38 protein-coding genes, 1 tRNA gene and 3 pseudogenes (1 of these 42 cut by a window edge) are annotated in these 45318 nt (G+C 38.1%); 22 read left to right on the top strand and 20 right to left on the bottom strand.

Going from position 1 to position 45318, the window contains the following annotated elements:
* Nucleotides 1–54: 54 nt before the first annotated feature.
* The 7 genes and pseudogenes from ACT4_RS16635 (at nt 55) to ACT4_RS16605 (ending at nt 9781) form a co-directional block, all read left to right on the top strand.
* Nucleotides 55–282 (top strand): AlpA family transcriptional regulator, encoded by a 228-nt coding sequence (locus ACT4_RS16635; protein ID WP_004963746.1) that lies wholly within the window; start codon nt 55–57, stop codon nt 280–282.
* A 293-nt stretch (nt 283–575) separates the two neighbouring features.
* Nucleotides 576–752: a hypothetical protein gene (locus ACT4_RS17615; protein ID WP_007484247.1), complete on the top strand. Its 177-nt coding sequence runs from the start codon at nt 576–578 to the stop codon at nt 750–752.
* 384 nt (nt 753–1136) lie between these two features.
* Complete coding sequence (locus ACT4_RS16625) at nt 1137–7112, top strand: calcium-binding protein (RefSeq protein ID WP_007484245.1); 5976 nt, start codon at nt 1137–1139, stop codon at nt 7110–7112.
* Nucleotides 7113–7276: 164 nt separating this feature from the next.
* Nucleotides 7277–7591: pseudogene (locus ACT4_RS17045) on the top strand (hypothetical protein); the annotation flags it as partial.
* 88 nt (nt 7592–7679) lie between these two features.
* Nucleotides 7680–7910, top strand: coding sequence for an AlpA family transcriptional regulator (locus ACT4_RS16615; RefSeq protein ID WP_004963736.1), 231 nt, complete (start codon nt 7680–7682; stop codon nt 7908–7910).
* A gap of 150 nt (nt 7911–8060) precedes the next feature.
* Nucleotides 8061–9266 (top strand): ATP/GTP-binding protein, encoded by a 1206-nt coding sequence (locus tag ACT4_RS16610; RefSeq protein WP_004963733.1) that lies wholly within the window; start codon nt 8061–8063, stop codon nt 9264–9266.
* Between the two features lie 11 nt (nt 9267–9277).
* Nucleotides 9278–9781 carry a hypothetical protein gene (locus tag ACT4_RS16605; RefSeq protein WP_007484243.1) on the top strand — a complete coding sequence of 168 codons (504 nt, stop codon included), beginning with the start codon at nt 9278–9280 and terminating at the stop codon, nt 9779–9781.
* A 178-nt stretch (nt 9782–9959) separates the two neighbouring features.
* Here the strand turns inward: ACT4_RS16605 and ACT4_RS16600 are convergent, their stop codons facing one another.
* The 5 genes and pseudogenes from ACT4_RS16600 to ACT4_RS16580 form a co-directional block, all read right to left on the bottom strand.
* Nucleotides 9960–10691: a hypothetical protein gene (locus tag ACT4_RS16600; protein WP_004963727.1), complete on the bottom strand. Its 732-nt coding sequence runs from the start codon at nt 10689–10691 to the stop codon at nt 9960–9962.
* A 3-nt stretch (nt 10692–10694) separates the two neighbouring features.
* Entirely contained in the window at nt 10695–11867 is a 1173-nt protein-coding gene (locus ACT4_RS16595; protein ID WP_004963725.1) for an AAA family ATPase, read from the bottom strand.
* 246 nt (nt 11868–12113) lie between these two features.
* A pseudogene (locus ACT4_RS16590) lies at nt 12114–13336 on the bottom strand (tyrosine-type recombinase/integrase).
* Nucleotides 13337–13511: 175 nt separating this feature from the next.
* Nucleotides 13512–13587: transfer RNA gene (locus ACT4_RS16585), tRNA-Arg, on the bottom strand.
* A gap of 69 nt (nt 13588–13656) precedes the next feature.
* Nucleotides 13657–15015 (bottom strand): amino acid permease, encoded by a 1359-nt coding sequence (locus ACT4_RS16580; protein ID WP_026094034.1) that lies wholly within the window; start codon nt 15013–15015, stop codon nt 13657–13659.
* 370 nt (nt 15016–15385) lie between these two features.
* Here ACT4_RS16580 and prpF point away from each other — a divergent pair, with 370 nt between their 5' ends.
* From prpF to ACT4_RS16565, 3 genes are all read left to right on the top strand, one after another.
* The gene (gene prpF, locus ACT4_RS16575; RefSeq protein WP_007484233.1) at nt 15386–16573 is read left to right on the top strand and encodes a 2-methylaconitate cis-trans isomerase PrpF; all 1188 of its coding nucleotides are present in this window, start codon (nt 15386–15388) and stop codon (nt 16571–16573) included.
* A gap of 158 nt (nt 16574–16731) precedes the next feature.
* Nucleotides 16732–17643 carry a polyprenyl synthetase family protein gene (locus ACT4_RS16570; protein ID WP_004877054.1) on the top strand — a complete coding sequence of 304 codons (912 nt, stop codon included), beginning with the start codon at nt 16732–16734 and terminating at the stop codon, nt 17641–17643.
* Between the two features lie 13 nt (nt 17644–17656).
* Entirely contained in the window at nt 17657–17947 is a 291-nt protein-coding gene (locus ACT4_RS16565) for a DUF3817 domain-containing protein (RefSeq protein ID WP_004877052.1), read from the top strand.
* An 83-nt stretch (nt 17948–18030) separates the two neighbouring features.
* Here ACT4_RS16565 and ACT4_RS16560 read toward each other — a convergent pair whose 3' ends face one another.
* The 4 genes and pseudogenes from ACT4_RS16560 to ACT4_RS16545 form a co-directional block, all read right to left on the bottom strand.
* Nucleotides 18031–18879, bottom strand: a complete 849-nt coding sequence (locus ACT4_RS16560; protein ID WP_004877049.1) for an SPFH domain-containing protein — start codon at nt 18877–18879, stop codon at nt 18031–18033.
* A gap of 18 nt (nt 18880–18897) precedes the next feature.
* A complete protein-coding gene (locus tag ACT4_RS16555; RefSeq protein WP_004877046.1) occupies nt 18898–19359 on the bottom strand; it encodes an NfeD family protein in 462 nt (153 codons plus the stop codon).
* Nucleotides 19360–19458: 99 nt separating this feature from the next.
* Nucleotides 19459–20375 (bottom strand): annotated as a pseudogene (locus ACT4_RS16550) (patatin-like phospholipase family protein).
* Nucleotides 20376–20413: 38 nt separating this feature from the next.
* A complete protein-coding gene (locus tag ACT4_RS16545; protein WP_007484228.1) occupies nt 20414–21064 on the bottom strand; it encodes a lysophospholipid acyltransferase family protein in 651 nt (216 codons plus the stop codon).
* 145 nt (nt 21065–21209) lie between these two features.
* Here ACT4_RS16545 and ACT4_RS16540 point away from each other — a divergent pair, with 145 nt between their 5' ends.
* The 5 genes from ACT4_RS16540 to ACT4_RS16520 all read left to right on the top strand — a co-directional run bounded on the left by ACT4_RS16540 (nt 21210) and on the right by ACT4_RS16520 (nt 27920).
* Complete coding sequence (locus ACT4_RS16540; RefSeq protein WP_007484226.1) at nt 21210–22502, top strand: MFS transporter; 1293 nt, start codon at nt 21210–21212, stop codon at nt 22500–22502.
* A 330-nt stretch (nt 22503–22832) separates the two neighbouring features.
* On the top strand, nt 22833–23939 hold the full coding sequence (locus tag ACT4_RS16535) for a porin (RefSeq protein ID WP_007484225.1): 1107 nt from the start codon (nt 22833–22835) through the stop codon (nt 23937–23939).
* A gap of 306 nt (nt 23940–24245) precedes the next feature.
* Nucleotides 24246–25886 (top strand): phosphoethanolamine transferase, encoded by a 1641-nt coding sequence (locus tag ACT4_RS16530; protein ID WP_007484222.1) that lies wholly within the window; start codon nt 24246–24248, stop codon nt 25884–25886.
* Nucleotides 25887–25899: 13 nt separating this feature from the next.
* Nucleotides 25900–26577 (top strand): DNA-binding response regulator PmrA, encoded by a 678-nt coding sequence (locus ACT4_RS16525; RefSeq protein WP_004877031.1) that lies wholly within the window; start codon nt 25900–25902, stop codon nt 26575–26577.
* A 5-nt stretch (nt 26578–26582) separates the two neighbouring features.
* A complete protein-coding gene (locus ACT4_RS16520; protein ID WP_007484220.1) occupies nt 26583–27920 on the top strand; it encodes a HAMP domain-containing sensor histidine kinase in 1338 nt (445 codons plus the stop codon).
* Nucleotides 27921–27946: 26 nt separating this feature from the next.
* Here ACT4_RS16520 and ACT4_RS16515 read toward each other — a convergent pair whose 3' ends face one another.
* The 3 genes from ACT4_RS16515 to ACT4_RS16505 all read right to left on the bottom strand — a co-directional run bounded on the left by ACT4_RS16515 (nt 27947) and on the right by ACT4_RS16505 (nt 30817).
* Nucleotides 27947–28750 (bottom strand): hypothetical protein, encoded by an 804-nt coding sequence (locus ACT4_RS16515; RefSeq protein WP_007484218.1) that lies wholly within the window; start codon nt 28748–28750, stop codon nt 27947–27949.
* 46 nt (nt 28751–28796) lie between these two features.
* A complete protein-coding gene (locus ACT4_RS16510) occupies nt 28797–29513 on the bottom strand; it encodes a phosphatase PAP2 family protein (protein WP_034605463.1) in 717 nt (238 codons plus the stop codon).
* A 116-nt stretch (nt 29514–29629) separates the two neighbouring features.
* Nucleotides 29630–30817, bottom strand: coding sequence for an ammonium transporter (locus tag ACT4_RS16505; protein WP_004877022.1), 1188 nt, complete (start codon nt 30815–30817; stop codon nt 29630–29632).
* A gap of 433 nt (nt 30818–31250) precedes the next feature.
* On the opposite strand from ACT4_RS16505, the gene ACT4_RS16500 reads away from it, so the two are divergent.
* The 3 genes from ACT4_RS16500 to ACT4_RS16490 all read left to right on the top strand — a co-directional run bounded on the left by ACT4_RS16500 (nt 31251) and on the right by ACT4_RS16490 (nt 34579).
* Nucleotides 31251–32945: a sensor domain-containing diguanylate cyclase gene (locus ACT4_RS16500; protein WP_007484215.1), complete on the top strand. Its 1695-nt coding sequence runs from the start codon at nt 31251–31253 to the stop codon at nt 32943–32945.
* Between the two features lie 107 nt (nt 32946–33052).
* Nucleotides 33053–34069 carry a J domain-containing protein gene (locus ACT4_RS16495; protein WP_007484213.1) on the top strand — a complete coding sequence of 339 codons (1017 nt, stop codon included), beginning with the start codon at nt 33053–33055 and terminating at the stop codon, nt 34067–34069.
* 138 nt (nt 34070–34207) lie between these two features.
* Nucleotides 34208–34579 (top strand): endonuclease domain-containing protein, encoded by a 372-nt coding sequence (locus ACT4_RS16490; protein WP_007484211.1) that lies wholly within the window; start codon nt 34208–34210, stop codon nt 34577–34579.
* A 306-nt stretch (nt 34580–34885) separates the two neighbouring features.
* Here the strand turns inward: ACT4_RS16490 and ACT4_RS16485 are convergent, their stop codons facing one another.
* The 4 genes from ACT4_RS16485 to ACT4_RS16470 form a co-directional block, all read right to left on the bottom strand.
* Nucleotides 34886–35305 (bottom strand): HNH endonuclease, encoded by a 420-nt coding sequence (locus ACT4_RS16485; protein ID WP_007484207.1) that lies wholly within the window; start codon nt 35303–35305, stop codon nt 34886–34888.
* Complete coding sequence (locus ACT4_RS16480; protein ID WP_374750116.1) at nt 35298–36341, bottom strand: AAA family ATPase; 1044 nt, start codon at nt 36339–36341, stop codon at nt 35298–35300. Before ACT4_RS16480 ends, ACT4_RS16485 begins: the two co-directional genes overlap by 8 nt.
* An 85-nt stretch (nt 36342–36426) precedes the next feature.
* On the bottom strand, nt 36427–36708 hold the full coding sequence (locus ACT4_RS17610) for a hypothetical protein (protein WP_007484204.1): 282 nt from the start codon (nt 36706–36708) through the stop codon (nt 36427–36429).
* A 72-nt stretch (nt 36709–36780) separates the two neighbouring features.
* Complete coding sequence (locus ACT4_RS16470) at nt 36781–39681, bottom strand: valine--tRNA ligase (RefSeq protein ID WP_007484203.1); 2901 nt, start codon at nt 39679–39681, stop codon at nt 36781–36783.
* A gap of 205 nt (nt 39682–39886) precedes the next feature.
* Here ACT4_RS16470 and ACT4_RS16465 point away from each other — a divergent pair, with 205 nt between their 5' ends.
* The 4 genes from ACT4_RS16465 to ACT4_RS16450 all read left to right on the top strand — a co-directional run bounded on the left by ACT4_RS16465 (nt 39887) and on the right by ACT4_RS16450 (nt 42868).
* Nucleotides 39887–40567: a hypothetical protein gene (locus ACT4_RS16465; protein WP_007484201.1), complete on the top strand. Its 681-nt coding sequence runs from the start codon at nt 39887–39889 to the stop codon at nt 40565–40567.
* Nucleotides 40568–40682: 115 nt separating this feature from the next.
* Nucleotides 40683–41345 (top strand): hypothetical protein, encoded by a 663-nt coding sequence (locus ACT4_RS16460; protein WP_007484200.1) that lies wholly within the window; start codon nt 40683–40685, stop codon nt 41343–41345.
* 12 nt (nt 41346–41357) lie between these two features.
* Entirely contained in the window at nt 41358–42164 is an 807-nt protein-coding gene (locus tag ACT4_RS16455; protein ID WP_007484198.1) for an SDR family NAD(P)-dependent oxidoreductase, read from the top strand.
* The gene (locus ACT4_RS16450) at nt 42161–42868 is read left to right on the top strand and encodes a diphthine--ammonia ligase (RefSeq protein WP_007484196.1); all 708 of its coding nucleotides are present in this window, start codon (nt 42161–42163) and stop codon (nt 42866–42868) included. Before ACT4_RS16455 ends, ACT4_RS16450 begins: the two co-directional genes overlap by 4 nt.
* Nucleotides 42869–42907: 39 nt before the next feature.
* Here ACT4_RS16450 and ACT4_RS16445 read toward each other — a convergent pair whose 3' ends face one another.
* The 4 genes from ACT4_RS16445 to adeJ all read right to left on the bottom strand — a co-directional run.
* Nucleotides 42908–43348, bottom strand: coding sequence for a YbjQ family protein (locus ACT4_RS16445; protein ID WP_007484194.1), 441 nt, complete (start codon nt 43346–43348; stop codon nt 42908–42910).
* Between the two features lie 8 nt (nt 43349–43356).
* Nucleotides 43357–43707 (bottom strand): YbjQ family protein, encoded by a 351-nt coding sequence (locus ACT4_RS16440; RefSeq protein ID WP_004877005.1) that lies wholly within the window; start codon nt 43705–43707, stop codon nt 43357–43359.
* 107 nt (nt 43708–43814) lie between these two features.
* Entirely contained in the window at nt 43815–45275 is a 1461-nt protein-coding gene (gene adeK, locus ACT4_RS16435; RefSeq protein WP_004877003.1) for a multidrug efflux RND transporter AdeIJK outer membrane channel subunit AdeK, read from the bottom strand.
* Nucleotides 45276–45280: 5 nt separating this feature from the next.
* A protein-coding gene (gene adeJ / locus ACT4_RS16430; RefSeq protein ID WP_004877001.1) for a multidrug efflux RND transporter permease subunit AdeJ crosses the window boundary here: on the bottom strand, nt 45281–45318 show its end. It continues 3136 nt past the right edge of the window; the window shows 38 of its 3174 coding nt (coding positions 3137–3174); the start codon falls outside the window, past its right edge; its stop codon occupies nt 45281–45283.

The following is a 45318-nucleotide window of genomic DNA, read 5'->3' as shown; positions in this document are numbered from 1 at the left end:
TCTCTATTATTTGAGCGAAATTGCGCTCGCATCATTGATTGGGAGAAAAACATCATGAATGCGTTCACAGGTCAAACTTTTCAGATGCATAAACTTATTAGCATTAAACAAGTTGTAGAGTATACAGGTCTTAATCGTTCCACTGTTTATGAAATAATGAATGAAAAATCTCCATACTACGATCCTACTTTTCCAAAGAAAATTAAAATGACACAAAATCGCATTTGTTGGTCAGTGAGGGAAATAAATCAATGGATTGAATCTAAAATGGTACAAAGATAAAGAGAGTTTCGACTCTCTTTTTTTTGTAATTTTAAAGTGATGAGAATCACATTATATATTGAATTTGTTTAATTTGTCAAAATAAATATACTTGTCTGTATAGATTAATAAAAAAATAAAGTAATACTAAAAGATGAAAAACCTACATAAATTTTATATCTCAATTTTTGCTATTTTTTTAGACAGAGAATAAATAGGTAGCATTGTCGAAGATTGAACGAATTTAAAAGTAGAAAATTGAGTAACCTTTAAAAAAAGGGATTTTATTAGTACCTCGTGCCTAGGAGTTTTTAATGGGTAATGATAAGTATGCTTTAGATTTGCTAAAAGAGTTGTCTCCTTTTAAACAAAAATATTTTTTTCTGATATTTGTTCCTTTTATGATATCTATATCAGTCTTTATCCCATACGATGATTACTCTGGAATCAGTATAAAGTCTCAAACTTCATTTTTGGATGAAAAAAGCTAAAATTTTAACAGATACATTTTTATTTATGACAATTTTTATGAGTCTATATATTTTTATAAAGTATAGATTTATAGGGGTTTCTAGAGAGCTTCATAATCGGATGTTAAAAGCAATAAATTTTGTTAGTTTCAAGCAGAAAGAAAAAGAAACAGGAGTATATCTCAAAAATATGTCTTGGTTTCTTTGTTTTATATATTTTTTGCTATTTATAAAAATGTTTTTTACTTCAGCATCAGATTCACCAAAATATTACTGGATATATGGGTCTGGAACTTTTACTACGATTATATATTCGCTTTTTTTTTATGCTGTTTTTCTAAGTTTTACAATATTAATAGTTTGGGCATTTGAGATCAAACATTATCTACATAGGATTAAATAAAAATGACAGATCAGAACAATGATTTTCCAGATGCAGTAGGAAATATAGCTGATGGTTTTGATACAGCAAGGGATACGCTAAGGGCAGCTGTTGGTGCTGCTGAAGTACCAGCATATGCAAAGTTAGGGAATATGACCACAGCATTGCAAGCAGGAAAACATGCAATGGCAGGTGAATATGAAAATGTTGCTCAAGATATTGGTGTCGCTGCACTTCAAACTGCTATGGGTATAGCAGCTGGTGCTGTCGGCGCAACCGCTATTGCTGCTGGATCGCCTGTAATTCTTACTGGATTAGCTGTTGCTGGAGCTGTTTGGTATGCAGGGGAGGGTTGGAATGAAATAATTGATTTAATACAAGAGAATCCCCAATGGCTTGATCCTCTATTTCCTGATCCTAATTCATCAAATCCAAACAATGGAAATCCCCCATCTAGGGATTATCGTATTGAATACTATGATCCTTTAATCCTAGATTTGAATGGGGATGGCGAGATAGGAACAATTGCAGCAAATAAATTTCAAGGAGCTGTTTTTGATGGGGATAATGATGGGATTAAAACAGCTACGGGGTGGGTTTCACCTGAAGATGGTCTTCTAGTTAGAGATATAAACAGTGATGGAACCATAAACTCAGGTGCTGAACTATTTGGCGACAGTACAAAATTAGCGAATGGTACAAATGCCAAAAATGGTTTTGCAGCATTGTCTGATTTAGATAGTAATGGGGATGGAAAAGTTGATAGTAATGACGCAAGTTTTAATGAGTTAAAAATTTGGAAAGACATAAATGGAGATGGTGTCAGTCAAGCTTCAGAGCTTTTTTCTTTAAATGGCGTGGGTATACAGAGTCTAAACGTAAATATTAATGAAATAAAAAATGAGCAAGTAGAAGGTGGTTATTTAGCTGAAACAGGTTCATATACTAAAGCAGATGGCTCCCTTGGGAAAATGGCTGATGTTAATTTCGAAAATCAGGATATCTATAGTAAATTTACTAGCCAAGTTGAGGTTACACAAGATGTCTCTGTTCTCCCTCAATTAAAAGGTTATGGTCGACTGCAAGATCTGCATCAGGTTGCTATGCAATCTACAGAATTTAAAAATTTATTATCACAATATGTTAATGCTACTACAAGATCTCAGCAAAAAGAGTTACTCGACAGCTTAGTTAAATCTTGGGCTAAGTCTGATCCTGCTTATTCAAATGATCCTATTGAAATTATCCGGTTAATAAATGTAGAGTGGTATCAATCATCAAACTCAGAAAATGTAATTTATGTACGGAGAGGTGATCCTGTTCCAACCTATTTAACTACACCACCACCTCCACCAGAAATTGCAGATGCTAATCTTACAGCGAAGGTTAGATTCGTTGATGCATTTTTAGGTAGGGAACCTACAACCCAATTAAATCAATATCTTGCTGATCAAATATCTAGCGTCGAGCAAATTTATGATTTTGTTAAGGAATCTATATTTTCTGACTTGTTGAATCAAACTATTCTAAAGCCTTATTTAGATTCTGTAGATATGTACTTAGGGTTAGAGGAGGATGAAGTCTATTTTGATTTTTCTAACTTAGAACAAATTTTTTCGCAGAAAATTATCTTATCACCTTTAGCCGCTATTGAAGATTTGAAAGATTTATTAGAAATTAATGGAAATTTTTTAGATATTGCTGGTTGGGAGAAAGGTTTTGTTTTGCTCCAGCAGTGGAGAGATGATTTTTCAAATGATCCAGCTTTAAAGTTATTAATCGATCAAGTTTTTGCTGATGTAGATACTCCTTCAACTAATGGAACGAATGGAAATGATTTTAGTGTAATTGGTAATTCAGCAAATACGATCTTCGATGCGGGAAGTGGAGATGATATTGTAATTATTGATACCGATATTGGTATAACTGTTAATGGTGACAGTGGTAATGATATTATAGTTTCGGGAAAAAATAATGACTTTTTAAATGGTGGTGAAGGTAACAATACCTATATTCTATTTAAAGGTGCAGGTAAAGATTTTGTCAATTATGAAAATCTCTCTACTGGTACTGATAAAATTGCGTTTACTGATGTTATTTCTACTGAAGCTACATTCTTTCAACAAGGTCATAATTTAGTAATTAAATATGGAACTGATGAAGTAACCCTGCTAGGGGCATTGGATTCTACTTCAATAAAAAATATTTCTTTTAGGTTCAAGGATCAAGTTTTTTCTTTAACTACAATACTTGAATCTCCCCTTCAAAACATTAGTGATTCTTCAGATGAGTTATATATTAATGGCTGGAGAGGTGTAGATCTACTTACAGGTAATGATTTAGGAAACCAAATTTATGGTTTTGATGGGAATGATACATTAATTGGGAAAAAAGGTAGTGATCGACTGTATGGAGGCAGTGGCAACGATACATATCACTTTGAGTTAGGTGATGGTATTGATGAGATTCATGAACTTGACTATTCTTTAGAAGAAAATAAAGTAGTTTTTCAAAATATATATACTTCAGATATTTCCAATATTACTTTCCAAGATAGTGATCTCATTATTCAATATGGCTTAACTGACACAATTGTATTAAAAAACTATATTCTGAACTCTCAAAATTCAGCTTTAAAGATACAGTTTGCTGATCAAGCGATATGGAACAATAGTGATCTGATGTCTAGAGTTACCTTTGAAGGTAGTGATAACAGTGAGGTTATTGTTGGTACATTAAATAATCGACTAAATATTATTAATGCTTACGATGGAAATGATGAAGTTCGTGGAAATCTAGTCGCACAAAATTTAATTGATGGCGGCTTAGGGGATGATCGACTTCATGGTGGGAACGAAATAGATCATATACAAGGCGGGTTTGGCGATGATTTTATATTTGGTTTAGCAGGTAATGATGAAATACATGGTGGTGAAGGCGACGATACTTTATTTGGTGGTGCGGGTGATGACCTAATTATTGGTGGCAATGGTAGAGACTGGCTTCAAGGTGATGAGGGAGCCAATATATTGATCGGTGGATTAGGGGATGACTCTTATGATGTTAATGGAACCGACACAATCATTGAAAATGAAGATGAGGGTTATGATGCTATTTTCATCGAGAATAATTTTGATCTTGAGGGGACTAATCTTGAGGAAATTCATTTAAAAGGAAGTGGAGACTTTAATGCTATCGGTGATGCTAAAGAAAATGGGCTTTATGGAAATTCTGGAAATAACTATCTAGATGGCAAAGGTGGTGCCGATATCATGAGTGGTGGCGCTGGTGACGACTATTATGTTGTGAACCAGTACGACAAGCTCATAACAAATTCTGATGGAACTACGACTTTAATTCGAGGTGATCAAGTTGTAGAAGGTATTTTAAACCCTGCTGGCTATGTTTTTGGTGATAGTGGTGGCATAGATACTATTGAGCAATGGGATGATAAAAGATTTTATTCGCAAGATTCAAATGGAAACTGGTTCGATACAGGGAATTACCATAACCTACAATCTAATGTAGAAAATGTAATCTTAAAAGGTGATGCCAAAGTAGCTTTTGGTAACGAGTTAGATAATATCATTACAGGAAATGAGCAAGATAATTTTATTAACGGTCTTGCTGGAGATGATACTTATATCTACAAAAAGGGCGGAGGAACGGATACTTTTAGTTTTGAGGATGAGTTATCTGCTGTAAATATTTTGAAAATTGAGGGTCATGAGGCTAATAGCTTATATGCTCAAAAATTCGGTGAAAGTGTTCTAATTGGATTTAGAAATAGTACTGATAAAATATGGTTGTCAAATTATAACTTAGCTGATTATCAAGATAGTGAAAATACTACATTTAGCAATAAATTTGATCAAATCGTATTTGATTCAGGGGAGATATGGACAACAAGTGAAATTGACTCACTTCTACTTCGAGCTGAGAATAACCAAGCACCTGTTATTCAACAGTATCCTTCAACTCTAAATGTAAAAATTGAAGAAGTCCTCCAGTATACTTTTAGTAATATTATTACCGATCCAGATGCGGATGACCAACTCAGCTTTAAACTGACTCTACAAACTCAAGATGCCAGTGGTGACTATCAAGATATTCCTGAATGGATCATCTTTGACCCACTGACTTTAACTATTACTGTCAGTCCACCTGAAGGAGTTGATGTTGGGCAATTAAATTTCTATTTGTGGGGGACTGACCTCTATGGGGTAGGTACAGGGGTCGGCGTGAATATAAATATTCAGCCATCTGCAAATACACCTATTCCTGGGGCAATTTATGACACATTGGGAAATGATTCATTGATTGGTGGTGATGAGGATAATATTTTCTTCTACACAGGGGGGAAAGATGTTCTACAAGAAGTTGGTGGTATAGACGTATTACGTTTTAGTAATGGAATTACCTTCAATCAGGTTGGATCTGGGCTAATGAAATCTGGGAATGATCTCATCTTGAAAGTAAATGGCAGCTCAGCTAATCAAGTTACATTGAAAAACTACTTTCTTGCGGGTAACAATTTAGTTGAAACGATTGACTTTGAAACAGGTGGCCAACTGACAGCGGAACAAATTTTTGGTGCATTTGGCTTAACCATTCCAACAACTGGTGGTGGTACTCAACCAGCTAATCCTGTCGGGGATACTATTTATAGTTATACAGCCGGAGAATTGACGATCAATGAACAATCTGGCACTGACAAAGTCATCTTTAAAAATGGGATTACTTTTAGTCAAGTTGGAAATTATCTGAGTAAATCGGGTGATGATTTAGTTCTTAAGATCAATGGTAGTAATACTAATAAAGTCACAGTAAAGAACTTCTTTCTCGCAGGAAATTCTTTAGTTGAGAACTTTGAGTTTGAGACGGGTGGAGCGCTTACTGCACAGCAAATCTTTGATGCATTTGGTCTCACTCTTCCATCTACTGGTGGTTCAGGTAATCAAGGATCAAGTGAAGTTGTTGGAGATACGACTTATAATTACACTTCTGGTGCGTTAACTATCACAGAACAATCAGGCAATGATAAAGTCATCTTTAAAAATGGTATTACTTTTAATCAGGTGGGAAGTTATTTGACTAAATCAGGTGATGACCTGATTTTGAAAGTGAACGGTAGTAACACCAATAAAGTCACAGTAAAAAATTTCTTCTTGGCTGGTGAGTATTTGGTTGAGACATTCCAGTTTGAGACTGGAGGACAAATTACTGCTGAGCAGATTTTTGGGGCATTTGGAATCACCATGCCACAGCAAAGTGCGCCAGCAAACATTCCACCTGAAAATATAGATTCAGATGCCTTTAACACGATCTATAACTATAGTTCAGGTGTGATGGTCATTGATGAAAAGCTGGGTACAGATCAGGCGCTTTTTGGCAATGATATTGCCTTTAGTCAGGTGGGTAACTATTTAACTAAATCAGGCGATGACCTGATCCTTAAGGTGAATGGTAGTAATAGTGACAAGATTACGGTAAAAGACTTCTTCCTTGGTGGTGCGCATGAGGTCGAATCTTTTAATTTCGAAACAGGGGGCAGTATTTCCTCACAGCAGATTTATCAGGTGTTTGGTGTGGACCGTCCTGTTAATGCTGAGGACGAAGTCACCAGTATTGTAATGGGTGATTCAGGTAACAATATTCTGAGCAGTGATGCAGCTGTGAGTGAATTATTTGTCCTAAATGAGGGCAATGATATTCTTGAATTGTTGCTCAATGCTTCAGGTGAAACTCCTGTCGACTTTGTGACTGATTTTGATATGACAGAAGATCAAATTGATTTGTCTCAAATATTAGATAATCATGCAAACAGCTCTAATCTTTCCGATTATATCGAGATTATTTATGATGCTAATGCAAAAACTAATACATTGAGTGCTCGTAATCAGCCAACCGAACTTTCGAAAGATCTTCTAATTTTTACTAACCAAGCTGACTCATTGTCTATAGCAGATTTAACAATGAATCAGTCCATCATCTATTAATATTTAAGTGTCGTAGGGTAGTTAGCTACCCTACAACTTTTATTTCCTATAATAATTATGAACTAAATTTAATAAGCTAAACTTATTCATATTACTTTTGGTGGTTTAATCTTATACCAACTATTTATTGCGATTTTTCTTACTGAGGCGTAATTATCAACTAAAGCTACCGTATCCCAATCTAGTATGTGCACTTAACTTTACGTGATGGTGTGAATTTGCAGGAATCAATTACTTCAGCCAAGCTGATGGATGAATAGAGTAAGGCAGCAGGGTTTTATCAGGAGGCTTTATATCATGTAGCACGGCAGAGTTACAGTAATGCCAGCTTTGAAGTGGGAAGTGAAGAGGGTCTGGATATTGTTGAGGAGTTTTACACGGATGAATCTAAATCAGAACAGCATCAGCAGTCCCATGATTTGACTCATGTTCAGGATATTCAGAAAGGGTTGCAGCAGTCAGTTCAGGCTTTGAATTGATTGGGTGGAAGCAGGACGTTTTTTCTTACAGCGAGCTCTATTATTTGAGCGAAATTGCGCTCGCATCATTGATTGGGAGAAAAACATCATGAATGCGTTCACAGGTCAAACTTTTCAGATGAATCAATTGCTTAAAATCTCACAAGTTTGTGAAATTACGGGGTTAAGTCGACCAACTATATATTTAATGATGAATCAGAAATCGCCACGCTATGATGTGACTTTTCCTAAACCGATAAAGTTATCTGTCAATCGTGTCGCTTGGTCAGCTTTAGAAATCAATCAATGGATTGAGACTAAGTTAGCTAGTCGAAAATAAGTGGGAGGCGAGAGCCTCCTTATTTTTTTGATAAAAAATGTGTTGTATTTGGGTGATAAATTGATTGCAGTAGTTAATTGAGCTAGGAAAGTATACTCTATGTGCTATATTGTAAAGAACTTAACAAAATTTTGTTGAATAGGCGTTTCTATGCTGCTCTATATTCGTTTTAATAATTTCTTCTCCTTTGCAGGAGAGGGAGAGTGGTCTTTTAAAGTTGGCAAACAGCCAGCTGAGTCTTTATATGATATTAATTTGAAAACTACCTATGATAAGTTTCGGTTAAATAAAGTAACTGGGGTTTTGGGAGCAAATGGCTCTGGTAAGACTCAGTTTTTAAAAGTTTTACCTTTTTTAAGTTGGTTTATTGCACGTTCTGCGAAACGACTAGAATCTAATGATGCTATTTTATTTTCTCCATTCAAAGGTACTGAAGAAAAGATATCAAATTTTGAAGTTGGATTTTTATTAAAAAACGAGGATGATTTATATGACGAGTATCGTTACGAGTTAAGTGTTACAACAAAGAAAGTTTATCGGGAAGCTTTGTATCAGAAAACTAGTCGTAGTTTTAGTTATATTTTTGAGAGAATAAATGATGAAGAAATTGTAAGTTATAAACACCGTCATTTCCTTTCACCCTCATTAGCTGATGATGCTAATACAAATGTTTCTTTGATTGCTTATGCTAACTTGTTAGACAGTCCGGTAGCTAAAAAAGTTGTTCATTTCTTTAGCAGTTTTGCTTTTAATGTTCATCCAACGGGACGAGAGGAACACTCTAGCGAGGCTTTAATTGAAGCTGCTGAGTTGTTTAATGATAATGAAATTCTTAAAAATCAAGTAGAAAATTTACTGTGTAAGTTCGATATTGGAATTTCAAAGTTAAAATTTGAGCAGGTTGTTTCATTTGATTTAGATCAACAAGCTAAAGAAGTTTTAATGCCAGTAGCAATACATCAATATGGCAATGAAGAATTAAAATTCTGGTTCATTAATGAATCTAATGGCACTCGCTCTGCTTTTATTTTGTTAAGTATAATTTTGCCAATTTTACAGAAAGGTGGTTTAGCAATTATTGATGAAATTGATAACGACTTGCATCCACATCTTTTACCTCATTTAATTGATTTATTTAAATTTGAACAAACAAATCCTTATCAAGCACAACTTATTTTTAGCTGTCACACACCTGAGGTATTTAACATACTTCAGAAGCATCAAATTTATCTTGTGCAGAAAGAAAATCAAGAATCAGAAGCTTGGCGTTTAGATGATGTAGTTGGTGTCAGGGCAGATGATAATTTATATGCGAAGTACATGGCTGGCGCATTTGATGCTGTTCCAAATGTGTGAGGTTATGCATTATGGCTAGAACTCGTCACATTAAAAAAACAACACTCATCATTGTTGCAGAGGGAGCGCACGATAAAGCCTTTTTAGATCACATGAAAAGTCTTTATGACCATCGGGATTCTGGTCAAAAAGTTACGATTAATTCAGCAGATGGTGGTTCACCTCACGATGTAATTAAGACAGCAATTAAAAAGACCAGTCATGCTGCCTATGATAAAAAATACATTTTTATGGATAGTGACGTTGCTATAAAGCAGCAAGATATTAGTTTAGCTAAGAGAAATAATATTATTATTTTACTATCTGAGCCTTTATGTTTAGAGGGTATGCTGCTAGATATTTTAAGGCAAAGAATTCCTGAAACTTCTGAATTATGCAAAAAGTCTTTACACCCTCAATTAGCAGGTCAACCAACAGAAGCAAAGAGCTATATGATACTTTTTCCTAAGTCTGTACTTGATCTTACGAAAAAACAAGCAGTTGTTGATTTGCGAAAGTTGCTTACCTCAATTTAGCCTGATAGATACATTGAAAAATGCTGACTGTCAGACTAGGATTGAACTAGTACATGAACCTAATAGAATGCAAAATTTGTTTTCTAAGTCATCGTTTAAGCTGTTAATAACAATCTGTGGTGTAGTGATATAATAGTTATACCGCCTAGATCATAAAAGCCCCATTCCGGACTTTAGTTTATGTGCGACAATCTAGGATAAGGTTTAATGAGCTAGTGTGCAATAACTCTAAATGATCATCCCACAGGTTATGGTTTTTTAGTAACGCAATAATCTTTGTATATTCAACCGATTGATGCAATGCTGTAGATGCAAATCCCGAAAATGCACGATCAGATTGGCAAGAAGTTAATAAATTTGCAAGTTTATTCCTTTCTCGTCTATTTAAAGTAGTTTTTCTCTCCATATCATAATAGATACTTTCAACCTGATTGATAACATAGTTCCAAGTCTCAAATCGGAGGCGCAATAAACGATCATCATTAAGATTTAATACATCCCTCGTTGACTCTCCAAGTTGTGTCTTAAAATAAATCCTACATACAGCTTGAGTTAAATGTTCTTTGGGATCGGTATCAAAAGGATTAATAATTGGTTCAGTAACTACATCATGAGTTCCTTTCGTAGTATTGCAACGCTTACAAGATGGTAAAAGGTTTTCCCAATCAACTACATGCTCTGGGTATGTATCCTTATCTTTAAAATGCTCAATTTCCATGTATGCTGTACCAGTTTGTAATTGTGCTTCACAAAATGCACATTTAGATGAACTAGATAAAAGCAGGGCACTATGGATGTCAGTATGTTTCCAAACAGTATCTTTTTTGTTTATCTTAAATCGTTCAGTTAGTTCAGCTACTTTTTCATTACTTAAGTATTCAGGCTTCTCTTTTCTTTCCAGCTTAATCATGGATTATTCCCCAAGACTGTCAAGCTGCATTTGGAAAACAGGACGTAATGGATAATCAGGATGTAACATCTTATTCAATTCATTATATGCATTTTGTGCTTCAACTTTATTCATCTCATCCAAAGCATCTTCAAATCTTTTTTTAATCTCATTATATTTCTGTGTTCGAAGATCTGGCATTCCCATTATATCTTCTAGAATTTCCTCAATAGTCCAACCTTGATAGCCATATTCAGATGTTGGCAATTCGCGTTTTGACACGCCAGTTTCATTGCGCTCCAAGGCGATAACTTCACCACGTAAAGCAGTTTGTACAACATGTGGGCTATGTGTGGAAATAAAAAATTGCGCTCTTGGAAAAACTTCTTTTAAAACAGAACAAATTCTACCTTGCCATTCTGGATGAAGATGTAATTCAATTTCATCAACTAAAATAATTCCATCAAATTCATGTGCTAGCATATATGGTGATTTAAATCGCAACTCAATTTCTTTTATTATTCCAAATACAATCGATATTGTAGATTTAAAACCCGATGATAAATACTCATAATAGATCTCTCCACTCGGAGTATTTAACATGATTTCATTATCATTTGCATCAACCCTACTAAAATTAAAAGCTGGATTTAGAATAGAAAAACATCTTTTTGCAAGTGCAAAATTTTCTAATTGCTCTTTTTTTAATGCTTCTGGATGAGCTGAGTATAAATGCCTATGTAAAAACCAACTTTTAATATCTCTATAATCAATTCCATTAATTGATTGATGGGAAGCATGATCTTCTTGTTTAGTCTGATCTTTAGTTATAGCATCTAACTTTTGATAAGAAAATGTACGATCAACCTTTAAGGATATTAATTTAAAGGATAAATGTCCTAATCCATTCATAGGACTCCCTTGATCTGGTCTGGATTGATTAAAAAGTAATATAGGGTTAAGTTTATTCCCTCTATCATCGGTTACATTCCCATTAATTGTAGCCCTATTCGAATTAATGTTTTTTTTGAGAATATGTGAATATTGATTTGTAAAAATATGTCCAATACTATCCAATAAGGTTGTCTTGCCTACACCATTTTCACCACAAATAATGTTCATCTGTGTATTCAAAAATTCCAAATTTAGATGGGGTATTCCACCTACATCTGTTAGTTCGATGGAGTTAATTTTCATAATTTATCTACCGAAATTTTTTAGCTATCTTATCAATTAATAAGGGAAAAACTACTAGAAAGTAATTTTTCTTTTTTCTAAATTATCTACGCTGTGATGAATATTATCTCTAGTCTAGTTGAAGCATTTACTTACCTTGTTGTAGTGAAGTATAGTTTATCAAATTTCTTTAATAGATTGATGGTTAAGTAATTTTAATCTTATGGATGTTAGTTTAACTTAATACGAAAGTAGATGGATACTTCTTTAAAGAGTTGAATGAAGCAGTTTAATATTTTCACAATAATCCGCCCAAGCTTGCATCATTTCAGTACGTTTGTCTAAGTGCTTAGTACGATTGTAAGCTGTTCCATGCATATCTCTGACTTTATGAGCTAGTTGTTGCTCAATCCATTCAACAGGGTATTCAAGTACTTCTTCTAAAATAGTTCTAGCAGAAGCTCGAAAACCGTGCCCACATGCTTCCTCTGATGTATAGCCTAAGCGACGTAAAGCCTGATTAACTGTATTTTCAGACATCGGGCGTTGCCATGTGGTAAGAGAGGGGAAAACGTATTCGCTGTTTGCCTGAGTTATTTTGGCAAGCTCTTTCAGCATTTGAACGACTTGAGTCGATAATGGAACGATATGTGATACACCTGTTTTTTCTTGGTTTTAGGTGGCGTGTATTCCCAACGACCTTTTCCTAAGTCAATATCAGCCCATTTCGCATGGCGTAATTCGCCTGGGCGAACAAAGACTAGAGGAGCAATACGCAAAGCATATTGCGTGATAACTGAACCATCATAATGATCTAGATCATTTAGAAGTTTAGCAAACTCATCTGGATCTATGATTGCTGCCATATGTTTAGTCTCAGGTGTAGTTAAAACCCCTCTTAAATCTTGTGTTACATCGCGTTCACATAAGCCTAATGAGACAGCGTAACGGAAAATTTGACCACATTTAGTTTTTACCTTCTTTGCTGTTTCATGTTTGCCTTCTTTTTCGTAAATACGACAAATATTTAAAATATCCATTGGCTTTAGTTCATGGATAGGAATCCTGCCAATATGTTTGAAAATCACTTCAAATAAACGTTGTTGTCCTTTAACTGTAGCTTCAGCAAAATTCTGCTTTGTTGCCCATTCTAGAGCTACAATTGAGAATATATTCTTATTTGCATTTAGAATCTCATTCTCAATTCTTAATTTCTCTACTTGAGGATCAATGTTCTGAGCAAGTAATGTACGAGCGTCATCACGTCGTTGCCTTGCTTCTGCCAAACCAATGATAGGGTAATTACCGAAGCTTATAGAGTTACGTTTCTTTGTATAAGGACGAGCATAGTCAAAACGCCAGAATTTTTCTCCATTCTTGGTAATCATTAAAAATAAGCCTTTTCCATCAGATAGCTTTTGTATGTTTTCAGGATCAGCTTTGGTCTTTTTTATTTTGGTATCTGTAAGTGGTACAACAACTTTTGGCATTTTTGCGGTATTAGTTTATACGGTAAAACGAGTTTACCGTATAAATTACCGTAAAGAAACATGGATTTTGGTAGATCAATAGAGACAGTTATTAACTTTTATATTAATTAAAATATTGATTTATATTAATTTATTGTATTGTATATCTATGTAGATACTGAATTAGACCATAAAATGGTGCGCTCAGCGGGACTCGAACCCACGTCGGTCGCTTAGGAGGCAACTGCTCTATCCAGTTAAGCTATGAGCGCATAATTTAATGATTATAAACAAAAAAGTGACTGCCTTAGCAATCACTTTTTAATAAATCGATCAATTATTTAGTCAGTTTTCTTTTTATTTAAAACATTAAATAAAATAAACATGAGTACGATCCAGATCGGAATCATCAGTACAGATTCTTTAAAACCTTGCTGCCACATGATGTATAGAACAACTGCAATAAATGCTAAAACTAAATAGTTGCTCAACGGAGACCATAATGCAGGGAAACTGGTTTTTAAACCTTTCTCTTTCGTCATTGCTTTGAATTTTAAGTGCGTTAAGCTGATCATTGCCCAGTTCAGAACTAAAGCACCTACCACGATATACATTAAATGACCAAGAGCATCTTCTGGAACAAAGTAGTTCAACAACACACAACCAAAGATCAATAATGCAGAAAGCAAGACAGCTGGTACAGGAACACCTTGTTTATTTACTTTCGCAAAAACTTTCGGTGCATTGCCTTGTTCAGCCAAACCAAACAGCATACGGCTATTAGCATACATACCACTGTTATAAACCGAGAGTGCAGCTGTTAGAATAATAAAGTTAAGTAAATGCGCAGCCCAACCAATCCCCATTTGACTGAAGATCATCACGAATGGGCTCTTGTCTAAACCACCTAAATCAAGCTGATTCCAAGGCACAAGCGATAATAAAATTGCGAGTGAACCGACATAGAAAATTAAAATACGAACAACAACTTGGTTAATCGCTTTTGGAATTGTTTTCTTTGGATCATTCGCTTCAGCTGCTGCCATACCAATTAGCTCAATACCACCAAAGGCGAACATGAGGAAGGCAAGCATATAGAATAGCCCATCAAAGCCATTCGGGAAGAAACCGCCGTGTGACCATAAGTTGCTAAATGACGCTGTTGAGTTTGCATCTGCGGTAAACAATAAATACAAACCAAAAAGAATCATAGCAACGACAGCCGTGACTTTAATGATTGCTAACCAAAACTCAGATTCACCGTAGAATTTCACATTGGTGAGGTTGATCGCAGTAATGATGACAAAGAAGAATAATACTGACTGCCAAGCTGCAATATGAGGCCACCAGTAGTTGATATATTTCGCTACCGCCGTGAGCTCACTCATGGCAACGAGAATATATAAAACCCAATAATTCCAACCTGATAAGAAACCAGGAAATTTACCCCAATATTGATAGGCGAAATGGCTAAATGAACCTGCTACAGGTTCTTCAACGATCATTTCACCAAGTTGACGCATGATTAGAAAAGCAATCAAGCCTCCAATCGCATAACCCAAAATAATAGATGGTCCAGCAGACTGGATGACTTGCGCAGAACCTAAAAATAAGCCCGTACCAATAGCCCCACCCATCGCGATGAGTTGGATATGGCGGTTTTTTAGTCCACGCTGAAGTTTAGAAGAATCGTTGTTCAAAGGACTGAGCTCGACGAGGAATAAGTGGATTATTCTAATAGATTGAAAGATTTTCGCCTAGTAAAAGTACAGATGAGCTATGACTGGAAAGTTGTTTTTAAAATTCATTTAAAATCTTATATTTGAGTGAATAGTAAACTAAGATTTGTATTTTATTTATACACTTAAATGAGGGCTTTGTTTAATTAACCTTGTTTAGTGGTTTAAACGCCATTGTTAAATTTACAGAATAGACTCAATATCAAAGACATATTTTGTTCACGATCGATGATCTAAAATCAATTGGTCGTATGGCATTTTCGATTGCTGTGCAGTAATTTAGAATCAAAATTTATTTGCACCAAGTACATGATAAAAGGATGAAATTGACATGAGCTCAGTACCGCAAATTAAAGTCCCTGCAACCTATATGCGTGGTGGCACAAGTAAAGGTGTATTTTTCAAATTAGATGATTTACCTGAAGCGGCACAAGTAGCAGGCAAAGCTCGTGATCAACTTTTACTTCGTGTGATTGGCAGTCCTGATCCTTATGGTAAACAAATTGATGGAATGGGCGGTGCAACCTCTAGTACCAGTAAGACGGTGATTTTGGCGAAAAGCACGCAGCCAGAACATGATGTTGACTATCTTTTTGGACAAGTTTCAATTGATCAGCCATTTGTCGATTGGAGTGGAAACTGCGGTAATTTAACTGCTGCAGTGGGTTCATTTGCGATTTCTAATGGTTTAGTTGATGCTGATCGTATTCCTGAAAATGGCATTTGTACGGTGCGTATTTGGCAGAAGAATATTCAAAAAACCATTATCGCGCATGTACCAATAACCAATGGGCAAGTACAAGAAACAGGTGATTTTGAGCTTGACGGTGTGACATTCCCAGCAGCAGAAGTTCAAATTGAGTTTTTAGATCCAGCAGATGATGGCGAAGAGGGTGGCGATATGTTCCCTACCGGTAATGTCGTCGATCAGCTTGAAGTGCCAGAGGTTGGTTCATTCCAAGCCACCTTTATCAATGCAGGCATTCCAACGATTTTCTTGAATGCGGAAGATATTGGTTATCAAGGTACAGAATTACAAGATCATATCAATGGTGATTCAGTGGCATTAGCGCGTTTTGAAAAAATTCGTGCTTATGGCGCAGTGCAAATGGGCTTGATTAAAGATATTTCTGAAGCAGCAGCACGTCAACATACACCTAAAATTGCATTTGTTTCAAAACCAAAATCATATACATCTTCAAGTGGAAAAGCTGTTGACGCTACAGATGTTGATTTACTGGTTCGTGCGCTTTCAATGGGTAAATTACACCATGCTATGATGGGCACAGCTGCGGTTGCAATTGGAACGGCAGCAGCGATTCCAGGAACTCTCGTTAATTTGGCTGCTGGTGGTGGCGAACGCGAAGCTGTTCGTTTTGGTCATCCATCTGGAACATTACGTGTAGGCGCTCAGGCTGACTTGATTGATGGCAAATGGTCAGTCAAAAAAGCCATTATGAGCCGTAGTGCGCGGGTATTGATGGAAGGTTGGGTACGCGTACCAGGTGATACGTTCTAATCAAGATTTATAGTCAATAAAGCCTCCTTTTTAGGAGGTTTTATTATTTTGAATGGATTAAAAATACAAACACAATCTAGTGAGATAAATAGTGTTATGATGTCGCCACTTTGGCAAGTTCTGTCATTTATTCTTCCATTTAAATTCCAGAGGCAATCGTGTCATCTATTTCTCAAGTTAATGCGGATGTTTTAAAACAAGCTCAACAACGTATTCAACAAGATTTATTGACAGCATTGGCTGCATTTTCGATTCCAGAACCCTTAAAAGCCGCAGTACACCACGCGGTAATGTTAGGTGGAAAGCGAATCCGTCCAGCACTATGTTATGCCGCAGCTGCATTAAAACCAAATCCTCATTTTGCTGCTGCTCGACGTGCTGCGGTTGCAGTTGAATTGATTCATTGTTATTCACTGGCACATGATGATTTGCCTTGTATGGATAATGACTTGCTGCGTCGTGGTCAGCCGACTTGTCACGTTGCTTTTGGCGAAGATACCGCTTTATTGGCGGGTGATATTCTGCAATCCATGGCGTTTGAGATTCTAGGTAGCCGTTTATTCGATGAACAAGGGCAGGGCACTGATCCTGCAATTGTACTAAAGCAGATGCAAATTTTAGCGACAGCCAGTTCAAAAATGGTTTGTGGACAGGTTTTGGATTTACAAGCTGAAGGCAAACAGGTCGATCAAGCCGAACTTGAAAATATCCATCGCAATAAAACAGGTGCATTAATCCAAGCGGCAATTATGATGGGTGCAGTCACGGTTTTCGCTGGAACTGATCAAGCAATTCCAAAGCTACGCCAGTTTGGGCAAAGTATTGGCTTAGCGTTCCAAGTTCAAGATGACATTTTAGATATTACGGCAAGCACCGAAACACTTGGAAAAACTGCGGGTAAAGATGAGCAGGTGCAAAAATCCACCTATCCTGCGTTGATGGGATTAGCGCAAGCACAAGCCTATGCGCAAACATTACATGATCAAGCCTTTGAAGCTTTGGCATTCTTTGGTGAAGACGCAAAAGATCTCACTGCAATCTCTCAATTTTTATTGGCACGTCAAAGTTAATTTAAGGCATGTTATGAATATTCAATCTTTACGTATTGTTGGCACACTTGAAGGTATTTCATTTTTACTTTTACTCGGCATCGCAATGCCAATTAAATATATTTGGGGAAATCCAATTTTTGTAAAATATATTGGTATGGGGCACGGTGTCTTATTTCTGTTATTCCTCGTGATGTTATTTGTGGTATGTCATCGCATGAAATGGTCTTTATCAGTCTTTAATATGGGGTTGATTGCGGCTGTATTACCATTTGGCCCATTTGTATTTGATCGTAAGATTAAGCAGCTTGCTGATCAGAATTAAATTAAAGCGACCTATTTAAAAATCTAGAGAATAAAAAAGCCATGGAGAACCATGGCTTTTTGCATACAGAACGATAATTAAAATTAACGTCCCATAATTCCGCGAATCGTGTTCAGTACATCGGCAGGAAGCACGACAGTCTTGGCATTGTTTGATTTTGCCATATCTTGCATCGCTTTAACGTATTGTTCACCGAGTAGGTAAGCAACTGGAATTTCTTTATCACCTACTGCACTTGTAACCATTTCAATGGCACGTTGTGAAGACTCGGCAAGTACAACCTGTGCTTCTGCATCACGACGAGACGCTTCAAGACGACCATCTGCTTCCAGAATCGCAGCTTGTTTTTCACCATCGGCTTTGGTCACAGTCGCACGACGCTGACGTTCAGCAGCAGCTTGTGCTTCCATCGCAGCCTGCATGGTGTGTGATGGTTGAATATCCTGAATTTCAACTGTTTTAAGGGTAATCCCCCAGTCTGAAATATCATCAGAAATGGCAGCTTTAAGTTTAGCTTTGATGTGATCACGAGATGAAAGCGCATCATCCAAGTCCATTTCACCTACGATAGAACGCAATGAAGTTTGAACAAGGTTTTGAATTGCCCAAGTATAGTTCTCGATCCCGTACACTGCTTTTTCTGGTGTCGTGATATTAATATACGCTACAGCATTGGCAATAATGACGGCATTGTCACGAGTAATCACTTCTTGAGAAGGAATATCTAAAACAATATCTTTGGTTGTGATTTTATAAGCAACTTCATCAATATACGGAATGACAAAGTTAAGACCTGGACGTAAGGTAGTATGGTATTTACCTAAGCGTTGTACAATCCATTTATAACCTTGGGGAACAATACGCACCCCTTTAAAAATAGTTGTACCAATAAAAGCGAAAAGCGCTAATACAACAATAGTACCGACAGACATTGAAAACCCTCTTTGTGTTTATGCGGAGCTATGCGGTTGAACGACTAAATCATTACCTAAAATATCAATAACTTGAACGCGATCCCCAACCTTTACTTCGGCTGTTGAACGGCAGTTCCATTCATCAGAGCCTAAGACAGGCATTGGAAAGCGTACAATAATTTGACCATGATCGAGTCCAGTATGGATGACCATGCCAACTTGTCCAATGGTTGATTCACGAGACAAACCAGCTTTGGTTTTATCGATTGAAAGTGGTTTTATAAACTTAAACCAAAGAATCGTGCATAAAATAGATAAAATTCCCCAAGTAATCACTTGGGTTGTAAATCCCATCATCGGGAAAAGCCACAACAAAATGCAGACCATAACGGCTGCAATGCCAAACCATAAAGCGGCAAAAGCTGGCAAAATTAACTCTGAAAGAATGAGTAAAATCCCTAATACAAACCAGTGCCAAGGCTCAACTACAAATTCCATAGATTTGCTCGTGTGATTAAAGTGAGTAGAGGTGAATAAATATTCACCTCTTGCACTCTATCAGATCATTATCTTTATGAATATACAAAGATTGTTTTTTTAGAATTTTGGTCTTGGGGCAGGTTTAAATGCTGCTGGAGATTTCTTAAAATTAGTAATTGCGCTTTGAATTGCCGTGATTTTTGCTTGCGCAGCTTTCTCACCTTCTAGAATGGCTTCATTACTTGATTTAAGGTCGAGCACACCTAAATGTCCGACTTTAGGTTGAATCACAATCGTCGCTTGGTTGAGTTCTTCATTAATACTTTGTTGTCCCATAATATTAATGGTTTGATCGAGTAATCCCCACATACTCAGTGGTTTGTCACCCGTTGGACGTGCCGAAATATCCACAGCAATCACAATATCCGCGCCCATATCTTTTGCCGTTTTTACAGGAATTGGACTTACTAAGCCGCCATCCACGTATTTAGTGCTGCCAATCACGGTTGGAACAAACACATTTGGGATACTGCATGATGCTCTAACTGCTTGTCCTGCATTACCTTTGATGAATTCAGCCTTTCTACCATTATCTAAGCGGGTTGCGACTGCTGCAAAACGAATTGGAAATTTCTCAATCGGCTTATTGCCAACCTGAGCATTTACATAGTTTTGTAGTTTTTGTCCGAGGATGAAGCCTTGGCTATTCAAAGTAAGATCGCGGATATCCGACTCTTGGAGTTTGAGCGCTAGATTTTGCATTTGATACGGTGTTTGACCACTTGCATAAATGCTCCCGACAAAGCTACCCGCACTCGTGCCTGTTACGATTTTTGCTTTAATGCCGTGGGACTCTAATACTTTGATCACACCAATGTGAGAGAACCCTTTCGCACCACCACCACCTAAAGCCAGTGCAATCACTGGTTCACGTGCTTTTAATGTCGTTGTGGGCGGTGTTTTTTCGTTGCTTGATCACAGCCGAATAAAGCAAGGCTAAGCAGTGCCAAACAAGAAAGTCGAGCAATTTTCATAACAGTTGAAGATAAAATAGACAGAGGAGATGGGCACATCAGATCAGATTTGCCCTTAACTTTCTAGTTTTTTTCACAAGTTTTTGTAATGGTTCAGCCAGCCAATGTGGGTTTTTCGGCGAAAAATGACCTTGGTAAAGACTCATGATTTTTTCTAAATCTTGTTGATAGTGACCTGTTGGGGTAAAAGCCCCTAAGCTATAAATGGTTTTATGGTCGTAATCGAAAGAGAACATCACAATTGGAATACCCGCTGCATGAGCAATATGGTAGAAACCACTTTTCATTTTCTCTGCTTTTTTACGTGTTCCTTCAGGTGCCATACCTACCCAGATTCGGTCATATTTTTGAATGGTTGCGACAACTTGCTCCGTTAGCCCATTGGTACTGTCACGGTGAACAGGAATCAGTCCAGCCCAGTCTAAAAGTGGTTTGAAAGGTGGTTTAAATAACGTATCTTTGCCTAGAACTGTTATTTTTAACCCTAAGCCACCAATCGCTAGAAAACCATACCATCCATCGATATTTGAGGTGTGTGGTGAAATAATTGCGACTGCTTTAGGTAGGTTTGGAATATCGCCCACAACTTTCCAGCCTTGGCTTAAAAAGATTTTTTTACACAAAGCCCGACTATAATGAGTTCCACGTTGAGGAACTAATGGGGGTAAATCTGGAAAATGTTGTGGCATAAGTAAAGCTAAATAATGACAACTATAATTATCTTAAACGCTGATCAGATACTCTGCATTGGCAAAAAATGAGAAAATATCGTCAAGATTTTGAGAGGATTAGATACTTTTGAACTTACTAAGCACTTGTCGAGGAAATTGATACATGCCTAATTTACGGCAAGTTTATGTCTTATTATTTTCACTGTATTGGGCTCAAGGTCTACCTGTTGGCTTTATGACACATGCTTTGCCGGTCATTTTGAGAGCGCAAGGTGTTTCACTGGCACATATCGGCGGTTTTGGTTTGTTGATGCTGCCGTGGTCAATCAAAATATTTTGGGCTGCCTATGTTGATCGTTATGCTATACCTTATCCATCCGTTTTCGGCAGGGAAAGAAATGGGAGTGTTAATATTGGGCATTATCGAAGCTGGATTATTCCTACACAGCTTTGTAGTGTTTTGATTTTAATTTTACTTTCATTTTTCCCCATTCAAGCTTTGGATCAACCAATTTACTTGTTGATCTTTTTTGTTCTATTGCTATTGAGCAATTTAACAGGCGCAACGCAAGATATTGCAACAGATGGTTTGGCTGTTAATTTGCTTAAAACTGATCAACAACATTGGGGCAATACCTTCCAAGTGATTGGTTCAAGGCTTGGCTTTATTGTCGGTGGTGGTGCTGTATTGTGGAGTCTGGACTGGTTGCAATGGCAAGCAACTTTTCTATTACTGGCTGGGATTGTCTTTTTAAATACATTAGCGATCTTATTTTATAAAGAACCTGTTCATCCTAAAGCTTCTACTGATATTGCAAAAATACAGACATCACTACTTCAGGCAATTCGACAATATCTTGCTTACTTTAGTTCATCTGTAGAGTTAAAAGCTTGGTTAATGGTATTAATCAGCTTCAAAATTGCTGATGGGCTTGCAGGGCCACTATTAAAACCGTTAATGGTCGATATGGGGCTAAGTTTTTCGCAAATCGGAATTTACATTACCATGCTTGGGGCAATCGCAGCATTGATTGGTGCAGGTATAGCAGGACTATTACTCAGATATCTTTCTAGATCATCGGCTTTGATTTTATTTTCGATATTAAAAATATTCAGTCTTATCGCTTACGGTTATCTTGCTTATGCATTTGAGCATCATTCTCCGATTGCGCCGATGTGGTTGTATGCCATCAATGCATTTGAAGATGCATGTTCGGCAATGCTTTTGGTCGTGATGCTGACTTTAGTGATGCAATATAGCCGTAAAAACTTTGCTGGTACAGACTTTACCTTTCAGGTTTCGGTGATGGCGACGATTAGTGGTTTGCTGTATTTAATGAGTGGGATAATAGGGGATTGGCTAGGGTACACTCGTTATTTAACTGTGATTTGTATGATTGCAGTGATTTGCTTATGGCCGATTTTTTACTGGTTGAAAAAGGCTAGACCGCATTAGATATTTATTACAAAATTAATTTTTTGTTATTATAAGTTGAAATATTGAATGGGCGTGTACAAAGATAAAAAGAGATGAACACTCTATTTCAATAAAATCAAAAAATTGTCTACCAAGATTTGAATCGCCTTAAATTAAAGAATTGGTTGTTTTTGTAATATATTGATAATAAATAATATTTTTGAATATTTTTTATTTTTAACGATAAATGATCATCGTGTATAAAAATTAAACTTTAGTCGAAAATAGAATAAATAAATAAGATTTTAATTGTTTTGTCATATAAAGTTAATGTGTAGGATTTGTTACAAATTAACTAGGATGTCAACAATGAAAATCAAAATTGTAACAGCAGCAGTGCTCAGTTTACTTGCAACATCAACTTTTGCAGCGCCAACAATCTATGGTGAGATTGATGCTAGCGTTGACTATTTACCAGAAAAAAATGCAACTAAATCGAATAAAGATGTTTGGGAAATTAGTTCAAATAGTTCGTTTATTGGCGTAAAGGGTGATGAAAAACTGACAGACCGTTTAAGCGCTGTATATGCTGCTGAATGGGGTTTTAGTGCTGATGGTGATAGTAGTGACTGGACTCAACGTAACCGTTATGTAGGTTTAAAAGACAGTCGATTGGGTACTGTTAAAATCGGTAAGCATGATACGCCGTTGAAACAATTATCAAGTGTCGTAGATACCTTCAATAACTATGTCGCAAATAAAGCGGATGTAACTGGGATCTTCACAGGTGAAAACCGTATTGATAATGTAGTGGTATATGAATCACCAGCAGTGAAACTTTTAGATGGTGGTTTCAAATTCAACGCATTACTGGCAACAGGTGAATCTTCTGGGATTAAGAAAACTAGCGGTGGAGCTAAAGTTTCTGGTCGTGGTTTAGGTGATGCATGGTCTGCTTCTGTTGTATATGAAAACCCAATGGTTGTGGCAGCTTTAGCTTATGACAAAGCAATTCCAAGTAATTTTTTAGGACGAGGCATGTTAAATGCTGCTGAACCTGAAATTGGTGGTGGATCTTTATTTGCAGCAGCGAATACTGTTCGTGCCATTGGTCGTGTGAATCCAATTGATGGTTTGGCGTTAAAAGCAATGTACCAAACGTCCGAAGTAGAAGCTGTTGCTGGAAATGATGCAGGTTCTGAAAATATTGATGATGCGCAAGGTTGGTTAATCGGCGCTGAATATAATATTCCTCAAGCGAAAAACTGGACGGTAAAAGGTCAGTACAGCCAAAATGATACGAGCTTTAAAGATAACTCATCTGATTTTAAAGCGAAGCAAATTATCGCTGGTGCAGACTATGCTTTTAACAAACAAGTTAAAACTTATGGTTATGCAGGTTATTTGACACTTGAACAAGCAAGTAAGAAAGACAAGCAACCTGTTGCAGGTTTAGGTTTAGAGTTCAAGTTCTAATACTTAGCTTAAAACAACACCCTTAAGCGCTGCTTATAGGGTGTTTTTTTATTTCAATTTTTCTTCATTACACTATAATCGCCTTATCCACTGGATGGCTTGTTAACAATAAAATAATACGATGTTTGGAATGATCGGGTATAAGGAAATTATTGTTTTCATATAAATAATTTTTAGCGTCATGATACGAGTTTTAGCGTTCAATTAGCAGTATTGTGAAACATCAAGTATTTAGTTTAAGTCATTTTTAAGTTTCAATTTTTATCTTAGCGAAGCTAAGAATTTTCTTTTTAGATTGTGATGATTATGCTGCTACAAAAACTCAAGATCAGGCCGATTTCACTGCTTACTTTTAACTTATTGCTCGCAATTTGGTTAGGGGTTTTTCTGAATATCGCTTTTTATGAAAAGCTTCAATCCCTTACTCCCTATACAGGCATCAAAGCAGGTCTATTTGTTGCGGCTTCGGTTTTGGTTGTTGTTGCACTGTATAACTTTATTTTTCAGTTATTCAACTGGAAGTGGACGGCTAAACCAATAGCAATTGCACTGGTTTTTATCGGTGGATTTGCTTCATATGCAGTGAGCACCTTAGGTGTCTTGATTACTTCTGATCAAGTGCAAAATCTGATGCAGACAGATATGGCAGAAGCGCGTGATACTTGGTCTTGGCATTTGGTTGTTTGGACCTTAGGGATGACGGTTTTACCAATCATTGCGATTTTAATGGTAAAACTAAAATCTGAACCTATCGTTGGTCAGTTGCTCAAGAAAGTAATTGCTTCTGTTGTTTCTTTAGCAATGGTAGGTGGTCTGCTTTTTGTTTTCTATGTTGATTTTGCAGCAATCTTCCGTGAAAATCGTGATTTGAAAGGTATGATCTCACCACAAAATATGATTGCATCTTTTGCGTCTTATTATAAAAAGAAAGCACCTAAAGAAAATCTTCCGCTCGTAACCTATGGTGAAGATGCAACGATGCAAAAAACTGATGCATCCAAGTTGCCTAAATTAATGGTTCTAGTCGTCGGTGAAACTGCGCGTGCAGAAAATTTCTCTTTAAATGGGTATAGCAAGAACACCAACCCTAAAGTATCGAAACAAGACATTATCAATTTCTCACAAGTAAGTTCTTGCGGTACAGCTACTGCAGTTTCAGTGCCCTGTATGTTCTCAGGTATGCCACGCGAAGATTATGACGAAAGTCTAGCAAATCATCGCGAAGGATTGCTAGATATTGCGAAGCGAGCTGGGTATCAAGTGACATGGATTGATAACAATTCTGGTTGTAAAGGAACGTGTGACCGTGTTGAAGAGTTCAAAATTCCAGAGCCCATTCAAAAGAAATGGTGTAAAGATGAAGAATGTTTTGATGATATTTTAATTGATAGTTTAAAAGCATACTTAGCGACGATTCCGAAGGATGATACACGTCCGCATTTAGTGGTATTACATCAAATGGGAAGTCATGGGCCTGCATATTACAAACGCGTTCCACCGCAATATAAAGTCTTTAAACCAACGTGTGATACCAATGCGATTCAAGGTTGTTCTCGTGATGAATTATTAAATAGTTACGACAATACTTTGCTCTACACGGATTATGTTTTAGATTCTTTAATTGAAACGCTAAAGACAGCAACCCAATACGAAACAGGTTTGTGGTATTTGTCTGATCACGGTGAGTCGACGGGGGAAAGTGGCATGTATTTACATGGCGCGCCTTATGCAATTGCACCATCTCAGCAAACACATGTGCCGATGTTAATGTGGTTCTCTGATACGTGGAAACAACAGGCGCAGAAACAAATGAGTTGTTTGTCGCAACAACGTCAAAAGGAATTAAGCCAAGATAACTTATTCCCAACGATGTTGAGTTTGTTAGACGTAAAAACCAAAGTAATTGACCCTAAAAATGACATGTTAGCTACATGCTCAAATCCATAAGTGAGATGAAATCATGACCAAAATCTTGATGATCGAAGATGATTTTATGATTGCAGAGTCGACATTGACGTTATTGCGATATCATCAATTTGACGTGGAGTGGGTCAATAACGGTGTAGATGGATTAACGCTTTTATCAAAGCAAGATTTTGATTTGGTGTTACTCGATCTTGGTTTGCCATTGATGGATGGTATGCAGATTTTGCGTCAAATTCGTCAACGTAGCGCATTGCCTGTGTTGATTATTTCGGCGCGAGACCAACTGCAAAATCGTGTTGAGGGTTTAAATCAGGGAGCAGATGACTATTTGATCAAACCATATGAATTTGATGAATTGCTTGCCCGTATCAATGCATTGTTACGCCGTGGCAATACAGCGATGACGCAGTTAAAAAATAATTCACAACTGTTAAAAAGTGGCGATTTAGTCTTGGATGTAGAACAGCATTTAGCAACCTTTAAAGGTCAGCAAATCGAGTTGTCAAATCGTGAGTGGGCGATTCTTATTCCAATGGTAACGCATCCGAATAAGATTTTTTCCAAAGCAAACCTTGAAGATAAGTTGTATGATTTTGATAGTGAAGTCACGAGTAATACAATTGAAGTGTATGTCCACCATTTGCGTGCAAAACTAGGTAAAGACTTCATTCGTACGATTCGTGGATTAGGCTATCGACTGGGACAACCCTAAGACTTATGAAAACACCCAAGCAATATTCGCTAAAAAAACGGCTCATTTGGGGCACATCAATCTTTAGTTTATTACTTGGATGTTTATTGATTTTTACTGCTTATAAAATTGCCTTGCATGAAGTAGATGAAATTCTTGATACGCAAATGCAATATATGGCAGAACGTTCAACAACTCAGCCTCTAACGCCCGTTGCAAGTAAGGTTGAGTTGCATCGCACATATCATGAAGAAGACCTACTTGTCGATATCTGGGCGTATAAGGATCAAAGCCATTTATGGCATCAAACCCATTTGTTGATTCCACCAGTGCAACAGGCGGGTTTCTATACCCAAGAAACACCACAAGGCAAATGGCGCGTTTATGTTATTCCGCTAAAAGATTATCAAATTCAAGTCAGTCAACAGGAGCAAGTCCGTAAAAGCTTCGCATGGGAACTTGCTGGGAGTATGTTTATTCCTTATGTGTTGCTACTACCATTTGCGATTATTATCTTGGCTTTTATTATTAGCCTGAGTCTCAAACCGCTAGATGATTTTAAAGCAGAATTACAGCAACGTGATTCGGATGGCTTAGCACCGATTGATAGTAAAGAATATCCTCAAGAACTCATCCCAACCATTGAGGAAATGAACCATCTGTTCGAGCGAATTCAACATGCTCAGGCGGAACAAAAGCAGTTTATTGCAGATGCTGCGCATGAGCTTCGTACGCCAGTAACTGCATTGAATCTACAGACTAAGATTTTGATGAGTCAGTTCCCAGAACATGAATCCTTAAAAAATCTAAGTAAGGGACTGGCACGTATTCAGCATTTGGTCACTCAACTCTTGGCTTTGGCAAAACAAGATGTCGGTCTGATGTTGATCGAGCCGAATACGCTATTCCGTTTGAATGATGTTGCTTTGAACTGTGTTGAGCAACTGGTCAATCTCGCTATGCAGAAAGAAATTGATCTTGGCTTTGAACGAAATGATGTGATTGAGATGCAAAGTCTTGAGTCGACGGTGCATTCAATCATTTTCAATCTGATTGATAATGCAATCAAATATACGCCAAGTCAGGGCATCATTAACATTTCAGTTTATAACGAGAATGAGGATTATGCTTGTATTCAAATCGAAGACAGTGGTTCAGGAATTGCTCCTGAAAACTATGACAAAGTTTTAAAGCGCTTTTACCGTGTTCATCATCATCTTGAAGTGGGTAGTGGTTTAGGACTTTCTATTGTTGACAAAGCGACTCAACGACTGGGCGGAACATTGCAATTGGGACGCAGTATTGATTTGGGGGGATTATCTGTAATTGTTCGTCTGCCTAAAAAGCTTGAGCGTCACGGATAAGTTGCTAGCAAGTTAATATGTGATCATCATTTAACTTCGCCATGTTCTCTTAAATAGCGTAAAAACAGCACGCATTTTTGGATGCGTTTGCCATCATTGCCAACACGACTGACATTTAAACGTAAAACCCAATTTAAGCGCTTACCCACTTTGCAAATGTCTTTATAGACTTGTGGCTCTGCGAGTAATGCTTGATATAGAATTTGACTGGCTTCAGAAAGCTGTTCAAACTCGAAGTGATAAGCAGTAGAGAAAATATACAACAACCAATCACGAACATAGCAATCATGTAGGCTTAGCACAGATGCTGGATCTGTTTCAAAATCAATAAAACTAAAATGAGTATCTTTGTCTACTAGAATGTTGCGAGCAAAAGCTTCACTTAAATATCCACCTTGCAAATGTACATGCTGAATTGCTTGAATCGCTTGAGTAAACAAGCTTAACTTGGCTGCAACATCATCTTTGCAACGTGCCAAGGATTGGTCTAATTGCTTTACCTTACTTTGACGTTGCGAACCAAGATCTTCTAAGAGTATGCCTTTTTTGGAAAGCGCTAGAACATTTGGGGTTGACACTCCCAATGCTTTGAGCTGTTGGATACGATTGTATTCACATTGAATCGCTGCAGAACCACCTTGATTCGGAACAGGCATGATTGCACCCAAGTTAAAAATTTTGGCCAACCATTTTAGAGGCGTGTATAACCACAAACCATGACGTTCAGACGCTTTCTTTAACCACACTTTCCCAGAGTCTAAGGTGTACGCTTTAATTGATTCTTGCTGAGTAACTAAAGCGGTTTCTAGAAATTCTTGAAAGTCATCCATTCGCAACAAACTATACCTAAGTGATTATAACCGTTCCATTAGGAGGTCACTTTACCACATCAAGCTTAGATTGAGGTATGGAAATGGTCGTACTATTTGCAAGATGGCGTTTGTAGGTGATTGCATAAACAACAAAGTTAATTGCAAGGCAGATCCATCCCGTCCAAAGATTATGACTTAAGAAATGCGCACCACGCATCATTTGTGCCCATCCCATTGCAAAGCCTAAAATGACACTTGCAAATAAGTAAAACCATGCACGACCTTTTTGATCAAGTCGATAAACAAAATAGCCTGTAATGAGTGCAAAGCCAGTACTTGCATGCCCACCTGGGAAACAATGGCCTGCGGTAGCTGAAAAATCCCATACAAATCCCGTCGCAGTTTCATGCGTCATTGCCCAAGGGCAGGCGTGAGCCGAATGCGCTTTCATAAAGCCAACGATACAAGTACATAGCATGCTGACCCAAAACATATAGCCATATTGCCAACGTTTCGCTTTGAATTTTTCGACTTTAAAAGACAGTGCCCATAAAATAAAAAAGGTCACATACACAACGGTAATGATCTGTTTTACGTAGCTATGATTTAGCTTTGCCAAATACCAATCACCTTTGAGCGCAAAGTCTCCAAACGTACCGACCCACGGTTGGATGAGATATAAGTCAATTGATCCACCCACAGGAAAAACCCAGAGTAAAATGAAAAAACTAATTAGCAGAAGAAAACTCATCTGTATAAAAAAAGGTGTTTTCAGGTGCATAGGCGGCACAATTCAAATGAAGATAATATATTTTTTATTAAACTGTTCTAATCTTAAGCATCTCTTAAATAAGCATAAAAAAAGCGGCTTTTTAGCCGCTTTAAACTACTGAAAAATTAGAACATCGACTCTTCGGAGTTGGCTGAAATTTTATGAATGGAAAGGTCAGCACCGCGATATTCATCCTCTTGAGAAAGACGGATACCTAAAGTTGCTTTCAAGATGCCATACACCACAAAGCCACCGACAAGTGCGATCGCAATTCCTAAACCTGTACCTATGATTTGAGACATAAGCGAAACCCCACCTAAGCCTCCAAGCATTTCTTGACCAAAAATACCCGCAGCGATACCACCAAATGCACCACATACGCCATGTAATGGCCATACACCTAGTACATCATCCACTTTTAATTTATTTTGTGTATAAGTGAATAGGTAAACAAATAGTGCACCCGCAACGCCACCAATCAATAATGCACCAATTGGATGCACAATGTCTGAGCCTGCGCAGATTGCAACTAAGCCAGCTAATGGGCCATTGTGTAAGAAACCGGGGTCATTTTTGCCCATAAAGTTCGCTGCTAAAGTACCGCCAACCATTGCCATTAAAGAGTTGATTGCCACCAATCCAGAAATCGCTTCAACACGTTGCGCACTCATCACATTAAAGCCAAACCAACCTACGATCAAAATCCATGAACCTAAAGCGAGAAATGGAATTGATGAGGGTGGATGCGCACTGACGCGACCATCTTTCTTATAACGACCATGACGAGCACCGAGTAAAATGACGGCTGCTAAAGCAATCCATCCACCCATTGCATGTACAACGACAGAACCTGCAAAGTCATGGAAACTTGCGCCGAATGTACTTTCTAACCATGTTTGTACACCATAGTTACCGTTCCAGATCATGCCTTCATAGAATGGATAAATCAGTGCAACTAACAGCAAGGTTGCGATAGCTTGTGGACGCATTTTCGCGCGTTCAGCAATGCCTCCCGAAACGATGGCAGGGATCGCAGCAGCAAATGTCAGCAAGAAGAAGCAGCGCATCAAGTTATAGCCATGATCTTCTGCGAGGACAGCCCCCATATGGAAAAAGTTTTGTCCATATGCAATCCAATACCCCACAAAGAAGTATGCGATTGCTGAAATCGCAAAGTCTGTGAGGATTTTGCTGAGAGCATTGACTTGGTTTTTATGGCGTACTGTGCCAAGTTCCAAGAATGCAAAGCCAGCATGCATTGCCAATACCAGTACTGCACCGAGCAGTAAGAAAAATAAATCTACGTTTTGCATAGTGGTGCTCAAAAAAAGTGCTAAATCTGGTCTTGGTGTAAATGTTTGATTCGTTTTTTGCACCAAAATAGATTTAGTAAATCTAAAAACTCAAGTTATACGAATACAACTCAATTTAATGGAAATTATTATGCAAAAAACGCACCAATTTAGAATTTAATTGTGAGTTTTGGTGAAAAGTGGTGCATTTTGCTTAAAAATAGCACAGCTTTATGGATATTGTAGAGCTAAAAAAGAAAACGGTCGTTATCCTTGTCTGAACCTTGATAAGAATGCCATTTTTTTGTGGCAAGGATAGTACTAGAACCAAAGTCTATTTCTATCGGAATGATTGAATTTTCAAGGCTATTAGGTATTTAAGCTTAATAATTAATAAAGTATATCTGATATATTGCGAACCTTAAAAAGCAGTTTGCTTTAAGGTGAAAATGATATGTTTCGTATAGATTCCTTTCGTAATCGACTCCTGATTTTATTTGCAGGGATGTCTTTTATCTTAGGACTCTGTATTACCTTATACATAGGTAAGACTGCCTCGGTTCAAATGAGCAAAAGTAGTGGGCAAACCTTATATATTGCGGCAAAAAGTATCAGCAATACCTTGGCAAACTCCCTCACAGAACGTGAACGGGAGATGGTGCTATTAAGTCAGTCGCCGTTTTTTGCTGAAGCCGACTTTCAAAATCCAAGAGTGCAACAACAACTCGATCAAGTTAAAACATCTTATAAATATTATGCTTGGATTGGGATTGCTGATCCTGACGGACAAGTTGCCGTTGCTGCCAATCAATTATTACAAGGCGCAGATGTTTCGGAACGTCCATGGTTCATTCATGGTTCCAAGCAAGTCTATTTGGGCGATGTGCATAAAGCGGTTTTACTGGCGAAGAAAATTAAAGCTATTAACCCGAATGAACCAATGCGTTTTATTGATTTTGCGACTCCCATTTATGACCCAAATACCAAGAAACTCAAAGGGGTACTAGCGGCGCATGCCGACTGGAGTTGGGCAAGTCATGTATTGAGCAGTTCACTGTCTGAAAATTCCGCACAACGTGGCATTGAAGTCTTTATTGTGAATCAGCAGGGTGAAATTCTGTATCCGTTTAAGAGTATCGGACAAGTACAACCTCCTGTTTCTAAAAAACATAAAGCCAATTATTTCGTAGATAATTGGAGCGAAGATCAACAATATTTAACCACTGACGTGCCTGTACTTTCACAAACCCAGATGAATTTAGGTTGGCATGTCGTTATTCGTCAACCGATGTCGATGGCTTTGACTGAAGTAAAATCTCTACAACATAAAATCTTGGCGATCGGCTTTATCTTGTCGCTGTTATTGTTATTGCTGACCTATAAATTAGCGAATCGTTTTAGTCGTCCAATTGAAACTTTGGCGCAGTCAGCCCATGCAGTCGAAAAAGGGCAGGAAGACATTCGCTTTGAAACCCAGACCAGTATTCGCGAAATTAAAGGTTTATCGCAGTCCTTACAAAGCATGACCGATACCTTGCTCACTCAAAAGCATCAACTGCTGGATGCCAATGCCACACTGGAACAGAAAGTGGCTGAACGCACACATGAGTTACAAGTAGCCAATGTCGAATTGGCGCATATTGCTCGTTACGATGCTTTGACTGGCTTGCATAACCGCCGTGCTTTTAATGATTATTTGAGCTATTTATTTACCCAAATGTCACGTACTGAACAGACCTATGCAGTACTGTTGATGGATATCGACTTTTTCAAAAAGGTGAATGATAGCTTTGGGCATGAGGTGGGCGATCAAGTGTTGCAACGTGTAGCTGAGATTTTACCGACGACGCTACGTATTACTGACTTTGTGGCGCGTTTGGGGGGTGAGGAATTTATTGCATTATTGCCTGCAACAACGCTTGAGGGGGCGATGCACTTGGCGGAGAAAATCCGTAGCGCGATTGAACAAGAATCCATTATCGACAATCATCCCGTCAGTCTTAGTATTGGGGTCAGTCTGGCTCAGGTGGATGATGCGGATATGAACGATGCTATTCGCCGTGCCGACCAGTGCTTATATCGGGCGAAACAGCAGGGGCGTAATCGGGTAATTTCTTTAATTACTGATGCTACGGATTGTCTTGCTTAGTTGTTCCTTTGCTTTTTCAGATCGATTTGCCTAGCTGTTCAAAGGCCTGAGTGCTACTTTTGGCCTTTGATTATTGCTACACTTTTTCTTTTTCAGGTAGATGTGTGATGCCCTTTGATCTTAAAGTCAGCATGCAGCAAGGGGCAGAACAGTCTCCACAGCAGAAAAAACTGAATCGCCTGATTGATAAAATTGAACAGCAAAAAATCAGCCTTGCTATATGGCAAAATGCCCAAGACGAAATTCAACAACACACACGGCAAAAACTCCTACCTATCTATAACGAACTGCATGGTGTTCTGTTTCAGCAGTTAGAACAACTTTGGAATATGTTACACAATTACGAGTTTTCCAAAGCCGATATGCAGCAATTGGATGAAAGCATTGCTCAGCGTGCGCGCATGCTCAAGCAATCCAAAATGCTTTCCAACGAACAGCTACAACTTGTCGATCAGATTGATACTTTTTATCAGCAACATGCACAGCAGTCCGCCAAGAAAAGCAAAAAAGTGCAGCAAGTAAAAGTCGATCAGCCTGAACGTGATGAGCAAATAACATCGTATGAAGATGACTTTGAACAACATGCAGCCGAACAACAACAGGCACGTGAACAAGCCAAACAGCAAAGACAGCAACAAAAGCGAGAACAAGTGGAGCAGATGGCAGCGCAGTCGTTGAAAACCGTATATTTAAAAATTGCGGCAATGATTCACCCTGATCGTGAACAAGACGAGTCTAAAAAAGCAGAAAAAACCGAGTTGTTCCAACAAGCCAGTCAGGCCTATGAACAGCAGGATTTGTTTTATTTACTGAAACTTCAGTTACAGCTTGAACAGAATAAAGGTGTTGGGGCGAAAGAGTTATCTGTGGAGCAAGTCAAGTTTTATAAGTTGGCTTTGGATGCGCAAAGTCAGCAGCTTGAAAGTCAAATTGATGAGATTTTGGATTCTTTTCAGTTGGCGAAAAAGGTGAAAGCAGAGCATGTGCATATTGGTGATGTGTATAAAGCGATAGATGCGGACTGTGCTGAGTTAAAGCAGCAGTTGAAGTGGGAAAAAGAGCGTTTAAAGCATATGAAAAAGGTGAGTGGAGTGGAGATGTTATTGGAGCATGGGGCGCTTTAATTTTCCCTCACCCCCTTGCGGAACGGTGTTCCTCATCCCATAGGGAGAGGGAGTAGCAATTGATTTTATGGTGGTGTGTAATTAGATGAGATTCCCTCTCCTTTAAGGAGAGGGCTAGGGAGAGGTAATAATAAAAAAATGAAACTAGACCCACAATTACTAGAATTCGCCAAAACGATGCGAAGCAATGCCACAGATGCAGAAAGCCTGATGTGGCAACTACTTCGTGCTAAACGATTTATGAATCTTAAATTTCGCAGACAGCATGTGATTGCACCTTATATTGTGGATTTTTACTGTCATGAGTTGGGTTTGGTCATTGAGTTAGATGGTAGTCAGCACAGTACTGAAGATGCAATTGAATATGATGCTGAACGAATCAAGTTTTTAGAGGCTTTGGATTTAAGAGTAGCACGGTATTGGAATTACGATGTGTTGGGAAATACAGAAGTGGTTTTAGGAGATTTATGGAGTAAATGCTTTGAATTGAAAAATAAGACCTCTCCCTGACCCTCTCCTAAAAGGAGAGGGAACACCAATTTAAATACTTGCTTGCATAAAATTAGATGTTGCCCCCTCTCCCTATGGGAGAGGGTTGGAGTGAGGGTTTTAATTTAAAATTTCAGATAAAAAGGGATCATTTCGAACATAGGTTTTCCAAAATGCAGAAAATGGATAATTCTGTTGAAGCATATTAGTAATATTTTCAATTAGATCTGCTTTTTGTTGCTGTCTAAGTCGATTCCATCCATTTTTTAATTGAAAACGTAAATTTTGCAAATAGGCATGTTCTTCTAAAATTTTTCTTTTAGATATTCATGACTCACTTGTTGATTGCCACTGTTCGCATTGTTGTAGCATTGCTCTAATAAAGCCATTGTTTAAAGTATTAGTGAGTACAATTTTTCCATTAGGTACGCTTGGTGCTTGTAAAGCAATAGCAACATCCACATGATGATTTTCGTTACAGCAATCAAATAATTCTTTGTGCCTTGAACCTTTAATACCGTTACAGTGAGAGCAGGAGTAATAAAGATTATTCCAATCGGTCCTTAATTCTTTACTTTTGTTGAGATGGGGCACAAAATGCTCCACATTTACATTACCGAAATCTGTTTGTTCACATAAATAACACTTAGATAAGAAATCTAGCTTCAATTGTTTGACTACTGCTGGATCTGTGTAATCAGAATTCGTCCATTCTTTAGGTTTCGCTGATCGAGTTACTTTAAACATCAAGTTCTCCTAACTCTTGATTGTCTAATAAATGATTTAATGCTTTGAAATAAAAAGACTTTGACTCCACGTCAAGTTGTTTAGCATATGGAATAATATTTTTTAGAGTTTCTCGAAGTTTTTCATAATTATTAGGATCACTATTTAAAATGGTGGCAATAGTTTGAATTTCTGTTTTCAGGTGATCTGATTGAGTGTCGACATGAAATAGACCTTTAATCACTGCTTCATAAGAGTAATGACTCAAATCCTCTTCAAAGAATTCTCCAGTTGAAAGGTCATACACAACAGTATCATTATTGGTTGATGTGATAACAAATGGAGAGTGTGTACTTACAATGAACTGGATTTCAGGAAAAGATTGGCTTAAAAATGGGAGAATCTTCTTCTGAAGCGAAATATGTAAGTGAGCATCTATTTCGTCGATGAGCACGACCCCATTTAATTCATTCGGTAAAATATTTAGTAATCTTGATCTCATTAACAGATCACTATAAATATCAAATATCGCAGTAAATCCTGAGGAAAGTGATTGGAAAGTAAACTCTCGATAGGATTGCAACAAACTAAATTTTCTTAATTTATAATCGAATTTTAATCGAGTTGTTGAGTCTTCAAATAAAAACTTTAAATCCTCGTCAAACTTTTTAAACCACTGATCTATTTGATATGCATGATTCGTATCTTGTTCTTCAGATAAAGCGAGTGATTTCTCAATTTTAATATTCAATAAATATTGTTCAAGAAATTGTCCTAACTTTGAATAGTACTCATGTTTTGCTGTATTAATATATTGGTTTAAGTCAGTTGTATTTGTGGACGCGGTAATTTGTGATTGTCTATGAGCAGGGAAGAAATTAAACGTTACTTTTGATGCTTGAATATTTTCGCTCAGGTTACCAATGCCAGTTACGACCAAATCAATATTTTCATTAGAATTCATATAGCCTAATTCATTAAAGTAATGTTCAATGTCATGTATTGGTGAATGTCTGTATCTGTAGTTATCATCACTTGATAAATTTTGATGGTGGATGATTATGTCTTTTAATTCTTTTGCAATTTCTAAAAATTTTCTATTTTCAATAATATTATAAGAGTCTGTTTTAATGTGTAATTTTTTAATTTTCTAAATTTTTTTGGAATATCAAGTTAGTCGATAACTTTTGAATTTCCGAACTTATTATATTAATAATTTGTTCCTTACATGAATAGTGGTGTTGGGGTAACTGTGGAATTTCATGAATTAACTTATTTAGAGCTACACTATTTAATTGATTCAAAAATCTAGTTTTACCAACTCCATTTTTACCAGTGAGAATTAAGTTACGTCCTTTTAGATCAATATTTACTTCATGATTAAGGAAGTCTAATTTTGCACTGATTTTTTGAATATATTTCATAGTTGTTAAAATCAATAAAGGGCTGAATAATCAGCCCTTTATATTACAGATTAAATCTTAGTCTTTAAAGAATTAAAGCGCTGCAATCTGCTCCATATTCGCTTTAATCTTCGCTAACTGGTCAGCAAACTCAGCCAATTTCGCTTTTTCACCTTCAACTACAGCCGCAGGTGCTTTCGCCACAAAACCTTCATTGCCCAATTTAGTAGCAATCTGGTCATGCTGCTTTTGCACTTTGTCTAAGTCTTTTTGAAGGCGACCCAATTCCGCTTTCGGGTCAATTAAGCCTTTCATAGGAACAAATACAGACACATGACCCACAACAGAAGAAGAAGACAATGGTGGTTGTTCAGCATCATTTAGGAAAGTAATGCTTTCAACTTTTGCTAAAGCTTTAAACAACGCTTCAATACGGGTGATCTGTGATTTTTCAGCATCAGTGGTATTTTGAAGAAGAACTGGTAACAAACGTGCATTACCTAAGCCCATTTCACCACGAATGTTACGTACCGCACCAATCAAACCTTGTAACCACTGCATGTCCGCTTCAGCTTGCTCATTGATTTTCTCTTGAGCAGGCACAGGGTATGCCGCAGTCATAATGGTTTCGCCTTGAATACCGAGCATTGGCGCAAGCGTTTGCCAAATTTCTTCAGTCAAGTACGGCATAATTGGGTGAGCCAAACGTAAAGAGGCTTCCATCACCGCCAACAACACACGACGAACTTCCGCTTTACGCTCTTCAGACACCTCTGCATCGTTTAATACTGGCTTGGTCAATTCGACATACCAGTCGCAGTATTCATTCCAAATGAAGTCATAAATTGCTTGAGCAGCCAAGTCTAAACGATAGGTTGCAAAGGCTTGTTGAACTGCAGCTTCCGCTTTTTGTAAACGGCTCATAATCCACTGTTCAGGCAACTCCCAAAGATCAGGACGTGCAGTTTGACCGACAGTTTGACCTTCAACATTCATCAACACGAAACGAGTCGCATTCCAAATCTTGTTACAGAAGTTACGGTAACCTTCAACACGCTTCATATCGAACTTGATGTCACGACCTGTGTTAGCAAGCGCACAGAAGGTGAAACGCACAGCATCTGTACCGTAAGCCTGAATACCTTCTGGGAATTCTTTACGCGTTGATTTTTCAATTTTCGCTGCTTGTTTCGGGTTCATCAAACCAGTGGTACGTTTTTGTACCAAGGTTTCAAGGTCTACACCGTCAATCAAGTCTAATGGGTCAAGTACGTTGCCTTTAGATTTAGACATCTTCTGACCTTCGCCATCACGGACTAAACCATGTACATACACAGTTTTGAACGGAACTTGTGGCGTGCCATCTTCATTCTTCATGAAGTGCATGGTCATCATGATCATGCGCGCTACCCAGAAAAAGATAATGTCAAAACCTGTCACCAACACATCAGTCGGGTGGAAGGTATTGAGGAAATAGTTTTGGGCATCTTTGGCTTTGTCGCCAGTCCAACCTAAAGTTGAGAACGTCCAAAGCGCAGATGAGAACCATGTATCCAGTACGTCTTCATCTTGGCTCAATACAACATCAGCAGGGATGTTGTTGTTAGCACGGACTTCTGTTTCGTCACGACCAACGAATACATTACCTTCAGCATCGTACCACGCTGGAATACGGTGACCCCACCAAAGCTGACGTGAAATACACCAGTCTTGAATATTGTTCATCCATGCCATGTACATGTTGCTGTACTGCTCAGGTACGAATTTGATGTCACCATCTTTTACCGCTTTAATAGCAGGCTCAGCAAGTGGCGCAATTTTCACATACCATTGGTCAGTCAATAATGGCTCAACGATCACACCTGAACGATCACCGCGTGGTGGCTTCAAGGTATATGGTTGAATTTGGTCTAACCAGCCTTCCGCTTCCGCTTGTTCAACCAATTTTTTACGTGCAGCAAAACGCTCTAAACCAATATAGTCTGCAGGTGCAGTGATGGTTTTAGAAATTTGCTCGCCCGCTTTGGCAATGTATTCAAACTCAGCCAACACTTCCGCATTTTTGTTGAAGATGTTTATGATTGGCAATTCGCAGCGTTTGCCGACTTCATAGTCATTGAAGTCGTGCGCAGGGGTAATTTTTACACAACCTGTCCCGAATTCTTTATCGACATATTCATCTTTAACGATTGGAACTGCACGACCTGTAATTGGCAGGATGATGTTCTGACCGACAAGGTGTGTATAACGCTCATCATCCAGTGCAACAGCTACAGCTGTATCACCCAATAATGTTTCAGGACGCGTGGTTGCGACAACGATGTGATCTTTACCATCGTGCGTGCGCAGTGATTTATCTTCAAAGAAATATTTGAAGTGCCACAATGAACCTGCTTCTTCTTTATCTGACTCAACTTCAAGGTCAGAAAGCGCAGTTTGCAGTTTCGGGTCCCAGTTCACCAGACGTTTGCCGCGGTAAATCAAGCCATCTTCATGTAATTTAACGAAGACTTCTTTCACTGCATTGGATAAACCTTCATCCATAGTGAAGCGTTCACGTGACCAGTCTACCGAAGAACCTAAGCGACGGATTTGACGAGTAATCGTGCCACCCGATTGTTCTTTCCATTCCCAAATTTTTTCAATGAACTTTTCACGGCCCAAGTCATGACGGCTAATGTTTTGCGCGCCCAACTGACGTTCAACCACCATTTGCGTTGCAATACCCGCGTGGTCAGTCCCTGGTTGCCATAAAGTGTTTTTACCCGACATACGGTTATAGCGCGTCAAGGCATCCATAATGGCATTGTTAAAACCATGACCCATGTGCAAGCTACCCGTGACGTTTGGCGGTGGAATCATAATACAAAATGAATCACCTTGACCTGATGGCTTAAAGTAGCCTTTGTCTTCCCAGATTTGATACCACTTTTTTTCGATCTCAGTTGGATCGTAGGTTGTTGCAATATTTTGAGCAGATTGAGCGTCGGTCATAATACAGAAGATTAAAAATGAATAAAAAATTGGATCTATTGTAGCAAAAATTCTATCAATTTTTTCATCTAAAAAACCCGACGGAATGCGTTGGTTTTTTATGTGAAAAAAGCTAAATTTATGTCTATTGGATCACATATTTAATAAATGTAGATGCATAAAACAACAAAATAAAAATGCGAAAATTAAAAAAAGGATGCTTCTTATGAGTTATTCAATTCTATTGAAAATTAATGAAGTGACACATGGACAGTTTGAGACGATTCGCCAACAGTTGAATTCAGGGACTCAAGAAAGCCAGTCACGCATTTTGGGTGAAGTACTATCAGAAATTGCCTGTGATATCGTGGAGCAAGTATTTTCAGTGCTGCTGATTCAAAATCGCCAACCAACCTACCTCACACAAAAGAGTGCCGCTGAATCCGAAAAAGTGATTCAGCAGATTATTGGCGCGGTTCGAAAATATATGCCGTGGTCGATTGCATTATTTGGCAATGAACGCTTATGTCCTTTTGTGAATTATTTTTCAGATATGATCAAATATCACGATGAACAAGTGTATGTGTCATATCCAATTGATCGAAACTTAGTTCAACAGGCTCATGCATTGGTCAATAAGTTAAAAAACAATGAGATTCAAGATATGGTGGATGTGTTCCAAACGTTGATTGAAATTGTTGATCTTGGGGTGACAAGTCTTATCCGCGAGCCTAAAAAATATTTGAATTTCAATAAAGTGGTCGATAAGACCTTAAACGGTGTGATTAATATGACCGCGCATTTGAGCTATAAGCGTTTAGAGAAAATGGGCAATCAGGTGGACTCAAATGCAGCGACCGATTGTGTAAATCATTTTTTGGCATTTATGCATGTTGATACTGAATAGAATATGTTAAATTCGGGGTGCAGAAAGCCAAAAATGATACAAAAACAGATTGATGGATAAAAAGGGGCTTATAAAAAGCCTCTTTTTTATGGATCTAAAAATTAGGGTTAAGAAAATGAACACCGCCGTTTTTTTGAATATTCATGCGGATACATACGCAAGATTTGCGCATATTCGAACGCAGTTAATGCAAGGAAGTAAAGATAGTCAGGCCAATGCTTTGGGGAGTGTATTGTCTGAAATGGCTTGTGAGGTCATCGAACAAGTTTTTATCGTGCTATTACAAGAAAATCAGCACTATTCACAAACGGGTGAATCTGAAAAAGTGATTCAGCAAATCTTAGAAGCAGTGCGTAAATATATGCCGTGGTCAGTCTCATTTTTCAGCAATGATCGTTTAGTACCGCTTGTTGAATACTTGTCTAAGACACTGCAAATTGAAGATGAAACTATTTACATGACTTATCCGATTGATCAGAAATTGGCTCAAAGGGTAGAAACATCAAGTCAAAAGCTAGCTGCTGGTGATCAACAAGAAATCTCAAATGCATTACGACTGTTAACAGAAGTGATTGATGTAGGTGTGACACACTTAATTCGTGAACCTAAAAAATGTTTAAAGTTCAATTTTGTGGTCGATAAAACGTTAAATGGCGTGATTACGATGACGACACATTTAGGATATAAGCGTTTAGAGAAATTAGGTACTCAACTCGATCATCAAGTTGCATCAACTTATATTGATTATTTCCTTAAGTTTATGCGTCATCAAGCATAGAGGGAACAGGTTATGGCAAAGCTAAAAAGTCTTGAAAACAAAGTGGTATGGATCACTGGGGCATCTTCGGGTTTGGGTAAAGCCTTGGCGCGTGAATGTGCCTTGCAAGGTGCACAAGTTGTCCTGACATCTCGCCGTTATGATGAGTTAGAGGCTGTTCGAGTGGGCTTACTCAAGCCTGAGCAGCATCTTTCAATTGCAGCAGATATCACTGATGAGGCGCAAGTTCGCCATGCACATAAGCAAGTTTTAGCATGTAAAGGTCGTGTGGATTGGCTAATTAATAATGCTGGTTTGAGTCAGCGTGCATTGATTCAAGACACGACCATGCAAACTGAACGTGCCATCATGGAAGTTGATTATTTCTCACAAGTTTTCTTTACTAAAACAGTTTTGCCAACTTTTCTTAAACAAAAATCTGGTCGAGTGGTCTTTGTTTCAAGTGTAGCAGGGTTGTTAGGCACTCAGTATCGCGCAAGTTATTCTGCTGCAAAAGCTGCAATTCATATGTGGGCGAACAGTTTACGGGCTGAGGTTGCCAAAGACGGTGTTGAGGTTTCTGTGGTTTTCCCTGGTTTTGTGAAAACCAATGTTTCTTTTAATGCCTTAAATGGTGAGGGGAAGCCGCAAGGTCATCAAGATGAAGCAATTGAAAATGGTTTAGATGCAGGTGTATTTGCTGAACGTGTGGTCGAATCGTTGATGGCAGGCGAGGAATATATTGTTGTTGGTGGGAAAAAGGAACAACTCGGTGTTTTAGTCTCTCGCTTATCGCCAAGCTTGTTGTATAAAATGATTCGTAAAACACGAGTTAAATGATAGTGAATATCCGTAAGAAAGCCGTTTTTAATTGGAGCGGTGGTAAAGATTCTGCTTTAGCACTACATACTGTATTAGAGCAAAATGAGTTTGAAGTTGTTGCTTTACTAACAACAGTGAATGAAGAAACAGAATTATCATCAATGCATGCGATCCCGCATGCATTGCTTGAGAAGCAAGCCGAAAGTATTGGTATCCCACTTTATCCTGTATTTCTTCCAAAAAATCTTCCTGCTTATGAACAACGCATGTTAGACGCGGCTAATCATTTTAAAGACCTAGGCGTTGAGCACTTTATCTTTGGTGATATTTATCTATCCGACGTACGCAAATATCGAGAAGATCGTCTACATCCTCTGGGTATTGAAGTCGTTGAACCAATCTGGAATTTAAATTCGGCAGAAGTGATGCAGAATTTTTTAGCTTCAGGGATTAAAACCAAAATCATCGTAACGGATGCCAGTAAATTAGATGCGTCTTTTATCGGACAAGATATTGATGCTGCACTCATTGCAAGAATGCCTAGTGACGTCGATGTCTGTGGTGAAAATGGTGAATACCACACTTTTGCTTATGCAGGTGCTTTATTTAAAAAGACTGTTGAGTTTGAAATTAGTGAGACGCGGAAAATGTCTTATGAGTTTAAACTTGATAATGGGGAAGCGAAAACCTACCACTATTGTCAAGCGATTTTTGCCGACTAGCGTTTTGTCCTGTTATTTTCGAGATGACAGGACAAATTTTTAATGATGATTGACGATCGCCGTTCCATAAGCAAATACTTCAACCATACCACCTTGCATCCCTAATTCAGTGGTACTCATCCGAACACCCATAATATGATTTGCGCCTATTCGATCTGCTTCCTGCTTGAGGCGAAGCATCGCTTCACGACGTGCACGTTCAACCACACTTTCATAACTGGTCAGGCGACCACCGAAAAAGTTTTGAATATTGGCAAGTATATATTTAAAGTAATCGTGAGAAATAACGACGTTGCTACTGACCATTTGCCCATGTGCTATGGTTTGCACAAAGCGATTGGTATCAACTCGAATATGTGCAAACTGCTTTTCTTTTTCATCCAATTCACGAAGGTGTTTTTGTTCGATATGACGACCAAAACCCCAACCCACTGAAAAAAGAATTAGAAACAGGGCAATCTGAAAAATTAATCCATCCATATGTTTGCCTACGCACCAAATGGATCGGGGAGTTTAGGTGTAACAGGCTGAACGACAACGGCTGTTCCATAAACAAAAAGTTCAGATGCGCCCTGCGCAATATTTGAGGTAGAGAAACGAATCCCTACGATCGCATTTGCACCTAAAGCACGTGCTTTATCAATCATTCGTTGAGTTGCTTCTTGGCGAGACTCTTCCAGTAGTTCGGTATAGCCAGTGAGTTCGCCACCAACAATATTTTTAAGACCTGCCATGAGATCACGACCAACGTGTTTACTACGAACGGTACTGCCGTATACCACATCAAATTGACGCAAAATTTCATGTCCAGGAACGGACTCTAAACTACTTAATAACATTGTATTTTCTAATCATTAAAACGTCGTATTGAAGATAAGAAATATTCGAAATTGTTGCAATAAAAAAAGCTCACCGAAGTGAGCTTTTTATTCGCAAAAGTTGATAGTTATTTTGCGTAATGCTTTTCTGAACTAGATGGTTGATGTGCTACAGTTTCGCTGCTTGTCGCTTTCACACCGCCACCAAGTGTTTTGTATAGTTCAACTTGGTTGTTCAAGTCCGCTTGTTGTAACAACAAGAGACCTTGTTCAGCTGAATAAGCAGAACGTTGAGCATCCAATACGGTTAAATAACTATCAATACCTGCACGGAAACGCGCATTTGATAATTTATAGGTTGTATTGGTTGCATCAACTAAACGTCGTTGAGCTGTCAAACGATCACCGATGTTTGCGCGTGTAGCTAAAGCATCGTTTACTTCGCGGAACGCTGATTGAACTGACTTCTCATAGTTCGCTAGTGCAATCTTCTGATCTGTCTCAGAGATTTTTACATTCGCGCGGCGAGTGCCCCAATCAAAGATTGGCATATTGATGCTTGGTCCAATAGACCATAAACCATTTGCTGATTTAAACAAATCACTCAGGTCTGTTGATGCATAGCCTGCTGAACCAGTAAGGCTAATAGTTGGGAATAACTGAGCTTTAGCAGCACCGATATTCGCACCAGCAGCACTTAACTGGTATTCAGCAACTTTGACATCAGGACGGTTGTTTAACAAATCACTTGGTAAGCCCGCCGTTAACACACCTTTTTGTGTGATACGAGCAACTTGTTGGCTCGGCAATAAGTTGTTTGGAACTGATTGACCAACCAATAAATTCAACAAGTTTTGAGCTTGAGCGATTTGTGTTTTGTAATTTGCAACATCATTACGTGCAGTTTCAACTGAAATCTGTGCCTGACGAACAGGGATTTCACTATCAATACCCACATCGAAACGTTTTTTGTTTAAGTTAAACGAGTCTAATTGAGCTTTTAAAGTTTGATCTGCCAGTTTAAGTTGTGCACTGGCAAATGAATAATTTAACCAAGCTTGAGTAACTTGACCAATTAGACTGATTTGCGTTGCATCACGCGAACTTTGAGTAGCTAAGTAGTTGTCTAATGCTGCATCTTTTAAGCTGCGAACACGACCCCAAAAATCTAACTCATAAGAAGTTAAGCCTAAGCCAACTTGGTAAGTTGAGTAAGGATTATTTGGGTTGCTGCTTGGCGATACTTGACGAACCGCACTACCACTTGCCCCAATGGTTGGCAACTGATTGTTTTCCGAGATTTGGTATTGTTGTTGCGCTTTTTGAATATTCAACGCAGCAGTACGCAAATCACGGTTGTTGGCAAGCGCCATATCAATCACTTGTAGCAGACGAGGGTCAGCAAAGAAATCTTTGTAACCTTGTTCTGCGATTGATGTTCCAGAAGCATTACTATACGACGCATAGCCTTCAGGAATATCTGTGTTCACAACAGGCTCTGGCCCGCGCATGCTTTGGCAGGCAGCCAAAGAAAGCGCGAGTGCAGAAATTGCGATGCCACGACTAGAAATAGACCATACAGTTTGCATCACGATTAATGCTCCTGAGTATTTAAAGTTTTAGGTTTGTACT

It is taken from the genome of Acinetobacter sp. NBRC 100985 (genome assembly GCF_000241225.1).
GTDB classification, from domain to species: Bacteria; Pseudomonadota; Gammaproteobacteria; order Pseudomonadales; family Moraxellaceae; genus Acinetobacter; species Acinetobacter venetianus.
Note: the sequence above shows the minus strand (reverse complement) of the source record. Positions and strands in the feature narration are given on the sequence as shown.

Coding starts and splice junctions, on each gene's coding strand:
- ACT4_RS16635 (WP_004963746.1), top strand. CDS start 55: ATGAATGCGTTCACAGGTCAAACTTTTCAGATGCATAAACTTATTAGC.
- ACT4_RS17615 (WP_007484247.1), top strand. CDS start 576: ATGGGTAATGATAAGTATGCTTTAGATTTGCTAAAAGAGTTGTCTCCT.
- ACT4_RS16625 (WP_007484245.1), top strand. CDS start 1,137: ATGACAGATCAGAACAATGATTTTCCAGATGCAGTAGGAAATATAGCT.
- ACT4_RS16615 (WP_004963736.1), top strand. CDS start 7,680: ATGAATGCGTTCACAGGTCAAACTTTTCAGATGAATCAATTGCTTAAA.
- ACT4_RS16610 (WP_004963733.1), top strand. CDS start 8,061: ATGCTGCTCTATATTCGTTTTAATAATTTCTTCTCCTTTGCAGGAGAG.
- ACT4_RS16605 (WP_007484243.1), top strand. CDS start 9,278: ATGGCTAGAACTCGTCACATTAAAAAAACAACACTCATCATTGTTGCA.
- ACT4_RS16600 (WP_004963727.1), bottom strand. CDS start 10,691: ATGATTAAGCTGGAAAGAAAAGAGAAGCCTGAATACTTAAGTAATGAA.
- ACT4_RS16595 (WP_004963725.1), bottom strand. CDS start 11,867: ATGAAAATTAACTCCATCGAACTAACAGATGTAGGTGGAATACCCCAT.
- prpF (WP_007484233.1), top strand. CDS start 15,386: ATGAGCTCAGTACCGCAAATTAAAGTCCCTGCAACCTATATGCGTGGT.
- ACT4_RS16565 (WP_004877052.1), top strand. CDS start 17,657: ATGAATATTCAATCTTTACGTATTGTTGGCACACTTGAAGGTATTTCA.
- ACT4_RS16560 (WP_004877049.1), bottom strand. CDS start 18,879: ATGTCTGTCGGTACTATTGTTGTATTAGCGCTTTTCGCTTTTATTGGT.
- ACT4_RS16555 (WP_004877046.1), bottom strand. CDS start 19,359: ATGGAATTTGTAGTTGAGCCTTGGCACTGGTTTGTATTAGGGATTTTA.
- ACT4_RS16545 (WP_007484228.1), bottom strand. CDS start 21,064: ATGCCACAACATTTTCCAGATTTACCCCCATTAGTTCCTCAACGTGGA.
- ACT4_RS16540 (WP_007484226.1), top strand. CDS start 21,210: ATGCCTAATTTACGGCAAGTTTATGTCTTATTATTTTCACTGTATTGG.
- ACT4_RS16535 (WP_007484225.1), top strand. CDS start 22,833: ATGAAAATCAAAATTGTAACAGCAGCAGTGCTCAGTTTACTTGCAACA.
- ACT4_RS16530 (WP_007484222.1), top strand. CDS start 24,246: ATGCTGCTACAAAAACTCAAGATCAGGCCGATTTCACTGCTTACTTTT.
- ACT4_RS16525 (WP_004877031.1), top strand. CDS start 25,900: ATGACCAAAATCTTGATGATCGAAGATGATTTTATGATTGCAGAGTCG.
- ACT4_RS16520 (WP_007484220.1), top strand. CDS start 26,583: ATGAAAACACCCAAGCAATATTCGCTAAAAAAACGGCTCATTTGGGGC.
- ACT4_RS16515 (WP_007484218.1), bottom strand. CDS start 28,750: ATGGATGACTTTCAAGAATTTCTAGAAACCGCTTTAGTTACTCAGCAA.
- ACT4_RS16510 (WP_034605463.1), bottom strand. CDS start 29,513: ATGCACCTGAAAACACCTTTTTTTATACAGATGAGTTTTCTTCTGCTA.
- ACT4_RS16505 (WP_004877022.1), bottom strand. CDS start 30,817: ATGCAAAACGTAGATTTATTTTTCTTACTGCTCGGTGCAGTACTGGTA.
- ACT4_RS16500 (WP_007484215.1), top strand. CDS start 31,251: ATGTTTCGTATAGATTCCTTTCGTAATCGACTCCTGATTTTATTTGCA.
- ACT4_RS16495 (WP_007484213.1), top strand. CDS start 33,053: ATGCCCTTTGATCTTAAAGTCAGCATGCAGCAAGGGGCAGAACAGTCT.
- ACT4_RS16490 (WP_007484211.1), top strand. CDS start 34,208: ATGAAACTAGACCCACAATTACTAGAATTCGCCAAAACGATGCGAAGC.
- ACT4_RS16485 (WP_007484207.1), bottom strand. CDS start 35,305: ATGTTTAAAGTAACTCGATCAGCGAAACCTAAAGAATGGACGAATTCT.
- ACT4_RS17610 (WP_007484204.1), bottom strand. CDS start 36,708: ATGAAATATATTCAAAAAATCAGTGCAAAATTAGACTTCCTTAATCAT.
- ACT4_RS16470 (WP_007484203.1), bottom strand. CDS start 39,681: ATGACCGACGCTCAATCTGCTCAAAATATTGCAACAACCTACGATCCA.
- ACT4_RS16465 (WP_007484201.1), top strand. CDS start 39,887: ATGAGTTATTCAATTCTATTGAAAATTAATGAAGTGACACATGGACAG.
- ACT4_RS16460 (WP_007484200.1), top strand. CDS start 40,683: ATGAACACCGCCGTTTTTTTGAATATTCATGCGGATACATACGCAAGA.
- ACT4_RS16455 (WP_007484198.1), top strand. CDS start 41,358: ATGGCAAAGCTAAAAAGTCTTGAAAACAAAGTGGTATGGATCACTGGG.
- ACT4_RS16450 (WP_007484196.1), top strand. CDS start 42,161: ATGATAGTGAATATCCGTAAGAAAGCCGTTTTTAATTGGAGCGGTGGT.
- ACT4_RS16445 (WP_007484194.1), bottom strand. CDS start 43,348: ATGGATGGATTAATTTTTCAGATTGCCCTGTTTCTAATTCTTTTTTCA.
- ACT4_RS16440 (WP_004877005.1), bottom strand. CDS start 43,707: ATGTTATTAAGTAGTTTAGAGTCCGTTCCTGGACATGAAATTTTGCGT.
- adeK (WP_004877003.1), bottom strand. CDS start 45,275: ATGCAAACTGTATGGTCTATTTCTAGTCGTGGCATCGCAATTTCTGCA.